At 71.8% G+C, this 55,103-nt stretch carries 55 protein-coding genes and 1 pseudogene (2 of these 56 only partly in view); 27 read left to right on the forward strand and 29 right to left on the reverse strand.

Translation table 11 applies throughout. The features are described 5' to 3' along the window. A protein-coding gene (locus ACWEVP_RS41220) for a TNT domain-containing protein (RefSeq protein ID WP_452068021.1) crosses the window boundary here: on the forward strand, window positions 1-662 show its 3' portion. It extends 310 nt beyond the left edge of the window; only the last 662 of its 972 coding nucleotides appear in the window; its start codon lies beyond the left edge, outside the window; the stop codon is at window positions 660-662. Beyond that, window positions 662-922: a hypothetical protein gene (locus tag ACWEVP_RS41225; RefSeq protein WP_003105220.1), complete on the forward strand. Its 261-nt coding sequence runs from the start codon at window positions 662-664 to the stop codon at window positions 920-922. The genes ACWEVP_RS41220 and ACWEVP_RS41225 overlap by 1 nt, the downstream gene beginning before the upstream one ends. A 22-nt stretch (window positions 923-944) precedes the next feature. Here ACWEVP_RS41225 and ACWEVP_RS41230 read toward each other — a convergent pair whose 3' ends face one another. Further along, window positions 945-4,184, reverse strand: coding sequence for a GH92 family glycosyl hydrolase (locus ACWEVP_RS41230; protein WP_452068022.1), 3,240 nt, complete (start codon window positions 4,182-4,184; stop codon window positions 945-947). A 134-nt stretch (window positions 4,185-4,318) separates the two neighbouring features. Beyond that, window positions 4,319-5,104, reverse strand: a complete 786-nt coding sequence (gene hisN, locus ACWEVP_RS41235) for a histidinol-phosphatase (protein WP_452068023.1) — start codon at window positions 5,102-5,104, stop codon at window positions 4,319-4,321. A gap of 42 nt (window positions 5,105-5,146) precedes the next feature. Here hisN and ACWEVP_RS41240 point away from each other — a divergent pair, with 42 nt between their 5' ends. Together ACWEVP_RS41240 and ACWEVP_RS41245 are read left to right on the forward strand one after the other, a co-directional pair. Further along, a complete protein-coding gene (locus ACWEVP_RS41240; protein ID WP_452068102.1) occupies window positions 5,147-5,842 on the forward strand; it encodes a response regulator transcription factor in 696 nt (231 codons plus the stop codon). 3 nt (window positions 5,843-5,845) lie between these two features. Then, complete coding sequence (locus ACWEVP_RS41245; protein WP_452068024.1) at window positions 5,846-7,129, forward strand: ATP-binding protein; 1,284 nt, start codon at window positions 5,846-5,848, stop codon at window positions 7,127-7,129. Here ACWEVP_RS41245 and ACWEVP_RS41250 read toward each other — a convergent pair. The 8 genes from ACWEVP_RS41250 to ACWEVP_RS41285 all read right to left on the reverse strand — a co-directional run bounded on the left by ACWEVP_RS41250 (window position 7,126) and on the right by ACWEVP_RS41285 (window position 14,608). Further along, window positions 7,126-7,551 carry a Pvc16 family protein gene (locus ACWEVP_RS41250; protein WP_452068025.1) on the reverse strand — a complete coding sequence of 142 codons (426 nt, stop codon included), beginning with the start codon at window positions 7,549-7,551 and terminating at the stop codon, window positions 7,126-7,128. The genes ACWEVP_RS41245 and ACWEVP_RS41250 overlap by 4 nt on opposite strands. Window positions 7,552-7,554: 3 nt before the next feature. After that, the gene (locus tag ACWEVP_RS41255; RefSeq protein WP_400869330.1) at window positions 7,555-8,187 is read right to left on the reverse strand and encodes a response regulator transcription factor; all 633 of its coding nucleotides are present in this window, start codon (window positions 8,185-8,187) and stop codon (window positions 7,555-7,557) included. 119 nt (window positions 8,188-8,306) lie between these two features. Beyond that, complete coding sequence (locus ACWEVP_RS41260) at window positions 8,307-8,951, reverse strand: response regulator (RefSeq protein WP_452068026.1); 645 nt, start codon at window positions 8,949-8,951, stop codon at window positions 8,307-8,309. 18 nt (window positions 8,952-8,969) lie between these two features. Further along, window positions 8,970-9,824: an NAD(P)H-binding protein gene (locus tag ACWEVP_RS41265; RefSeq protein WP_452068027.1), complete on the reverse strand. Its 855-nt coding sequence runs from the start codon at window positions 9,822-9,824 to the stop codon at window positions 8,970-8,972. Beyond that, window positions 9,821-11,125: an MFS transporter gene (locus tag ACWEVP_RS41270; RefSeq protein WP_452068028.1), complete on the reverse strand. Its 1,305-nt coding sequence runs from the start codon at window positions 11,123-11,125 to the stop codon at window positions 9,821-9,823. Before ACWEVP_RS41270 ends, ACWEVP_RS41265 begins: the two co-directional genes overlap by 4 nt. A gap of 234 nt (window positions 11,126-11,359) precedes the next feature. Continuing rightward, entirely contained in the window at window positions 11,360-11,887 is a 528-nt protein-coding gene (locus tag ACWEVP_RS41275) for a GtrA family protein (protein ID WP_452068029.1), read from the reverse strand. Window positions 11,888-11,925: 38 nt separating this feature from the next. Next, window positions 11,926-12,423, reverse strand: coding sequence for a GtrA family protein (locus tag ACWEVP_RS41280; RefSeq protein WP_452068030.1), 498 nt, complete (start codon window positions 12,421-12,423; stop codon window positions 11,926-11,928). A gap of 10 nt (window positions 12,424-12,433) precedes the next feature. Next, entirely contained in the window at window positions 12,434-14,608 is a 2,175-nt protein-coding gene (locus ACWEVP_RS41285) for a sigma-70 family RNA polymerase sigma factor (protein ID WP_452068031.1), read from the reverse strand. 269 nt (window positions 14,609-14,877) lie between these two features. On the opposite strand from ACWEVP_RS41285, the gene ACWEVP_RS41290 reads away from it, so the two are divergent. From ACWEVP_RS41290 to purE, 5 genes are all read left to right on the forward strand, one after another. Beyond that, window positions 14,878-15,711: a GGDEF domain-containing protein gene (locus ACWEVP_RS41290; protein WP_452068032.1), complete on the forward strand. Its 834-nt coding sequence runs from the start codon at window positions 14,878-14,880 to the stop codon at window positions 15,709-15,711. Window positions 15,712-15,782: 71 nt separating this feature from the next. After that, entirely contained in the window at window positions 15,783-17,126 is a 1,344-nt protein-coding gene (locus tag ACWEVP_RS41295) for a glycosyltransferase 87 family protein (RefSeq protein WP_452068033.1), read from the forward strand. After that, on the forward strand, window positions 17,101-18,315 hold the full coding sequence (locus ACWEVP_RS41300; protein WP_452068034.1) for a glycosyltransferase 87 family protein: 1,215 nt from the start codon (window positions 17,101-17,103) through the stop codon (window positions 18,313-18,315). The genes ACWEVP_RS41295 and ACWEVP_RS41300 overlap by 26 nt, the downstream gene beginning before the upstream one ends. Window positions 18,316-18,327: 12 nt before the next feature. After that, window positions 18,328-19,512: a 5-(carboxyamino)imidazole ribonucleotide synthase gene (locus ACWEVP_RS41305; protein ID WP_452068035.1), complete on the forward strand. Its 1,185-nt coding sequence runs from the start codon at window positions 18,328-18,330 to the stop codon at window positions 19,510-19,512. 14 nt (window positions 19,513-19,526) lie between these two features. After that, on the forward strand, window positions 19,527-20,024 hold the full coding sequence (purE, locus tag ACWEVP_RS41310) for a 5-(carboxyamino)imidazole ribonucleotide mutase (protein ID WP_452068036.1): 498 nt from the start codon (window positions 19,527-19,529) through the stop codon (window positions 20,022-20,024). A gap of 4 nt (window positions 20,025-20,028) precedes the next feature. Here purE and ACWEVP_RS41315 read toward each other — a convergent pair whose 3' ends face one another. Continuing rightward, complete coding sequence (locus ACWEVP_RS41315; protein ID WP_452068037.1) at window positions 20,029-20,712, reverse strand: SDR family NAD(P)-dependent oxidoreductase; 684 nt, start codon at window positions 20,710-20,712, stop codon at window positions 20,029-20,031. Window positions 20,713-20,852: 140 nt separating this feature from the next. Between ACWEVP_RS41315 and ACWEVP_RS41320 the strand changes: the two genes are divergently transcribed. After that, window positions 20,853-21,830: an Lrp/AsnC family transcriptional regulator gene (locus tag ACWEVP_RS41320; protein WP_452068038.1), complete on the forward strand. Its 978-nt coding sequence runs from the start codon at window positions 20,853-20,855 to the stop codon at window positions 21,828-21,830. On the opposite strand, the gene ACWEVP_RS41325 is transcribed toward ACWEVP_RS41320, so the two are convergent. Further along, on the reverse strand, window positions 21,822-23,486 hold the full coding sequence (locus ACWEVP_RS41325; protein WP_452068039.1) for a class I adenylate-forming enzyme family protein: 1,665 nt from the start codon (window positions 23,484-23,486) through the stop codon (window positions 21,822-21,824). The two genes, ACWEVP_RS41320 and ACWEVP_RS41325, sit on opposite strands and share 9 nt — an antisense overlap. 110 nt (window positions 23,487-23,596) lie before the next feature. Between ACWEVP_RS41325 and ACWEVP_RS41330 the strand changes: the two genes are divergently transcribed. Together ACWEVP_RS41330 and ACWEVP_RS41335 are read left to right on the forward strand one after the other, a co-directional pair. Then, the gene (locus tag ACWEVP_RS41330) at window positions 23,597-24,754 is read left to right on the forward strand and encodes an acyl-CoA dehydrogenase family protein (protein ID WP_452068040.1); all 1,158 of its coding nucleotides are present in this window, start codon (window positions 23,597-23,599) and stop codon (window positions 24,752-24,754) included. A 145-nt stretch (window positions 24,755-24,899) separates the two neighbouring features. Further along, window positions 24,900-25,313, forward strand: a pseudogene (locus tag ACWEVP_RS41335) (GNAT family N-acetyltransferase); the annotation flags it as partial. Between the two features lie 66 nt (window positions 25,314-25,379). On the opposite strand, the gene ACWEVP_RS41340 reads toward ACWEVP_RS41335, so the two are convergent. Beyond that, window positions 25,380-26,231 carry a hypothetical protein gene (locus ACWEVP_RS41340; protein ID WP_452068041.1) on the reverse strand — a complete coding sequence of 284 codons (852 nt, stop codon included), beginning with the start codon at window positions 26,229-26,231 and terminating at the stop codon, window positions 25,380-25,382. 340 nt (window positions 26,232-26,571) lie between these two features. Here ACWEVP_RS41340 and ACWEVP_RS41345 point away from each other — a divergent pair, with 340 nt between their 5' ends. Together ACWEVP_RS41345 and ACWEVP_RS41350 are read left to right on the forward strand one after the other, a co-directional pair. After that, window positions 26,572-27,501: an esterase/lipase family protein gene (locus ACWEVP_RS41345; protein ID WP_452068042.1), complete on the forward strand. Its 930-nt coding sequence runs from the start codon at window positions 26,572-26,574 to the stop codon at window positions 27,499-27,501. A gap of 68 nt (window positions 27,502-27,569) precedes the next feature. Then, window positions 27,570-27,995, forward strand: a complete 426-nt coding sequence (locus tag ACWEVP_RS41350; protein ID WP_452068043.1) for a hypothetical protein — start codon at window positions 27,570-27,572, stop codon at window positions 27,993-27,995. On the opposite strand, the gene ACWEVP_RS41355 is transcribed toward ACWEVP_RS41350, so the two are convergent. Then, complete coding sequence (locus ACWEVP_RS41355) at window positions 27,992-28,387, reverse strand: hypothetical protein (protein ID WP_452068044.1); 396 nt, start codon at window positions 28,385-28,387, stop codon at window positions 27,992-27,994. The genes ACWEVP_RS41350 and ACWEVP_RS41355 overlap by 4 nt on opposite strands. A gap of 137 nt (window positions 28,388-28,524) precedes the next feature. On the opposite strand from ACWEVP_RS41355, the gene ACWEVP_RS41360 reads away from it, so the two are divergent. Next, a complete protein-coding gene (locus ACWEVP_RS41360; protein WP_452068103.1) occupies window positions 28,525-29,340 on the forward strand; it encodes a DUF1206 domain-containing protein in 816 nt (271 codons plus the stop codon). Here the strand turns inward: ACWEVP_RS41360 and ACWEVP_RS41365 are convergent. After that, window positions 29,337-31,190 carry a GTP-binding protein gene (locus ACWEVP_RS41365; protein ID WP_452068045.1) on the reverse strand — a complete coding sequence of 618 codons (1,854 nt, stop codon included), beginning with the start codon at window positions 31,188-31,190 and terminating at the stop codon, window positions 29,337-29,339. The two genes, ACWEVP_RS41360 and ACWEVP_RS41365, sit on opposite strands and share 4 nt — an antisense overlap. A gap of 247 nt (window positions 31,191-31,437) precedes the next feature. Between ACWEVP_RS41365 and ACWEVP_RS41370 the strand changes: the two genes are divergently transcribed. After that, window positions 31,438-31,878, forward strand: coding sequence for a DoxX family protein (locus ACWEVP_RS41370; protein ID WP_452068046.1), 441 nt, complete (start codon window positions 31,438-31,440; stop codon window positions 31,876-31,878). Here ACWEVP_RS41370 and ACWEVP_RS41375 read toward each other — a convergent pair. After that, window positions 31,875-32,585, reverse strand: coding sequence for a TIGR03089 family protein (locus ACWEVP_RS41375; protein ID WP_452068047.1), 711 nt, complete (start codon window positions 32,583-32,585; stop codon window positions 31,875-31,877). The genes ACWEVP_RS41370 and ACWEVP_RS41375 overlap by 4 nt on opposite strands. Before the next feature lie 108 nt (window positions 32,586-32,693). On the opposite strand from ACWEVP_RS41375, the gene ACWEVP_RS41380 reads away from it, so the two are divergent. After that, window positions 32,694-33,524 carry an NmrA family NAD(P)-binding protein gene (locus ACWEVP_RS41380; RefSeq protein WP_452068048.1) on the forward strand — a complete coding sequence of 277 codons (831 nt, stop codon included), beginning with the start codon at window positions 32,694-32,696 and terminating at the stop codon, window positions 33,522-33,524. On the opposite strand, the gene ACWEVP_RS41385 is transcribed toward ACWEVP_RS41380, so the two are convergent. Next, window positions 33,517-34,812 carry an LCP family protein gene (locus ACWEVP_RS41385; protein WP_452068049.1) on the reverse strand — a complete coding sequence of 432 codons (1,296 nt, stop codon included), beginning with the start codon at window positions 34,810-34,812 and terminating at the stop codon, window positions 33,517-33,519. The two genes, ACWEVP_RS41380 and ACWEVP_RS41385, sit on opposite strands and share 8 nt — an antisense overlap. Window positions 34,813-34,850: 38 nt before the next feature. Next, window positions 34,851-36,377: an LCP family protein gene (locus tag ACWEVP_RS41390; RefSeq protein WP_452068050.1), complete on the reverse strand. Its 1,527-nt coding sequence runs from the start codon at window positions 36,375-36,377 to the stop codon at window positions 34,851-34,853. Window positions 36,378-36,516: 139 nt separating this feature from the next. On the opposite strand from ACWEVP_RS41390, the gene rfbB reads away from it, so the two are divergent. Both rfbB and rfbD read left to right on the forward strand, forming a co-directional pair. Beyond that, on the forward strand, window positions 36,517-37,506 hold the full coding sequence (gene rfbB / locus ACWEVP_RS41395) for a dTDP-glucose 4,6-dehydratase (RefSeq protein ID WP_452068051.1): 990 nt from the start codon (window positions 36,517-36,519) through the stop codon (window positions 37,504-37,506). A gap of 8 nt (window positions 37,507-37,514) precedes the next feature. Next, window positions 37,515-38,402, forward strand: coding sequence for a dTDP-4-dehydrorhamnose reductase (gene rfbD, locus ACWEVP_RS41400; protein WP_452068052.1), 888 nt, complete (start codon window positions 37,515-37,517; stop codon window positions 38,400-38,402). On the opposite strand, the gene ACWEVP_RS41405 is transcribed toward rfbD, so the two are convergent. Genes ACWEVP_RS41405 through ACWEVP_RS41415 form a run of 3 tightly spaced genes read right to left on the reverse strand, consistent with a single transcriptional unit; the run spans window position 38,396 to window position 42,952 of the window. Continuing rightward, entirely contained in the window at window positions 38,396-39,481 is a 1,086-nt protein-coding gene (locus ACWEVP_RS41405; RefSeq protein ID WP_452068053.1) for a glycosyltransferase family 4 protein, read from the reverse strand. The two genes, rfbD and ACWEVP_RS41405, sit on opposite strands and share 7 nt — an antisense overlap. After that, window positions 39,474-41,984, reverse strand: a complete 2,511-nt coding sequence (locus tag ACWEVP_RS41410) for a glycosyltransferase (RefSeq protein WP_452068054.1) — start codon at window positions 41,982-41,984, stop codon at window positions 39,474-39,476. Before ACWEVP_RS41410 ends, ACWEVP_RS41405 begins: the two co-directional genes overlap by 8 nt. A gap of 32 nt (window positions 41,985-42,016) precedes the next feature. Next, the gene (locus ACWEVP_RS41415) at window positions 42,017-42,952 is read right to left on the reverse strand and encodes a glycosyltransferase family 2 protein (protein ID WP_452068055.1); all 936 of its coding nucleotides are present in this window, start codon (window positions 42,950-42,952) and stop codon (window positions 42,017-42,019) included. Between the two features lie 9 nt (window positions 42,953-42,961). On the opposite strand from ACWEVP_RS41415, the gene ACWEVP_RS41420 reads away from it, so the two are divergent. The 3 genes from ACWEVP_RS41420 to ACWEVP_RS41430 all read left to right on the forward strand — a co-directional run bounded on the left by ACWEVP_RS41420 (window position 42,962) and on the right by ACWEVP_RS41430 (window position 46,155). Continuing rightward, the gene (locus tag ACWEVP_RS41420) at window positions 42,962-44,038 is read left to right on the forward strand and encodes a glycosyltransferase family 4 protein (protein ID WP_452068056.1); all 1,077 of its coding nucleotides are present in this window, start codon (window positions 42,962-42,964) and stop codon (window positions 44,036-44,038) included. A gap of 71 nt (window positions 44,039-44,109) precedes the next feature. Continuing rightward, window positions 44,110-45,240 carry a glycosyltransferase family 4 protein gene (locus ACWEVP_RS41425; RefSeq protein WP_452068104.1) on the forward strand — a complete coding sequence of 377 codons (1,131 nt, stop codon included), beginning with the start codon at window positions 44,110-44,112 and terminating at the stop codon, window positions 45,238-45,240. 54 nt (window positions 45,241-45,294) lie between these two features. Then, window positions 45,295-46,155, forward strand: a complete 861-nt coding sequence (locus ACWEVP_RS41430; protein ID WP_452068057.1) for a glycosyltransferase family 2 protein — start codon at window positions 45,295-45,297, stop codon at window positions 46,153-46,155. On the opposite strand, the gene ACWEVP_RS41435 is transcribed toward ACWEVP_RS41430, so the two are convergent. Continuing rightward, window positions 46,152-46,619: a hypothetical protein gene (locus tag ACWEVP_RS41435; protein WP_452068058.1), complete on the reverse strand. Its 468-nt coding sequence runs from the start codon at window positions 46,617-46,619 to the stop codon at window positions 46,152-46,154. The two genes, ACWEVP_RS41430 and ACWEVP_RS41435, sit on opposite strands and share 4 nt — an antisense overlap. A gap of 141 nt (window positions 46,620-46,760) precedes the next feature. Between ACWEVP_RS41435 and ACWEVP_RS41440 the strand changes: the two genes are divergently transcribed. Beyond that, window positions 46,761-47,840: a sugar phosphate nucleotidyltransferase gene (locus tag ACWEVP_RS41440; protein WP_452068059.1), complete on the forward strand. Its 1,080-nt coding sequence runs from the start codon at window positions 46,761-46,763 to the stop codon at window positions 47,838-47,840. A 2-nt stretch (window positions 47,841-47,842) separates the two neighbouring features. Next, window positions 47,843-48,739: a DNA-3-methyladenine glycosylase family protein gene (locus ACWEVP_RS41445; protein WP_452068060.1), complete on the forward strand. Its 897-nt coding sequence runs from the start codon at window positions 47,843-47,845 to the stop codon at window positions 48,737-48,739. A gap of 90 nt (window positions 48,740-48,829) precedes the next feature. Here ACWEVP_RS41445 and ACWEVP_RS41450 read toward each other — a convergent pair whose 3' ends face one another. From ACWEVP_RS41450 to ACWEVP_RS41480, 7 genes are read right to left on the reverse strand one after another with little or no spacing between them, the layout of a single operon-like run. Continuing rightward, window positions 48,830-49,171, reverse strand: a complete 342-nt coding sequence (locus ACWEVP_RS41450) for a hypothetical protein (RefSeq protein ID WP_452068061.1) — start codon at window positions 49,169-49,171, stop codon at window positions 48,830-48,832. Window positions 49,172-49,173: 2 nt separating this feature from the next. Further along, on the reverse strand, window positions 49,174-49,539 hold the full coding sequence (locus tag ACWEVP_RS41455) for a GntR family transcriptional regulator (protein ID WP_452068062.1): 366 nt from the start codon (window positions 49,537-49,539) through the stop codon (window positions 49,174-49,176). Beyond that, on the reverse strand, window positions 49,536-49,937 hold the full coding sequence (locus tag ACWEVP_RS41460; protein WP_452068063.1) for a hypothetical protein: 402 nt from the start codon (window positions 49,935-49,937) through the stop codon (window positions 49,536-49,538). The genes ACWEVP_RS41455 and ACWEVP_RS41460 overlap by 4 nt, the downstream gene beginning before the upstream one ends. Before the next feature lie 27 nt (window positions 49,938-49,964). After that, complete coding sequence (locus tag ACWEVP_RS41465; protein WP_452068064.1) at window positions 49,965-50,510, reverse strand: NUDIX hydrolase; 546 nt, start codon at window positions 50,508-50,510, stop codon at window positions 49,965-49,967. Then, window positions 50,507-51,901, reverse strand: coding sequence for a coenzyme F420-0:L-glutamate ligase (locus ACWEVP_RS41470; protein ID WP_452068065.1), 1,395 nt, complete (start codon window positions 51,899-51,901; stop codon window positions 50,507-50,509). The genes ACWEVP_RS41465 and ACWEVP_RS41470 overlap by 4 nt, the downstream gene beginning before the upstream one ends. Further along, complete coding sequence (cofD, locus tag ACWEVP_RS41475) at window positions 51,837-52,826, reverse strand: 2-phospho-L-lactate transferase (protein ID WP_452068066.1); 990 nt, start codon at window positions 52,824-52,826, stop codon at window positions 51,837-51,839. Before cofD ends, ACWEVP_RS41470 begins: the two co-directional genes overlap by 65 nt. Further along, entirely contained in the window at window positions 52,823-53,575 is a 753-nt protein-coding gene (locus ACWEVP_RS41480; protein ID WP_452068067.1) for a GNAT family N-acetyltransferase, read from the reverse strand. Before ACWEVP_RS41480 ends, cofD begins: the two co-directional genes overlap by 4 nt. A gap of 61 nt (window positions 53,576-53,636) precedes the next feature. Between ACWEVP_RS41480 and ACWEVP_RS41485 the strand changes: the two genes are divergently transcribed. The 3 genes from ACWEVP_RS41485 to dapC all read left to right on the forward strand — a co-directional run. Next, a complete protein-coding gene (locus ACWEVP_RS41485) occupies window positions 53,637-53,819 on the forward strand; it encodes a hypothetical protein (protein WP_452068068.1) in 183 nt (60 codons plus the stop codon). 109 nt (window positions 53,820-53,928) lie between these two features. After that, window positions 53,929-54,249, forward strand: a complete 321-nt coding sequence (gene fdxA / locus ACWEVP_RS41490) for a ferredoxin (protein ID WP_003083029.1) — start codon at window positions 53,929-53,931, stop codon at window positions 54,247-54,249. Further along, window positions 54,246-55,103: the 5' portion of a succinyldiaminopimelate transaminase gene (gene dapC / locus ACWEVP_RS41495; protein ID WP_452068069.1), read on the forward strand. 234 nt of this gene lie beyond the right edge of the window; the window shows 858 of its 1,092 coding nt (coding positions 1-858); its start codon is at window positions 54,246-54,248; the stop codon falls past the right edge of the window. The genes fdxA and dapC overlap by 4 nt, the downstream gene beginning before the upstream one ends.

The raw sequence follows: 55,103 nt of genomic DNA on the forward strand, positions 1-55,103 counted from the left end.
CGGAACGGGAAAGCGTTGTCGCGCTGTTCCTGGTGCACATGTTCCCGATCGGGCACCTGCCGGTCGCCATGGACCGGCCGGCGCTGCAGCTCCCGCTGCCCGACGACCCGGACGGCTTCGGCCCGAACGACCACCCGGACGCCCGGCTGATCTTCGACGACCAGGCGCTCACCAACGTCACCGCCGGGTTCCGCCGCTCGCCGACCGCGCCGTCGCGGCCCGTGCCGCGGCACCTGACCGAGGGGTACGTGCCCTACGCCCACGCTACGCAGGCGGTGTGGATCCGCCGGTTCGTCGTCGGGCACAGCGAACTCGGGCCCGAATACGCGTGGCCGCCCGGCGACCACTACCCGGAGGGCTGCGTCGACCACGGCGAGCCGGTGATGGTCCCGATGAACACCGTGCTCGACCGCTTCGGCCCGGCGTACGGCCGCGTGTTCTTCGCCGACGGGACGCCCTTCGCGGAACGCTCGCTGCCGCCCGGGATGCTGGACGCCGAGTACCGCCGGTACGTCGTGGTGCGCGCGGTGCCGATGTGGCGGTCGGAGACGGCGAACTGGTTCGGCCAGGTCGGCGGGGGTACCCGGTACCGTGCGCTGCTGGCGGCCGACGAACTGGTGACCCTCGGCTACCTCGCCGAGGCCAAGGGGGATGAGGACTGATGAACACGCAGTCGATCCAGCGCTGGCTCGGCGTGCTGGGCGTGCCGCCGGAGGTCGTCTCGCTCGGCGCCGAGGTCGACAACGCCTGGTGCCTGATGCAGGGCGAGGACGAGGCGTGGGAAGTGTTCTGGCGGGAGCAGGGCAACCGCTACGACTGGGCGCGGTTCACCAGCGAGCAGGTGGCGTGCCACTACCTCTTCGGCCGGCTGGCCTGGGCGCAGGTCGCCCGCGGCGCCGTCGGCCTGCTGCCCGGGTCGTGACCGCACGACCCGGGCAGGCCGGTCAGCTCACCGCGTAGGTGAAGATGTGCGCCTGGCCCGCGCCGGTGGCCGTGGGCAAGGTCAGCGACTTGACCTGCTTCGCCGGGTCCAGGGCGATCGGGGCCGTCGCGAACAGGTACGACGTGTACGGCCGCGACAGCCGGAACATGTACCGCGGGAACGCCGAGTTCACGTACGGCACCTTCGCGACGACCGTGTTCCCGAACTGCGGCGTCTCCTCGCCGCCCTGGAGCAGCCACTCCGACAGACCCAGAGAGCCCTGCTGCGTCGAGCCGTCGGTGTAGGTGACCGTCACGGCGCCCTGCGCGTCGCCGCCGGTGGCCGAGCCGAGGAACGACAGCTTCGTCGCACCCGGGGCCGCGTCCACCGCAAGCGTTTGCCCCGCGGCGACCACGTTGTCCGGCGATCCCGCCGGGCTCGACGGCCAGGTGAACTCCCGCACCTTCGCGCCCGGCTCGATGCCGCTCTTGGCCAGGCCCTGCGCGGAGTAGGCGAACTGACCGGGGTAGAGGTCGGTCTCGCCGAAGTCGCCGTACTGGACGAACCGGTCGTCCGTGACGCCGACGTTCGTGTTCGCCGCGTGCAGCGTCCCCGGCGTCCCGACGGTCACCGGCAGCTGCGCGGGCAGCTGACCGCCGAACTCCACCGGCACGCTCGTGTACGCCTCCGGGGCCCCGGCCGCTGCGGTGACGCGAACCTGCTGGGACGCAGTGCCATGAGTGCCCACGGTGAGCGTCCCGCCCGACGGCGTCACGGTGATCCCGGCCGGCGGTTTCGCCTGCCAGGTAACCGTGCCGGCGCCCGTGATGCCTTCCGCGATCACCGTCGCCGTCGTCGACGAACCGGGCGCGACGACCACACGACCCGGGCCGACGCGACCGCGCACCGGCACTTCGCCGTCGCGGAAGGACGGCGGGGCGTCGGAAGCACCCGAGCCCCACGACGTCGGCGACGCGCCGAGCGTGAAGTCGAGGCGACCGCCGTTCACCGCGAACGACTCCGGCAGCCACGGCTTCGTGCTCGGCTTGCCGTCGACCTTCAACGAGCGAACGTACTTCACCGAGCTGGACGCGCCGGGCGCGGTGATCGTGATCCGCTGCCCGGTCGCCCGCGTCAGCGTGATCTTCGGGAACATCGGGCTGGCCAGGATCATCTCGGCGCGGCCGGGCGCCTCCGGGTACATGCCGAGCGCGGCGAAGACGTACCACGCCGACGTCGCGCCGAGGTCGTCGTTGCCGGGCAAGCCGTCTTCACCCGGCTTGAACAGCAGCTCCGCCGAGCGGCGCACGATGTCCTGTGTCTTCGACGGCGCGCCCGCGTACGCGTATTCCCACGGCACCTCGAACGACGGCTCGTTCGACATGAACGCGTACGGCGAACTGGCGTCGCTGTTGAGCTTCGTGAAGAAGAAGTCGAGCCGCTTCTTCGCCGCGTCGTCGCCGCCCATCGCGTCGAACAGCCCGCGGACGTCGTAGGGCACCATCCACGTGTACTGCGCCGCGTTCCCTTCCTGGTAACGCATTTCCTCGTACTTCGCGGGGTCGAACGGCGACAGGAACTGGCCGTCGCGCATCCGGGTCTGGAGGTAGCCCGTCGCCGGGTTGTAGACGTTTTCCCAGTACTGGGCCCGGGCCATGAACCGGTGGTAGGTGTCCGGAGCCCCGAGCCGCTGGGCCAGCTGCGCGATGCCGAAGTCGGCGGTGGTGTCCTCGAGCATGTCCGAGACGTTGTTGGGGTGGTACCCCAGCGTCAGGTAGTCCGACAGACCCGGCCGTTCGAGAGCGCGTTCCCCGGCCTGCTGGACGCGGGTGGCGCCGGTGACCATCGACTCGAGCGCCCGGGACGCGTCGAAGTCCGTGGCGCCGAAGGCGTACGTGCTCGCGATGATCGAGTGGTACGGATCGCCGCCCATCACGCCCATGAAGTCGTTGTTCTGCGACCAGCGGTCCCAGATCCCGCCGGCCTGGTCCGCCTGGTTGAGCATCGACTGCGCCATGTCGGCGGCTTCGTGCGGGGCGAGCATCGACAACAGCTGGACCTCGTCGCGGTAGGTGTCCCAGCCGGAGAAGTTGGCGTACTGCGCGTGCCCCGGCTTCGCGAGGTGGATCTTCTTGTCGAACCCGGCATACCGACCGTCCACATCGGAAAAGACGTTCGGCTGCATGAGCGTGTGGTAGAGCGCGGTGTAGAACGTCCGGGTCGCCGCGTCCGTGCCGCCCTCGACGGTGATCTGCCGCAGCCGGTCATTCCACGCCTGCCGCGCCCGCGCCTTCACCGCGTCGAACGACTCCTGCCGCTGTTCCAGCAGGGCGTTGAGCCGCGCGCCCGCCAGGTCCACATAGGACAAGCCGACGCGCACCTGGACCGGCTTGGCGGGGTCGAACGTCAGGTACGCGCCGGAGCCGCCGTCCGGGGTGACGACCTGCTTGTCCCACGTCGTCTTGCTCAGGTCGCCGCCGCGGGCGCTGGTGCCACCGGGCGTCACGGCGGCGTCCTGCCAGGTGCCGGACGTCGTGAACGGCTGGTCGAAGGTCGCGGAGAAGTAGACCTTGTACGTGTTGGGGCCGCGGCAGAAGTGACCACTGGCCACCCAGCCGGACACGGTCCGGTTCGCCGGGTCGACCGTCACGGAGGCGTCGTCGCTGCCCATCGCCGACTGCGCGACGTCGATGAGCAGCGTGGCGGGGGAGTTCTTCGGGAAGGTGAACCGGCCCAGGCCGGAGCGCTGGGTCGCGGTCAGCTCGGTCGTGATGCCGGAGTCCGTCGTCACCTTGTAGTAGCCCGGAGACGCGGATTCGCCTGCGTGGCTGAAGGTGGGGAAGTACTTCGTGGCGTCGACGGCGGGTGACGTCGAGATGGTCCCGGCGAACGGCAGGAACGGGACGTCGCCGGCCGCGCCGCCGCAGCCGGCGCCGTTGAAGTGGGTGAGGCTGAAGCCGCGGAGCTCGTTCTCCTCCCAGGCGTAGCCGCCGTCGCGGTCGCGGGCGTAGTAGCGGCCCTGCCCGGCGGGCGGCTTGGGCTGCAGCGGCGTGTCGGGGCTCCACTGCACCATGCCGAAGGGGACGTCGGCGCCGGGGAACGTGTCGCCGGCGTAGGTGTTGGTCTCGGGGGTGTCGCCGGCCTTCGCGCCGACGAACGGGTTGACGTAGGACGCGAGGTCCCGGACCAGGGTGTCGGCGGTGGCGGGGGCGACCGCCGCGAACAGGGGAATGACCAAAGCCGCGGTGACGACTCTGCGCATGCTCTTCCTCCCGGGGTGAGCGGGCGACCCGGGCTGACAACGTTGTCAGCGGACCGGGTGACCCGACGAGCACTGGGAGTGAAGCACCGGCGGTCGAGGCCGGTCAAGAAGTTCCCGCCGAGCGGCCTACCCGGTTACCTCTTGAGGAGCGCGAGCGCGTCGTCGTGGAGGCGGCCGTTCGTCGACAGCGCGCTCCCGTTGTCGTACCTCGCGGCCCCGTCGAGGTCGCTGAACCGCCCGCCGGCCTCGGTGACGATCACCTGTGCCGCCGCCACGTCCCACGGGTTCACGATGCACTCCGCCGCGACGTCCAGGGCGCCCTCGGCCACCAGCACGTGGTGCCAGAAGTCGCCGAAGGCGCGGGTCTCCCAGCACGCGTCCACCAGGCCGAGGTACTTCTCGCGCGAGTGGTACTCCGTCCACGAGTTCAAGTCCGTAGTGGACAGATAGGCGTCCGAAAGGGACGAAACTTTCGAAACCGACAGCCGCCGGGTCCCGGCGGCGTCCGAAGAAAACGCGCCCGCGCCCGAAGCCGCCCACCAGCGGCGGCCCAGCAGCGGCGCGCTGATCATGCCGACGACCGGGTCGCCGTCCTCCACCAGGGCGATGAGGGTCGCCCAGACGGGTACACCTCGGAGGAAGTTCTTGGTGCCGTCGATCGGGTCGAGCACCCACGCCCGGCCGGTGGCCGCCGAGCCGCCGCGCTCCTCGCCGAGCACCGCGTCCTGCGGGCGCTCCGCAGCGAGCAGTGCCCGGATCGCGTCCTCCACCGCGGTGTCCGCGTCGGTCACCGGGGTGCGGTCGGGCTTGCGCTCCACCGCGAGGTCCAGGGCGCGGAACCGCGCCGTCGTGATCGCGTCGGCGGCGTCGGCCAGCCGGGTGGCGAGGGCCAGATCATCTTCGTAGCCAGGCACGGTCACGATGTTTTCACGCCCTCGCGCCGTAGAGTTGGCCAGGTGAGCATGGTCCTACTTGCCGAAGACGATCCGGCCATCGCCGAACCGCTCTCCCGCGCCCTCGAACGCGAGGGATACGAGATCCACGTCGTCACCGACGGCCCTTCGGTCCTCGACGCGACCGCCGCCCAGAGAGTCGATCTGCTCGTGCTCGACCTCGGCCTGCCCGGCATGGACGGCCTGGAGGTGTGCCGCCGCCTGCGCGCGGGCGGCACCGAGCTGCCCGTCCTGATGCTCACCGCCCGCACCGACGAGGTCGACTTCGTCGTCGGCCTGGACGCGGGCGCCGACGACTACGTCGCCAAGCCGTTCCGGCTCGCCGAGCTGCTCGCCCGGATCCGCGCGCTGCTGCGCCGCCGGGTGCCCGAGGTGCTGGAGGCCGGCGGCGTGCGGATGGACCTCGGCGCGCGGCTGGTCACCGTCGACCTGCACGAGGTCCAGCTCGCGAACAAGGAGTTCGAGCTGCTGCGCGTGCTGATGAGCCGCGCCGGGCAGGTCGTCAGCCGCGACGAGATCCTCGCCGAGGTCTGGAACGACCTCGAGTCGAAGACGTCCAAGACCCTCGACATGCACATGTCGTGGCTGCGGCGCAAGCTCGCCATCGCCGCCGACGAGGCCGCCGGGCGCACCAGCAAGGCCCACGACGGCGAACGGCGGATCGCGACCGTCCGCGGCGTCGGCTTCCGGTTCAACGCCGAATAAGCCGTGCGCCGCCGCATCCTGCTGGCCATCCTGCTGGCCGTCGCCGTCACCGCGGCGGTGCTGGGCATCCCGCTGGGCATCGTGGCGAGCTGGCAGATCGAGTCCAGCTACCGCGAGACGCTCGCGGAGAACGCCCGCGCGGCGGCGGCGATCCTCGACACCGAGATCGCCAACGGCCAGGCGATCGACCTCGACCAGGTGCGCGCGGCGGTCCCGGCGAACGGCCTGCTCACCGTGCAGGTCCCCAGTCAGCAGGAAAAGCGCTACGGCAACGACCCGGGTCCGGACACCGTCACCGAGACGGCCGACCTGGCCCGTGACGGCAAGGTCGCCATCGCCGTCCCGGCCGGCCCGATGCACGAACGGCAGACGACGGTGACGCTCGTCGTCGTGCTGCTGGTGCTGCTGTCGGTCGGCACCGGCGCGGTGGTCGCGATCGCGACGGCCAGACGGCTCGCGAAGCCCCTGCGGCACGTCGCCGAACGCGCGTCCCGCCTCGGCGGCGGCGACTTCCGGCCCGACCCGAGCCGCTACGGCGTCGGAGAGCTCGACATGGTCGCCGAGGCGCTCGACGCGTCCGGCACCGCGCTCGCCCAGCTCGTGCAGCGGGAGCGCCAGCTCGTCGGGGACGTCTCGCACCAGCTGCGCAGCCGGCTGACGGCGCTGCAGCTGCGGCTGGAACCGCTCACCGTGCACCCGGACGAAGAGGTGGCCGACGAGTCGAAGGCCGCTCAGGAGCAGGCGGACCGGCTCGCCGAGGCGCTGGACGAGCTGCTGGCGGCGGCCCGTGCGGCGCGCGAGGTCGGCGCGGAGCCGGTGGACCTGCCGACCCAGCTGCCCGAGATGGCGCAGGAGTGGCGCGAGCTGCTTCGCTCGGAAGGCCGCAACCTCCGGATGCGGGTGGCCGACGGCCTGATGGCCCGCGCGACCCCGGGACGTCTGCGCGAAGTCGTCGGCGTGCTGCTGGACAACGCCCTGCGCCACGGTTCGGGCACGGTCATGGTGTCCGCCCGCCGCGGCGACGCCGAGGGCACCGTGGTGATCGAGGTCAGCGACACGGGTTCCGGGGTGCCCGACGAGCTGGCCCCGCACATCTTCGAGCGCGGGTTTTCGGGTGGCGGGTCGACCGGGGTCGGGCTGGCGCTGGCCCGCGCCCTGGTGGAGGCCGACGGTGGACGGCTGGAGTTGTCGAACCGGCGGCCGGCGGTGTTCAGCCTCTTCCTGAAGGTGCCGCGGCCGAGCGACGTGCCCGAGGTGCGGTGGCCCGCGGAGCGCGTCCCGCGTTAGTCGGCGTCGGCCGTGACGAGCAGGACGAACCCGGCTCGCGCGGGCATGCCCAGACTCGTCCACAGTCCCGTCGGATCCGTTGCGGCCAACGCCATCCGCACCGGGTAAGCGCTTTCCGAAGCCAGCTGCCCGGCGTCGAGGACCGCGTGCAGCGCCGCGTCGAGCAGGGCGTGTTCGTCCCGGATCGCGCCGGCCCTGGCGGTGACGAGGTAGGAAAGCGCGCAGCGCCGGGCCGCGCGCTTCCCTTCCCCCTCGTTTCCCTCCCCGACGGCGTCGCGCAGCGCGAAGAGGAACAGCTCCACGCTCCGCACCTGCGACTCCGTCTGCCAGGTCGGCTTCGGCGGGTCGAGCCGGATCTGCGTCCCCGCCGGCAAGCGGGGCCGCAGCAGCCGGCACAGTGCCTCGTCGACCTGGGCGATCATGGGTCAGATCAACCCTTCGCGCAGCGCGTACGCGACCGCGTGCGACCGGTTGCGCAGCTGGAAGCGGTTGGTCACGTCGTGCAGGATGCTCTTCACCGTGCGCTGCGAGTAGCACAGCTGGTCGGCGATCTCCTGCGTCGAATACCCCGCCGCGACGAGCCGCAGCACCTCCGTCTCCCGGTTGCTCATCCCGCCGAGGTGCAGGCCACGCGGCTGGAGCACCTGGCGCTGCAGGCGGGACACCCGGCTCAGCAGCCGGCCGAGCAGGTCGGGCGGCAGTGCGCCCTCCCCGGCCGCGGCCGCCTTGATCAGCCGGACGAGCACCTCCGGCCCGGCGTCGGCGCGGCGGGCGACCGCGCAGACCCCGTGCTCGACGGCATTGAGGATCTCGTTGTCGTCGACTTCGCCCGCGACCAGCACGATGCGGGTGAAGCCCTGGTGGTGGAGCGCGGACAGCAGCTGGGTCATCGTTTCGTCGAGCCGGTCGGCGACCAGCAGCGCGACCATCGCCGAGTCGGCCGCCTCCCCGTCGACCACCCGGACCTCGTCGCGCGAACGCAGCGCCATGCAGACGCCGTTGTGCAGGATCGGATCGGTGGCGCGGACCACCACCGGCGTCCTGTCGGATTCGAACATCGTCACCCATTCCCCTCGAACGGTGCGAGGGAATCCACCCCTCACCCTTTCCACAGTGCCCGGAGAGGTGTCCCGAGCGCATGGGACCGGCGTCCCGATTTGCCCGGACAGGCTGCCCGTCAGGACCGGCCGAGTCCCGCGTCGCGCGCCCGGACGATCGCTTCGGCGCGGTCGGCGACGTGCAGTTTGGCGAAGACGTTGGAGATGTGGTTGCGCACTGTCTTCGGGCTCAGGCAGAGCGTGTTCGCGATGACGCCGTTGCTGTGCCCGGCCGCGATCAGGGACAGGACCTCGCGCTCGCGCCCGGTCAGCTCCGGGAACACCGGCTCGCTCGTGGGTGGCGGCTGGTTGAAGAAGCCGAGCACGCGGTTCGCGATATCGGGGCCGAAGATGGCTTCGCGCCGCGCGACCGCCTGGACGGCGCGGATGATTTCGTCGGGCTCGGCGTCCTTCAGCAGGTAGCCGCGGGCACCGGCGCGCATCGCCGCGAAGACCGACTCGCTCTCGTCGGCCATCGTCAGCATCAGCACGCCGGTGTCCGGGCTGACGGCCGCGATGTGCCGGGTCGCCTGGATCCCGGACAGGTCGGGCAGGTGCAGGTCCATCACCACGACGTCCGGCAGCAGCGCGGACGCGGCCTCGATCGCCGCGGCGCCGCTGGCCGCCTCGCCCACGATTTCGATCTCGGGCTCGGCGTCCAGCAGCGTGCACACGCCGAACCGGAACAACGGGTGGTCGTCCACGACGAGCACGCGCAGACCCATCCGGTCACCTCCCCGCTGTCACCCCCCGTAATGGTAGGTGAATGCGGCCGCGTTCTCACGTGCCCATTTCGCGAAGGTCAGCGGTGGCCGGCCGAGCAGGCGTCCGACGGTGTCGAACACGACGTGTTCGAACTCCGCGGATTCCCGCTTCAACGCGAAAAATCCGTCGACGGCTTCGGCGGGCCAGCCGAATCGGCGCACCATGCGTTCCCGCGCGGCGGTTTCCGGTTCTTCGACGAATTCAATCGGACGGCCGATCGCGTCGGCGAGAATCGTGACCTGCTCGGCGGTGGTGAGCGCTTCACCGCCGGTCAGTTCGTAGGTCGCGCCTTCGTGCCCGGACGTCGTGAGGGCGAGGGTCGCGACCGCGGCGATGTCCCGGACGTGGACGAGAGCCGACGCGGGGTCGCCCTCGGGCACGTAAACGGTGTTCTCGTCGCGGATCGAACCGAGCCACGCGAACCGGTTGTCCATGAACGCACCGGGCCGCAGGATCGTCCAGGCCGGCCCGGCTTCGCGGACCGCCTGCTCGGCTTCGGCATGGGCGCGGGTGATCGGGTCCTTCTGTCCGAAGTGGACACCGGTGGTGGACAGCTTGACGAGGTGGGTGACGCCGGCGCGGGCGGCGGCTTGGGCGACCGACGCTTCGAGTTCGGCGCGGTGGCCCTGGGTGAGCACGAAGACGCGGTCCGCGCCGTCGAACAGCGCGGGCAGGTCCGCGGTCTCGAGATCGGCCCGCACGACTTCGGCGCGCGGGTCGATCCGGGCCTTGGCCGGGTCGCGGGTCAGCGCGCGGACGGCGGCGCCGGCGTCGAGCAGGGCGGGGACGAGGGCGCGGCCGACCTTGCCGGTGGCGCCGAGGACGAAGATCATCGGGGTTCTCCTTTTCCGCGGAGCGGGACGTGGGGGAGCGCGAACGCCGTGACGAGGGCGAGCGCGAGGACCGGCAGCAGGGCGAGGAAGACGCCGTGGGTGCCGGCGGTGTAGGCGAAGCCGAGCGCGACCGGGCCGAGGCTCGAGCCGAGCGCGCGGGCGAGGTTGACGCCGGCGGCGACCGCGCCGCGGTCCGCCGGTGGTGCGGTGTTTTGCGTGGCGAGGGCGAGGACTTGCAGGTTCAGCCCGGCCGCGATGCCGAAGACGACCAGGCAGGCCACGGCCTGCGGGAGCGCGTCGACGGTGAGCAGGCCGAGGACGGCGAGCAGGCCGAGCGCCATGCTGAGCCGCGGGGCCCAGCGGTAGTGGCCGGTGCGGGCGATGACCTTGCTCGCGACGACGGAGGAAGCGGCCACGGCGAGCGTCATCGGCGCGAGCAGGAGACCGCCTTCGGCCGGTCCCGCGTCCTGCTGGAGGAAGACGGCGATGTAGTTGACGGAGCCGAGGAACGCGAACCCGGCGAGCACGCTGAGCAGGACGGACGCGGTGAACGTCCGATCCCTGAACAGCCGCAGCGGCAGCACCGGCGCTTCAGCTTTGCGTTCGACGAGCACGAAGGCGACGGCCGCGACGGCACCGAGCGCGGCCGACCACGGCGTGAGCAGGGTGAACCCGGTGACGGCGCAGCCGAGCAGGACGACGCCGGCGAAGTCGAACGGTGCTTCCCGCCGTCGTCTCGGCAGGTCGAGGTTCCGCAGCAGGGCGGCGGCGGCGAGGCCGAGCGGCAGGTTGATCAGGAAGATCGACCGCCACCCGGCGACGCCGGTGAGCAGCCCGCCGGCCACGGGCCCGGCGAGCGACGCGACGGCGAAGCAGATCGAGAACCATCCGAAGTACTTCGCGCCTTCGCGGGGCGTGAACATCTCGCCGAGCGAAGCGCCGACGGAGACGAAGAGGCCACCGGAGCCGGCGCCCTGCAGCACGCGCCCCGCGACGAGCGTCGCGGCCGACGGCGCGAGCCCGCAGGCCAGCGAGCCGAGCAGGAACAGGGCGAGCGCGCCGAGGAGCACGCGCTTGCGGCCGAAGGTGTCGCCGAGCTTGCCGTAGAGGGGAGCGGTGACGCTCCCGGCGAGCAGGTAGGCGGTGGTGACCCAGGCGTAGGTGCCGGTGGTGCCGAAGTCGGCGGCTATCCGGGGGAGTGCGGTGGCGACGACCTGGGCGTCGAGCATCGCGAGGAAGACGGACAGGAACAGGCCGGCGAGTGCCGGTTTTTGGGCGCGTTTCAGCGCGGTCGTGCTCAAGAGGAAGTCCTTGTTTCGTCAGAAGGGACGAGAGGTGCGGACGTGCTTTTACGCACGCCCCGTCGAGCCGGGAAAAGGTTCCATCGTCACCTGCGGGGCAGGTGCGACCTCTTCGCGCTCGGAAACCACCTCGAATCGTCCCGCTCGCCCGGCCGAACCCGGACGGCGTCCTCACGAAGGAACACTGACGAGGATGACTGTAGACAACTACATGTCAGAAGACAAGTACTTTGCTCAGCGCAGCCGGGTCACGTCGCCGGTGTCCCGGCGGCGTTCGCCCAGCTCGTCCGGGAACACCCACTTCTTGAACCCCCAGAAGCGGAAGAACATCGCCAGCAGCATGCCGATGATCGACCCGCTCGCGAAGTCCGCGACCTCCTGCACCAGCCGCGTCACGTGCGGGACTTCCAGGTCCAGGACGTACCGGGACACGTACAGCGGGATCAGGTTGACCACGACCGCGACCCCGCTGATCACGAAGAACAGCGCGGCTTCGTGGTGGCGCTCGCGGCCGCCGCGGGTGCGGAAGGACCACTCGCGGTTGAGGATGTACGACACGATCGTCGCGACGATGATCGCGATCGCCTTGGCGGTGGTCGGTTTCGACTCCAGCACCGAGAGCTTGAGCAGGTACCAGACCCCGTTGTCGACCAGGAACGTCGTTCCGCCCACGATGCCGAACTTCAGCAGCTCCCGGTGCTTGATCAGCACCGAACGCAGTGGCTCCGGCGTGCGCTTGAGCACGGTTTCCACAACGGTCACACCACGCAGTCTAGGGACACACCGCGTTGACCTGTGGTTCAGGCGGCCTTGCGGTCCTGAATGTCCGGATCTTCCACGACCTCCAGCGGCCGCGCCCCTTCGGCCGGGAACACCCACTTCTTGAACGCCCACCAGCGGAACGCCGTGCCCAGCAGCGTCCCGATGATGATCCCGCTGACGAAGTCGGCCACCTCGACGCCGAACGGCGACAGCCGCGGGGCCTGCAGGTCAAGCACGTACCGCGAGAACCACTGCGGCAGCGCGTTCAGGCCCAGCGCGATGCCGCTGAACAGGAAGAACAGCGCGGCTTCGTGGTGGCGCTCGCGGCCGCCGCGGGTGCGGAACGACCACTCGCGGTTGGCGACGTAGGAGAAGATCGTCGCGACGAGGACGCCTACGATCAGCGCCGTGACCGGGTGGGTCCGCAGCACGGTGAACTTCAGGCCGTAGTTGACGGACATCGTGATCACGAAGCTGATCCCGCCGACGACGGCGAAGCGGAGGAGCTCGCGATGCTTCTTCAGCAGCTCGCGCACCGCGCGGACGCTACCCGGTCAGCCAGCCGAATCCCTTCTCGGGGGTGACGGTCGGCGGCTGGTTGCCCGGCTTCGTGCCCGGCCGCGGCGGCGCGCTGGTCGTGGTCGACGACGTCGGCGGCTCGACCGTCGGCTCGGTCTCCGACGTCGTGGTCGGCGGCGTGGACGTGGGCTTCGACGGCTTCGTCGGCGTCGGCTTCGACGGCGTCGTCGAGGGTGTCGGCCTCGGCAGCGGGTCCTTGCCGCACCAGTGGTGGTAGCAGCCGAAGTCGATCGTCACCGGCGCGGCCGCGGCCTTGCCGAGCGTGGCGTCGATGGTGACGCGCCCGTCGTCGGGACGGCCTTTCAGCCGCACCCACAGGTTGACGTGCTGGCCGGGGGCGACCGCGCTCTTCGTCGTGCAGCTCGCGCCCTCGGACGTCGTGGTGCAGGGGAAGCCGCGCAGGCTCCACCACTGCCACAGCGGGTGGTCGAAGGTGACCGTGACCGGCCGGGTCGTCTCGCCGGTGTTGCGGACCCGCACGTAGACCAGCGGGTTGCGGGTCCACGGGAACGCCGAGAGCCCGTCACCCTGGGCTTCGAGGACCACCGCGTCCGGCGGCTGCTTCACGGTGACCTTGACGCTCACCGAGACGTTGATCTGCACGCCGGCCGTGACCGACCCGGTCACCGTGCCGCCTTGGGCGTCCTCGTCGGCCTGGAGCCGGAAGTTCAGCGTCGCGCTCTCGCCGGGCTGCAGGCCGGCGCCGGTCTTGCACGTCACCGTGCCGTCGCCGCCGGGGCAGTTCACCGAGATCGGGGCGCCGGCCTGGGCGAACGCCATCGGCGCGCCGCCACCACCGGTGTCGACCGCGTGCACGCCCGGCGGCAGCTTCAGCGCCACGGCCACCGGTTCGGACACGCTCCCGCCGTCGTTGCGGACGGTGATGGGCAGGTTCGTCGCGGAGCCGGGGGTGAGTTCGACGCCGTCCGGCGGGGCCGTCGCGGACATCGACGGCGGGGCCGGAGCGGGCGGCGCCGGGGCCGGTGGTGCCGGCGCGGGTGGTTCGACCGCGGGCGGCGGGGGCTCGACCGCCGGCGCCACTGGCGGGGGCGGCGGTGCGGGCGGGGCCGGCGGCGCGGGCTTGGGGGGCGCCGGGGGCTGGACCGGCTGAACCGGCTGGGCCGCGGGCGGCGGCTGCTGGGCCGCGACGGGGATCTCCTGCGCACCACCACCGGCGGTGAGCGCGATGACGACGGCCGCGACGACCGCCGTGCCCGAGGCCGCGACCCCGGCGAACTGGCGGGGTCCCGCGGCGGCGGCTCCCGCGGCCGCGCCGGCCTTGCCCCCGGCCGCCGCGGCGCCGACGGCCGCCGCGCCCGCGGTGACCGCGCTCGCCTTCGCCGCGCCGATGGTCGCGAGGTAGCCGAGCGCCGCGCCGCCCAGGACGATCGGGGCGATGATCGCGCGCAGCCCGCCGTTGACGTCGGCGAGCTCCGCGGCCAGCGCGCGGCAGTTCTCGCACTCGTCGAGGTGGTTCTCGACCTGGTTGCGTTCGCGTTTGGACAGCCCGTCGCGGGTCCACGCGCCGAGCCGCTCGGCGCACGCGCGGCAGCGTTCCTCGGCGTTCTCCTGCAGGTGGACCTGCAGGTACGCCTGGCGAAGGCCCTCGCGGGCGCGGTAGGCGAGCGCCGAGACGCCGTTCGCCGTCAAGCCCAGCAGCGGCGCGACCTCGGCCGGGCTCTGCTGTTCGATCTCGGTGTGCCAGAGCACCGCCTGCCAGCGTTCGGGCAGCCGCGCGAACGCCTTGGCGGCCATCGTCCGCTCGAGCCCGGCGACCGCGGTGTCGGAGAACGGAACGGTCAGCGCTTCGGACGGGACGTCGGTCATGTCCTCGTTGAGGTCGACCCGGCGTTCCTTGCGCGTGCGGTCGTACGCGGTGTGACGCAGCGCAGTCAGCAGGTACGCCCGGAAGGCTGTGTCCGGCCCCTTGCCACCACGCAGCGTGTCCAGCACCTTGGCGAACGCCTCGGACACGAGGTCGTCGGCTTCCGAGCTCGACCGGGCCAGCTGACGAGCGAGGTTGTGCGCCGCGCCGGTGTGGCGTTCGTAGAGCGGCCCGTACGACTCGATCTTCCCGGCGCGGACCTCGGCGATCAGCTCGGCGTCACTCTTTCCGCTGAGATCGGCGGGAACGGTGGACACGGCACTCCTCGGTCGGTTAGGGCCAGGACCTGCCATTACAGGCCGGTCCGGGGCGCGAGACAAGTGTGACTGACCCACCCCGGGCCGTCACGCGGTGGTCGGGGTGTTGACTCCGACGGCGGAGCAAAATCACCCATCCCCGGGTCGCGTCGTTGAAAAGCTTCGGAACAAAAGTCGCGAGTACGCGTCACGGGATCCGGTGGGGCACGTCCTCACCGTGAAGCACCGAGCAAGATCGAAACGGACCGGATGAAAGGGACAGGGGGCCAGTGGACGTTCCGGCTACGCGTTCCGGCCCCGGTGACGCTCCGCTTGCCGACCGCGCCCTGCTCGCGCTGCGGGCCCGCTGGCGCACGGCCAGCCTGGCCGCGGGGTGGCGGTTCCCCAGCGACTGGGCCCTGCCCGAGGTCGACGCCGTCTGCGCGACGGTGCTGGCCAAGGGGCGGGTGGAAGCCGCCGAGACCGCCCTGGCCGGGCTGGCCAGGGCCCGGGCGGCGGCCGGCGCCGGCCTCGCGGAAACCCTCGCCGACCTGGCCGCGCTGCACGCGGTGCTCGACCACGGCGACGACGGCTTCGTCGCGCCGGACGTCGACGCCACCCCGGCGCGGCTGCTCCGGACCACGGCGCTGGCCTGGGCCGACGTCGCCACCGACCAGCTCGTGCACACCGAGGTCACCGACCCGCTGACCGGCCTGCCCTCCGCCGCCTACCTGCGCACCCGGCTCGCCGAGGTCTACCAGGCCGCGGCCGCGCGCGAGAAGCCCGCCGCCGAGGACCACGTCCTGCTGGTCGTCTCGCTCGACCTCAGCTCGATCGCCGGGTTCCCGCGGCTGACCGGGATGATCCTGGTCGCCGATGCCCTGCGGGCGGTGTTCGAGAGCGGGGAGAGCGTCGCTTCGCTGGGGCCGTCCGTCGTCGCCGCGCTGGTCCCGAAGGACGAAAGCGTCGCTTCGCACGGCGTCGCGTTGCGAAGGGCGTTGCACGAGCGGCTGTCGGTCGACTCGCAGCTGGCCGACGCCGGCCGGCCGCGGGTGTCCGCCGTGCGCCTGCCCGCCACCCACGAAATGGCCTGCGACCTGCTGGCGCGGCTCGCCCGGGTGTAGAACAGGCGAAAAGTCCGGTTCCGCCCGGACCCTTCCGACCGGGATCGCGCGGGCCATGATTTCCTGGTGAGGTGACCCGGACCGTACCCACCGACGTCGACGGCCCAGTCGCGGCCAGACCGCAGCACCGCCTGGCCCTGCGCAAGTCACTCGCCCGCCTGTCCGTCCGCCCGCGGTCGATCCTGATCCTCGCGGTGATCCCGCTGGTCGCGATCGGGTACGGCATCTACGGCTGGCAGCACGACTGGGTGCTCGGCGTCGACAGCGCGGTCTACCGGGCCGGCGCGCTCACGCTGCTGCACGGCGACTCGCTCTACGACGCCAACACCCTCGCCCCCGAGCCGTGGTGGGCGCTGCTGCCCTTCACCTACCCGCCGACGGCCGCGCTGATCTTCGTGCCGCTCGCCGCGTTCCCGACGCAGATCTCCTGGGGCCTGATCACCGCGATCTCGCTGGGCGCGATGGCCCTGTCGATCCGGATCGCGATCGGCGCCCTGCCCCGCCCGGCCGAGGACGGGCCGCGCTGGTGGGCCTCGCCCGCCCGCTCGACCATCGTGTTCTTCCTGGTCTTCCTCGGCCTCGAGCCGGTGTGGCGGACGATCTTCCTCGGCCAGATCAACCTGGTCCTGATGGCCATGATCCTGCTGGACATGCTGGTCATCGGCGCCCGGGGGAGCCGCTGGGGCGGCGTGCTGGTCGGCGTCGCGGCGGCGATCAAGCTGACGCCGCTGGTGTTCCTCGGGCACCTGTTCATCACCGGACGGCGGATGGACGCGATCCGCGGCTTCGCGACGTTCGTCGTGCTGCAGGGGCTGATGTTCCTGATCAACTCGCACGACGCGGCCAAGTACTGGACCGTCACGCTGCCGGACACCGGCCGGATCGGGCCGGTGCACTGGGCGGGCAACCAGTCGCTGAACGCGCTGATGAACCGGGCCACCGACCTCGCGCCGTGGGCGTCGAAGGCGGCGATGGGCATCGGGTTCCTGCTCGCCGTCCCGGCGCTGTGGCTGCTGATCCGCTTCCACCGCAAGGGCCAGGCGCTGGCGGCGCTGCTCGTCACCGCCTTCTGGACGCTGCTGATCTCGCCGATCTCGTGGACCCACCACTGGGTGTGGGTGATCCCGCTGATCGTGCTGCTGGTCTCGCGGCTGCCGAAGACCACCCCGAAGACCGCGTGGAAGCGCTGGGTCGGGACCGGCCTGGTGGCGTTCGTGTTCGTCAGCTGCGTACTGCTGATCCTGCCGAACGGCCGCAACGTCGAGCTGCACTGGAAGGTGTGGCAGAACGTACTGGGGGACGCCTACATCCTGATGCCGGTCGTGCTGGCCGCGGCGCTGATCCTGCGCTGGGGCCTGCAGCGGCGGGCGCGGAAGAGGGCGGCCGCACATGTCGACGTCACGACCGGCGTCTGAGGCGCGGGGCCGGCTCGGCCTCCTCCTGGCCGGCGGGATCGCGCTGCTGGTGCTCGCCTTCGGGGTCGTCGTCTGGCTGGCCGGGTGGCACCTGGGCGCGGACAGCGCCGTCTACCGCGCCGGCGCGCTGACGCTGGTGCACGGCGACCCGCTCTACACGCGGGACGTGCTGACCGCGCTGCCGGACTGGGTGCGGCTGCCGTTCACCTACACCCCGGCCGCCGCGCCGCTGTTCCTGCCGCTCGCGCTGGTGCCGTCCGGCCTGGTGTGGGGCGTGATCGCGTTTTTGTCGGTGGTCGCCCTTATCGTCGTCATCACGGTGGTTTCGTCGCCGCCGGGGCGTGCATCCCTTCTGGGAAGAAGGTGGTGGGCGTTGCCGGGGGGAACGGCCGCCGCTCTGGTACTGGAACCGGTGTGGAAGACGCTGTTCCTGGGCCAGATCAACTTGATACTGATGGCGTTCGTGGTGCTGGACGTCCTGGTGCTCTCTCTTCGCGGGTCGCGGTGGGCGGGCGTGCTGATCGGCGTGGCGGCGGCGATCAAGCTCACCCCGCTGATCTTCGTGCCGCACCTGTTCTTCACGGGCCGGTGGAAGGACGGGCTGCGGGCCCTGGGCACGTTCGTGGCGCTCGAAGCGGTGATGTTCGCGATCATCCCGGTCGACGCGGCACGGTTCTGGCGGGATTCGGCGACCGACCCGAGCCGGGTCGGGTCGGTGCACTGGATCTTCAACCAGTCGCTCAACGGGCTGGTCAACCGGGCTTCGCAGCTGGCGCCCTGGTCGCTGGCGGTGGCGGTCGGGGTGGCGGCGGTGCTGGCCGTGCCCGCGGTGTGGCTGGTCGTGCGGCTGCACCGGCGGGGCGAGGACGCCGCCGCATTGCTGGTGACGGCGTTCTACGGGCTGCTGCTGTCGCCGGTGTCGTGGTCGCACCACTGGGTCTGGTGCGTGCCGTTGCTCACGCTGCTCGTGGTCAAGGCGCGGTGGTGGGCCGCGGCGGCGGTCGCGCTGCTGTTCGTCTCGCAGATCGTGATGCTGGTGCCCAACGGCGGCGACACGGAGTTCGGCTGGGGCCTGGGCTGGTCCGTCCTCGGCAACGTCTACGTGCTCGCGGCGGCGGCCGGGATCCTCGGGCTCGCGGGGCGTGAGCTACGGCTGGTCCGGCGGTCACCGCAGGTGGTCACCGTTTAGTCTGAGCAGGCTATGGACAAACACACCGGTCTGCCCGTCGTGGGCATGGTGGGCGGCGGCCAGCTGGCCCGGATGACCCACCAGGCGGCGATCTCCCTCGGCCAGTCCCTGCGCGTGCTCGCCGCGAGCGAGAACGAAGCGGCGGGGCTCGTCGCGGGCGACGTCACCCTGGGGCACCACACCGACCTCGACGCGCTGCGGAAGTTCGCGGCGTCGGTCGACGTGCTCACGTTCGACCACGAGCACGTGCCGGGCGAGCACCTGCTGACGCTGGCGATGGAGGGCTACGCGATCCGGCCGGCGCCGTCGGCGCTGGGTTTCGCGCAGAACAAGCTCGTCATGCGCGAGATGATGGCCGGGCTCGGCGTGCCGGGTCCGGCGTTCGCCGAGGTGTCCACTGTGGACGACGTGGTGGCGTTCGGCGGCGAGCACGGCTGGCCGGTGGTGCTCAAGGCGTCCAGCGGCGGCTACGACGGCCGCGGTGTCTGGATGCTGGACACCGCGCAGCACGCCAGGGAGACGGTGCCGGAGCTGCTCGAAGCGGGCACGGCGCTGCTGGTCGAGGAGAAGGTGGCGATGCGGCGGGAGCTGTCCGCGCTCGTCGCCCGCTCGCCCTTCGGCCAGGGCGCGGCGTACCCGGTGGTCGAGACGGTGCAGTCCGCCGGCATCAACACTGAGGTCCTCGCCCCGGCGCCGGGGCTGGGGCCGGAGCGCGTGCACGAGGCCCAGGACCTGGCGCTGCGGATCGCGTCGACGCTGGACGTCACCGGGCTGCTCGCGGTCGAGCTGTTCGAGACCGACACCGGGCTGCTGGTGAACGAGCTGGCGATGCGCCCGCACAACTCCGGGCACTGGACCATGGACGGCTCGCGCACGTCCCAGTTCGAGCAGCACCTGCGTGCCGTGCTCGACTACCCGCTGGGCCGGACGGACCTGATCGCGCCGGCGTGCGTGATGGCGAACGTGCTGGGCGCGCCGGAGCTGCCGGAGATGGGGCCGGACGAGCGGCTGCACCACCTGTTCGCGCGGTACCCGGAGGTGCGGGTGCACCTCTACGGCAAGCAGGAGCGGCCGGGGCGCAAGCTCGGGCACGTCAACTTCACCGGCGAGCGCATGGACGACCTGCGCAACCGCGCGCTGCTGTCGGCGCACTGGCTGTCCCACGCCGTCTGGCTCGACGGCTACGAGATCCACTGACGGGAGTATCGGGTATGGCGCCGCAGGCGGGCGTGATCATGGGCAGCGACTCGGACTGGCCGGTGCTGGAGGCGGCCGGCGCAGCGCTGGACGAGTTCGGCGTCGAGTACGAGGTGGGCGTGTATTCGGCGCACCGCACCCCGCAGCGCATGCTGGACTACGCGACGTCGGCGGTGGCCCGCGGGATCAGGGTGATCATCGCGGGCGCGGGCGGCGCGGCCCACCTCCCGGGCATGGTGGCCTCGGCGACGGTGCTGCCGGTGATCGGCGTGCCGGTCCCGCTGAAGTACCTGGACGGCATGGACTCGCTGCTGTCGATCGTCCAGATGCCGGCGGGCATCCCGGTGGCGACGGTCTCGGTGGGCGGCGCGCGCAACGCGGGCCTGCTGGCGGTCCGCATCCTGGCGGCGTCGGACGAGGGCCTGCGTTCGAAGATGGCGAAGTTCCAGCAGGACCTGGAGAAGCTGGTCCTGGACAAGGACGCGGCGCTGCGCGCCAAGGCCGGCCGCTGAGGGGTCACCAGGGGACGGTCTCCCCGTTGCGGTCCAGGTAGTCGAGGCCGGGCTTGCCGGCCTTGCCCAGGAGGACGTCGACGATCAGCGGCGCCGACTCCTCGACGGTGAACGGAGCTCGGTCGCCGCCGAGGGCCGTGCGGATCCAGCCGGGGGCCAGGAGCAGCAGCGCCCGTTCGGTCCGCCGGGCCGCGTAGCCGCGCATGAACATGTTCAGCGCCGCTTTGCTGCCGCGGTAGAGCTCGCGCGAGCCGGTCACGTTGTTCGTGATGCTGCCCTGGCCGGACGTCATGACCCCGATGAGACCCTCCGGGGGCACGAGGTCCTCGAGCGCCTCGATGACACGCATGGGGCTGAGGGCGTTGGTGACCATGACGTCGACGAAGTCGGACGTCGGTACCTCGCCGATGGGGGTGTCCTGGTTGCTCGCGGTGCCGGCGTTGACGAAGAGCACGTCGAGCCGGCGGCCGGAGAGCCGGTCGTGCAGGGGCGGCAGCTGCTCGGGCGTGGTGATGTCGAGGTGTTCGATCTCGACGCGGCCGTCCGAGGCGTCGGCCAGGTCGTGCAGCGGTGTCCGGGCCGCCGGGTCGCGGACGGTGCCGATCACGTGCCATCCGCGGGCGACCAGTTCGGCGGCGATCGCGTGCCCGAGACCGCGCGATGCTCCGACGATGAGGGCGGTTTTCATGGGCTGTTCCCTTCGTCGCGGTTACCTGACGAGTGTTGCCCCGGTGGCGTCGCCGGGGTGCGTGCGCGGCGCTGTTCCGTATGATTGCCTCGATTTCGGGGGTGCTCATGACCGAATCCATCGATGTGCAGCCTGAAGATGTGCGTCTCATCCGGGCGCTGCAGGTGGCCCCGCGGGCGTCGTTCGCCTCGATCGCGGCCGTGTTGGGCGTCACCGAGGCGGCCGTCGCCCGGCGGTACCGGCGGTTGCGGGCCGACGGCGTCGTCCGGGTGGCGGGCATCGTCGACCCGGGGGCGCTGGGGCAGAGCAAGTGGATGCTCCGGCTGCGCTGCCGGCCGGGTGCCGTCGAGGCGATCGCCGACGGGCTCGCGAAGCGGGAGGACGTCAGCTGGGTGGCGCTGTGCGCCGGCGGCTCGGAGATCACCTGCGCGGTCCGCTCGCGGTCCCGGGAAGCGCGGGACGACCTGCTCGGCCGGCGCCTCCCGCGGACGGCGGCGGTCCTGGACATCCACGCGGCCGCGATGCTGCGGCAGTTCGTCGGCGGCCGGGGCCACTACTGGGTCGCCCTGCGCGGCACGCTGACCGAGGAGCAGGAGGCGGCGCTGGGCGGCGGCGACGCGCCGTTCACGGAGTCGCCCGTGGTGGCCCGCGATGCCGTCCGGCTGACCGCCGAGGACGAGCGGATGCTGGCGGTCCTGGCCGAGGACGGCCGGGCGGCGCTGGTCGACCTCGCCGAGGCGGCGGACCTGACTCCTGGCCGCGTCTCACGTCGGCTGCGGACGCTGGTCGACCGCGGGGTCGTCCACATCGACGTCGAGCTGGCGGCGACGGCCCTGGGCTACCACGCCGGGGCGAACCTGTGGCTGCGCGTGCACCCGTCGGCGGTCAAGAGCGTCGGGCGCGCGCTGGCCCGGGAACCCGAGATCGCCTTCGCCGCGGCGGTGTCCGGGCCGCACAACCTCCACGCCGTCGCGCACTGCCGCGACCTGGACGAGCTGTTCGAGTTCACCTCCGACCGGATCGGTGCGCTGGCCGGCGTGCAGAGCATGGAGGTCTCGCCACTGCTGCGGCACGTCAAGCAGGCCGGCACCCGGCTCTCCGGCGACCGGTTAGCTTGACAGCTGTTCCCGCAGCTGCCGCTTGAGCACCTTCCCGGCGGCCGACACCGGGATCTGCTCGACGACGTGCACCTCCCGCAACCGCTTGTACGGCAGCACCTTCTCGTTCACGGCGGCCATCAGCTCGTCGGCGTCCAGCGAGCCGCGCGGGACGACGAACGCCACCGGCAGCTCGCCGACCTCGTCGTCCGGGCGGCCCACCACGGCCGCCGCCGCGACGCCCGGCATCGTGATCAGCAGTTCCTCCAGCTCGCGCGGGAAGACGTTGTACCCCTTGTACAGCAGCATGTCCTTCTTGCGGTCCACTATGGACAGGTAGCCGTCCGCGTCGAGGATGCCGATGTCGCCCGTGTGGAGCCAGCCGTCGACCAGAGCGGCCGCCGTCTCCTCGGGGCGGTTGCGGTAGCCGCGCATGATCTGCGGGCCGCGCAGGCAGACTTCGCCCTTTTCGCCCGCCGGGAGCGGGTCTTCGCCGCCCTCGGCCGGGACGATCTTGACCTCGGTGTCGAAGATCGGGACGCCCACCGAGCCGACCTTGCGCGTGCCGGAGGTGTACGTCGGCGAGATCACCGCGCCCATGGTCGCCTCGGTGAGGCCGTAGCCCTCGCTGACCACCACGCCGGGGAACCGCTCGCGCAGCGCGTTGATCATCGCGTGGTTCATCGGCGCGGCGCCCGAGCCGATCGCGCGCACCGACGAGAGGTCCGCGGTGTGGAACGACGGCGTCGCGAGCAGCGCGGCGAACAGCGCGGGCGCGCCGCCGATGCCGGTGATGCGCAGCCGTTCGGCGTCGGCGACGTACGCAGGCGGGTCGAAGCGCGAGTGCAGGACGATCGTCGTGCCGGCGATCACCGCCGCGTTCAGGCCGCCGATGATGCCCATCGCGTGGAACCACGGCGTCAGGTTGATCGCGACGCCGGTGCCCAGGCGGGTCGGCCACTCCTCCTCGCTGCCGATCTGGTCGAGGGTGACGTCGCCGCGGGGGTCGAGCGCCGGGACCGAGCCGCTGCCCCAGCACGAGTGCTGCAGGGTGTTGACCACGACGTTGCGGTGGGTGAGCCGCACGCCCTTCGACCGGCCGGTGGTGCCGCCGGTGTAGGCGAGGTGGGCGAGGTCTTCGTGGACGTCGATGTCCACCGGCGGGCGCGTCTCGGGGTGGCCGGCTTGGAACGCCTCGAACTCGAAAGCGCCTTCGGGCAGGTCGCCGGCCGGGCCGGCCACGACGGTCAGCCGCGCCGGGATCCGGTCGGCGACGCTCGCCAGCGCGCCCGCGACCGGCCCGAACGTCACGACGGCGGCCGCCTCGCAGTCGGTGAGCTGGAAGGCGAGGTCGTCCGGCGGGAGCAGCGGGTTGGCCGGGCTGAAGGTGGCCCCGGCCAGCAGCGTGCCGTAGTAGGCGACCGGGAAGGCGAGGCAGTTCGGCAGGTGCAGCGCGACGACGTCGCCGCGGCCGATGCCCTGCGCCCGCAGCGCGTGGGCGAAGCGGCAGGCCGCGCGGTAGGTCTCGGTGAAGGTGAGGCTCCCGCCGTCGTGGGCGAAGGCGGTCCGGTCGCCCCAGCGCGCGGCGCCCGCGGCGAGGATCGAGCCGACCGGGACTTCGGGGTAGTCGAGGGAGGCGGGCAAACCGGGCGGCGTCGTCGGCGCGGTGAGCGGCATCACTCGACTTTACGAATTCTGCGGTCCGCGACACAAGGACGCAGCCGGTCGGTGAACGAGCGCTAACATCGAGCGAGACTCTCCCGACGTCGTAGAGAAGGTGACCGGAAGTGACCGACGGCCTGTACCAGCTTGCCGAGGAGCACGAGGAGCTGCGGGCCGCGGTCCGGGCTCTGGCCGAGAAGGAGATCGCGCCGTACGCGGCCGAGGTCGACGAGCAGGAGCGTTACCCGGTCGAGGCGTACAACGCGCTGGTCAAGTCGGGGTTCAACGCCGTGCACATCGGCGAGGAGTACGACGGCCAGGGCGCGGACGCCGTCGGCGCGTGCATCGTGATCGAAGAGGTCGCGCGGGTGGACGCGTCGGCGTCGCTGATCCCGGCGGTGAACAAGCTCGGCACGCAGCCGATCATCCTGTCCGGTTCGGAGAGCGTGAAGAAGCTGGTGCTGCCCTCGATCGCGTCGGGCGAGGCGTCGGCGTCGTACGCGCTCTCGGAGCGCGAGGCGGGGTCGGACACGGCGTCGATGCGCACGCGCGCCCGGCTCGACGGTGACCACTGGGTGCTCAACGGCACCAAGTGCTGGATCACCAACGCGGGCGAGTCGTCCTGGTACACGGTGATGGCGGTGACCGACCCGGAGGCGGAGAAGAAGGCCAACGGCATTTCGGCGTTCGTGGTGCACAAGGACGACCCGGGCTTCTCGGTGGGCCCGAAGGAGAAGAAGCTCGGCATCAAGGGTTCGCCGACGCGTGAGATCTACTTCGAGAACTGCACGATTCCGGAGGACCGGATCATCGGCGAGCCGGGTACGGGCCTGAAGACGGCGCTGCGGACGCTGGACCACACCCGGCCGACGATCGGTGCGCAGGCACTGGGCATCGCCCAGGGCGCGCTGGACGCGGCGGTGGCGTACGTGAAGGACCGCAAGCAGTTCGGCAAGTCGATCGCGGAGTTCCAGGGCGTCCAGTTCATGCTGGCCGACATGGGCACGAAGATCGAGGCGGCCCGTCACCTCGTGTACGCCTCGGCGGCGGCTTCGGAGCGTGGGGACAAGCGGGCCGGGTTCATGGCCTCGGCGGCGAAGGCTTACGCGTCGGACATCGCCATGGAGGTCACCACGGACGCGGTTCAGTTGTTCGGCGGTGCGGGTTACACGCGGGACTTCCCCGTGGAGCGGATGATGCGCGACGCCAAGATCACGCAGATCTACGAAGGCACCAACCAGATCCAGAAGGTCGTCATGGCCCGGGCCCTGCTCAAGGGCTGATCGGATCTCGTGAGCGGCCCCGGTGGCCGGTGGCCAGGCCGTTCCGGCCGCCATCGGCGCCGGGGTTGCCCGGCGCCCCCTCGAAGGCGATGATTCCTTCGTGATGTTCGCGCCGGGCGGCAGAAGGACGACGGGGCGGGAATAGATGGCTTCTCCTGAGGACGCGACGAGCTCCGTCCGGAGTGTTTCCTGGAGTTCGCTCACCGACGCTGAAGCCGACGCGATCCGCGCTATCTACGAAGAAGCCTTCCCGGCGACCGAGCGGCGCGTCCTCGCCGAGGTCGTGGCCACGGCCGACTGGCTGTGGGTGGCGAAGTGCGGTGACACGGTGACCGGATTCGCGACCGCGGCCTCGCTGTCGACGGCGAATGCTGCCCTCTTGCAGTACCTTGCCGTGTCGCCACGCTTCCGGTCGGCGGGGATCGGGTCGCTGCTGCTGGCGTACATCGAACGCGACCTGCGCGATTCGGAGAACGCGCTGGATGGCGTCTACATAGAGATCGAGCCGCTGGGTGACCCGGACGCCGAGGCACAGCCCGAGCGCAGGTACGCGTTCTACCGGCGCTGGGGCGCTGAGCTGGTCACTCGGATGCCGGAGTACTTCATCGCCGACTTCTCCTCGGCGTCACCCAGCCGCTTGTCGATGCTCCTGCTCTGGCGGCCGTTGAACGGTGCCGGTCAGCCGGGCTCGGACCGCCTTCGAGATGCTTTGTCCGATATCTACGAGAGTGAGTACTCGCAGCATGCCGATCCGAGCTTCCTCGTCGACATCCTGGAGCGCGTCCGAGGCTAGCTCCGGTGCCGGCGGAGCCGTCCGTGCGGCGACGGCGGCCGCTACGACGGGGTCGAGCACCTTGCGGACGACCGGCTCGTACCATTCGCCGTGCTCGGTCCAGTAGTCCTGGATCGCTCGACTCTTGGACGCTATGTATTCGAAGTAGACGATCCACGAACCTCGGTTGTCCTCGTCGAAGAAAACGTCGGTGTTGAGCGTGAACGCCATGAGATCCACGAACATCTCGCTCACGATCCGTACTTTCAAGCCCAGCTCTTCGGAATCCGAGGGAAGGGTATCTTCGTAGAAGTAGGTCCACAGTCCCGGATCATTCAAGAAGACCGTAGTCAGGTTTTGCATTTCCCGGACGACGTTCTGGTAGAGAAGAGACTTGTTGGATTTCGCGAGGATGGCCGTCTGTTCGGCCACATAGGTCGTCTGTGTGGTCTGTAGCCGGGTTTGCTCGGCCACGTAGGACGTCTGCTCCGCCTGTGCGGCGATTTGCTTGCTGACTGCGTCCAGGCTGCGAACCGACGCGTCGCGTTGATCACGCAATGACTCGGCCTGTCTTTTTAGCTGGAGTGCCACGAATACGAGGGTCAGTAGAGTGCCGGTTGCCCCGGCCACGGTACCGAGAGATTCGACAATTTCGGTCCATTTGACGGTCTCGGTGACCTGCGCTGCGTCCAATGCCAACTGCATGCACGCGAGTCGCGTGCGGGGTGGAGTTTGTTACGCCGCAGAAAAGATCAAGGATGCCGGAGTGATTGCGCCGGTGGCTGGCCGCCGGGTCGTGGGCCGGGAACGACCACGCAAATCTGGCGAACCAGCCTCTTGTTGTAGCCGGCCAAGCCGCTGACAAGACGCCGTTCGGGTGTCGGGCCCCGGCGATCTTGCGAGTGTCCTCGGATCCGGCCTGTGACCTGGAGCAGGGCAAGAGTCGGCAGAAAGTCACCCACCAGGGGGAGTGTCCGAACATGTTACCCGCGCGTTAAGTCTTCGGTGACGCGGATCACCATCGGTTCACAGAGAGGTGAAACGGATGGGTGCGACTACGCGCAGGTGGCTCACGACGGCCGTCGCTACGGCGGCGGCCTTCGCGCTGGGGGCCGGGGCTGCTCGAGCGGCCGAAACGGAATCCACCGGGCCCGTGCAGCCCAACATCCTCACAGCGGCGGTCTACTCGCTGGCCAACCCGACCATCGCGCCACCCGGGGCGAACGACTGGAACTGCAAACCCACCGCTCAGCACCCCAACCCCGTCCTGCTCTCCAACGGCACCACCGCCAACGCCTACGAAAACTGGGCCAACCTCTCCCAGAAGCTCGCCAACGCCGGCTACTGCGTCTTCGCCGGCAACTTCGGCGGGGCGCCCGGCGCCTTCCTGCAGACCGTCGGACCCGTCGCCGACACCACGAAAGCGCTTGCCGCCTTCGGGGACAAGATCCTCGCCGCGACGGGCGCGAGCAAGCTCGACGTCGTCGGACACTCGCAAGGCGGGATGAACGTCCGGTACTGGATCAAGTACCTCGGCGGTGCCGGCAAGATCAGCCGGCTCGTCGGGCTCTCGCCGTCCAACCACGGGACCGATCTCTTCGGCCTGCTCAGCACGCTCGAAATGATCCCCGGCGTGCCCGCCGCGCTCGGGACCGTCTGCCAGGCCTGCAACGAACAGGCCGTCGGCTCGGACTTCCTCACCGACCTCAACGCCGGCGGCGAAACCGTCGACGGCATCCAGTACACCGTCATCCAGACCCGGTACGACGACGTCGTGACGCCCTACACGAGCGCCTTCCTCCCGGCGGGGCCCAACGTCAAGAACATCCTGCTGCAGAACGTCTGCGGGCTCGACTTCACCGACCACCTCGGCATCACCTACGACCCCGTCGCCGAGGGGCTCGTCCTCAACGCGCTCGACCCCGCCCACGCCAAGACGCCGCCCTGCGTGCCGGTGCCGCCGGTGATCAGCTGAGTTTCGCCACATGAGACATAACCCACCGCCGGGGCGGATTTCCGCTCCGGCGGTGTCACCCTCGAAAGATGTACTGGCCGGTTCCGGCGTCCTGGACGCCCCACGACGAAGCCGAGCTGGTCGCCGGCTGGCGGCTGTGGCTCGAGCTGTCCGACCGCGCCTGGCCGACGGCCGCCTGGGACGGCACGCCCGCCGACGCCGTCCGTCAGCTGCGTGACCTGCTCGCCGCGTGCGACGAGATCGAGACGTCCTACCGGGCGGCCGCGCCCGAGCCGTCTCCCGCTTTCCTCAGCCTGACCCAGGGGCTCGCCGTCACAGCGGGCTCGACGATCTCGCTCTGGTTCGACGACTTCGAGCAGCTCGACGGCGAACGCGCCGCCCTGCTGCACGAGGACCTCGCGCGCTTCGCCGAGCAGGCCGAGCAGGTGCTGACGCTGCTGGCGGTCAACGGCGGCTGGGCGCGCCTCGACGAAATCCGGCGCCGGCCCGCCTAAGCGAGCGTCGGGTCCGCGCCGCCGCCCTCGACGAGCCGGAACCGCGTGCCGCCCAGGTACTGCTCGAGCGGGCGGTCGAGCGTCAGCTCGGGCCCCGGTTCGAGGGCCCACCCGAGCTCGACCAGCGTGTCGACGTGCTGCCGGCGTTCGACGCGGTGGGCGACCTCCGTGCCGTCGAGCGACCAGGTGCCGTCGATCTCCATCCGCAGCCGGACGGCGAGCCGGCCCGGTTCCGGTTCGGCCCAGTCGAAGCGCTGGACGCAGAACTCCGTGCTCCAGCTCGACCAGTACTGCCAGCCCGTTCCGTCGGCGCGGAAGCCGAGCTCGGTGTACTCGGGTGAGCCGGGGTACAGCTCCGACTCCGACCAGTAGCCGACCAATCGCGCGTTCACCCCGCGATCGTTCCACAGGCACAGCAAGTGATTAGTCCGCTTGGCCCAGTCGATCACGATCCGGAGTGGGTACCTGAGCAGGCATGAACCGGACATCAGAAGGCGCGAACCGGGCCGAGGCCAAGGCCGGAAGAGGCGTGCGCCGGACCGAGGCCGACGCCCAGCGAGGCGAGAAGAGCGATACCGCGCAGCTGCTCGGCCGGATCGGCATGGCCTGCTACGGCGTCGTCCACCTCGTCATCGCCTACCTCGCCGTCCAGGTCGCCTTCGGCGACAGCGAGCAGGCCGACCAGAAAGGCGCGCTGCAGCAGATCGGCTCGACGGCGTTCGGCCAGGTCCTGCTGTGGATCGTGGCCATCGGTCTCGTCCTGTTCGGCCTCTGGCAGTTCATGATGGCCGCCACCGGCTACGAGTGGGTCAGCGGCGGGAAGCGGACGCGCAAGCGGATCGGCGCCGCCGCCCGCGGGGTCGTCGTCATCGCGCTGGGCTTCACCGCCTTCCGGATCGCCACCGGCAGCGGTGGCGGCGGGTCGAGCAGCCAGAAGCAGCAGGAGTTCACGGCCGAGCTGCTGAAGCTGCCCGCCGGGCCGGCGCTGGTGGTCATCGCCGCGGCGTGCGTCCTGGGGGTCGCCATCGCCGCCGGGGTGAAGGGCATCAAGAAGAAGTTCCTCGAAGACCTGAACACGACCGAGCTGCCCGGCAAGACCAAGCGCTGGATCGGCGGCGTCGGCCGGGTCGGCTACCTCGCCAAGGGCGTCGTCCTCGCGATCGTCGCGATCCTGCTCGCCATCGCCGGGTTCCAGGCCGACCCGAACAAGGCCGGCGGGCTGGACAGCGCGCTGAAGACGCTCGCCGCCCAGCCCTTCGGCACCGTGCTGCTCACCGTCGTCGCGCTCGGCCTCGCCGCGTTCGGCGCGTACTGCTTCGGCGCGGCCTGGGCGCACAAGCGCTAACGCCGGGCCACCCGGGCGAGGTATTCCTTGCGGTCCAACGGGTTCTCGCCGGTCCGCGGCCGGGTCGGCGGCGGACCGGGGTACGGCCGGTAGCCGGTGAACTCGCTGAGGAAGACGCCCTCGCCCTGGCTCAGGGCCGGCAGCGCCTGCTCGAACGCGTGGACGTGCTCCGCCGGGATCGTGCCGTGCAACGTGCACGACGACGGCCCGGCCGCGGGTTCGCCGGGCACCGCACGCAGCTGGGCGAGCTTGAGCAGGACCGCGCTGACGGCGTTCGCCGGGATCTCCAGCTCGAAGCGGTGCACCGGCTCGTGCACCCGGGTGCCGGCCTCCCGCAGCGCCGCCATCAGCACCAGAGGCGTCATCTTGCGGAAGTCGCCCGCCGCGCTGAGCGGGCTGAAGAACGCCGTGTGCGTCAGCGTGACGGCGGCGTCGAGCACCTCCCACCCGTACAGGCCTTGCTCGAGCGTGGCGTGGACGGTCTCCTCGATCGCCTTGTGGAACGCCAGGGGCAACGAGCCCAGCTCGACCGACAGCCCGAACGAGACCCCGGGGCCGGGCTCCACCCGCAGGCCGACCGTCGCGAAGAAGTACAGCCGCTGCGCCGGATCCAGCCCCTCGACCGCTTCCCCGATGCCGATCGGCTTCTCGACGTACAGCGTGCGCGTCTCTTCGAACGCGACGTCGATGCCGGCGCCCTCGGCCAGCATCGAGCGCAGCACCTCCTTCTGCACTTCGCCGTAGAACCGCACCGAGAGGTCGTGGCCGCGGCGGCGGACGTCGATCAACGGGTCCTCTTCGGACAGCCGCGTCAACGCCGTGAACAGCGCGGCCGCCTGCTCGGACCGGACCGGCCGCACCACGGTCTCCAGGCTGGGCGGCGCGAACACGCCGTCGCGGGCGGTGCCGGGGGAGCCGAGCCGGTCGCCGATCCGGACCTCGCGCAGCCCGCGGATCCGCGCGACGTCGCCGGCGAGCGCCACGGCGTCGCCGGCGACCTCGACCGCCGAGACCCGGCCGGTCAGCTCGGTTCCGCCGCGGTAGAAGGGAATCCGCTGCCGCGGGGCCAGCGAGCCGGAGTGCAGGCGCGCGTAGGCGATCTTCTCGCCGGCGCGGCCGCGGTCGATCTTGAACACCGTCGCGGCCAGCCGGCCGGCGCCGGTGCGTTCGGTCGCCGGGAGCAGCTCGGTCATCGCCGTGACCAGGTCCGCGACACCGGCGCCGGTGATCGCCGAGCCGGTCAGGACGGGGTGCACCAGGCACCCCGCGACCTGGCGGGCCAGCTCGGCGCGGCAGGCCGCGGTGTCGACGCGCTCGTCCACATAGGACTCCAGGAACGCGTCGTCACCGTCGGCCAGCAGCTCGCCCAGCTCGTCGGCGGACGTGGTCTTCAGCGCGAACGCCCGTGGCGCCAGCTTCGCGCGGATGTCGCCGAGCTGGTCGCGGGCACCCGCCCGGTCGGTCTTGTTGACGAACACGAGCGTCGGGATGCCGAGCCGGCGCAGCGTGCGCATCAGCACGCGGGTCTGGGCCTGGACGCCGTCGACGGCGGACACCACCAGGACGGCGCCGTCGAGCACGCGCAGCGCGCGCTCGACCTCGGCGATGAAGTCCGAGTGGCCCGGGGTGTCGATCAGCGTGATCCGGGTGCCGCCGGCCAGGAACGAGACCACCGCGGAGCGGATGGTGATGCCGCGACGGCGTTCCAGCTCCAGGGAGTCGGTCTGGGTGTCGCCGCCGTCGACGCTGCCGAGGTGGTCGATGGCGCCCGCTTCGAAGAGCAGGCGCTCGGTCAGGCTGGTCTTACCGGCGTCGACGTGCGCGAGGATGCCGATGTTCAGGGTTTTCACGGTCGTGGGAGGTCCTTTGTGATGCGGGTGACAGGCCGGGCAGGACGGTCTGTCGGCGCATCGGGGTCTCCTCACGGTCGAGAACGCAGGTCAGGGCGAAGATAGCCCCGCGGGTGGCCGTGCGAAAAGCGAATTTCGGTCCCTGTCGGTTCCCTGTCGATCACCCTCCGGAGCTTCGATCGGGCGCGCCGGGGCCCTAACTTGGGGCGGGTCAGTTGAAAATTCACCCACCGGGGAGCTGAAACCGATGTTCGGACGAGTCAAGGACGTGGCGCTGCTGCTGGGGAGGATCGGCGTCGCGGTCGTCTTCCTCGCGCACGGGCTCCAGAAGTGGAACAACGGCATCGACGGCACGGCGAAGTTCTTCGAGATGACGGGCATCCCGCTGCCCACGGCCGCCGCCGTCTTCGCGATGACCGTCGAGATCCTCGGCTCGGTCGCCTTCATCATCGGGTTCCTGATGCCGCTGGTGGGCATCGGGTACGTCGTGATCTCGGTGGGCGCGCTGCTCTCGGTGCACATCGACAACGGCCTGACCGGCCAGGGCGGCTACGAGCTGGTCCTGGTGCTGGCGCTGGCCGGGCTCGCCCTCGGCTTCAACGGCGGCCGCCTGTCGCTGGACCACCTGCTGTGGGGTCGCAGGCGGGCGCGCCGCGAAGCCGAGGTCGGCGAGCTGCAGAACGCCTAAGCCGGGAGGTCCGCCGTGGTGCGCTCGGCGTCACGGCGGGCCTGCAGCTTGGCCTCGTCCGCGTTGCTCACGTGGACCAGGTGGGCGCCCGCGGCGAGGGGGACGAGCAGGCCGTCGAGGATGCCCTCCGGTCCGGTCCAGTCCCGGGTGGACAGCACCCGGTCGTCCGCGGTGAGGCCGAGTTTCGCCGCCCGGGCCCGGGCTTCGGCCAGCAGTTCGTCCACAGTGGAGTCGAAGAGCGCGGCCGTGTCGCCCGGGATCGGGAAGAGCGGGCGGTACTGGTCGCCCGCCGCGCGGGACTCGGTCAGGTAATCGAACGCGCCGCCGCCGGGCGGCTCGGCCAGCCCGCGGCCCATCGGGTCGAGCGTGACGACGGCCGTCGCCGCGGCGCCGGTCGGTTCCGGGTCGTCCGGCCCGACGAACGCCACCCGCGCGCCGGCGCCCTCGGTCACGACGCGCGCCCCGCACCACCACGACCCGAGCAGCACACCGACGGTCTGCCAGTGCGCCGGCAGCTGCACGGCCACGGCGTCGCCCGGCTCGACGTCGAACTCCTCGGTCAGCCAGTTGGCCGTCTTGGCGGCCCAGTTGGTGGTCGTCACCACGGACAGCTCGACGCGGCTGCCCAGCTGGTCGTCGTAGTGGGTGATCAACGGTTTCGCGGGCGAGGCCAGCAGCGGGCGCAGCAGCTCGTCGGTCAGGCTCATGCGGACAGGCTAAAGCGCGGACCACCCGCGGCGCCGGTTGACACCGCCACGCGAACCTCAGTACGTTTGCTTTGCAAGCAAATGTAACTGGAGAGCTGGGGGACAGCCATGACCGTTCTCGTCACCGGCGCGCGCGGACACGTCGGCCGCGCCGTGCTCGACGCGCTCGTCGCCGCAGGTCAGGACGTACGCGCGTCGAGCCGCGACGCGACCACGCTCGACGTGCCCACCGCGAAGGTGAGCGCCGACCTCGAAGATCCGTCCACACTGGACGCCGCGCTCGACGGCGTCGAGTCGGTGTTCCTGTACACGCGGCCCTCGGGGATCGAGGGCTTCGTGAAGGCGGCCGAAGCGGCGGGCGTGCGGCACGTCGTGCTGCTCTCGTCGGGGGCGACGCTCGAACCGGCGTCCGCGCAGAGCCGCATCGCCGCGTTGCACCACGCCGTGGAGCGGGCGTTGATCGCGGCGCCGTTCGGGGAGACGCGGCTCAACCCAGGCGCGTTCGCCACGAACGTCCTGGGCTGGCGTGCGGACATCGCGTCGGGAGTGATCCGCACGGCTTACCCGGATTCGCGGGTCGGCGCCATCCACGAAAAGGACATCGGCGACGTCGCGGCGAAGATTCTCGTCGACGGCTCGCACGTCGGGGCGGCGCTGCAGCTCAGCGGGCCGGAGCCGCTCAGCTTCCGGGAGCAGGCGGCGGTGCTCGCCGACGTCCTCGGCCGCCCGCTGCCGGTCGAGGAGCTGACGCCCGAGGAGGCCGCCGAGCGGATGGTCGCGCTGGGGTGGCCGCCCGAGGTGCCGCCGGAGGTCCTGCGGGCCTGGGCGCGGACGTCGCGGGAGCCGTCGGTGGTGACGAACGTGGTGCGCGAGGTGACCGGGCACGCGCCGCGGACGTTCCGGCAGTGGGTGGCGGACCACCGCGCCGACTTCAGTTGACGCAGGGGACTCCGTCGGAGGCCTGGAGCAGCGGCGCCGCGGCGGGGGCGGCGCCGCTGCCCGAGCCGCCACCGGCGGGGACCGCGCCGCCGGCCGCCGGGGAACCGCCCGGGGCCGGCCGGCCGGCCAGGCCCGCCACGAACGCGCGGACCGCCTTCGGGTCGATCTCCACGATGCTCTGGCCGTCTTCGCTGCGCCCGTTCGCGGTGATCACCGGGATCGTCGCGAACGACAGGTCGCCCGACGCGATGCCCTTCGCCTGCTGCGCGAACTGCAGCAGGTCGAGGCCCGGGTCGAGGACCAGCGACCGGTGCACCGCGTCCATCAGGTTGTTCAGCGTGCCGGGGCTGGTCAGCGTGCCGGCGGAGAGCACCTGGTGCAGCGCCGAGGACAGGAACGCCTGCTGCCGCACGATCCGGTCCAGGTCGCCGCGCGGCAGGTTCTTGCGCTGCCGGACGAACGAAAGCGCTTCACCGCCCGACACCGTCTGCTCGCCGCGGCGGAAGTTCGCGCCCGAGTCCTTGTCCTCGGTCGCGTGGTTCAGGCACACCTTGACCCCGCCGAGCGCCTCGGTGAGCAGGTAGAAGCCCAGCAGGTTGATCTCGGCGTAGTGGTCGACGCGCACCTGGGTGAGGTCCTGCACCGTCTGCACCAGGACCCGGCGGCCCTCGGTGTCGGAGTCGCGCTCGATCTTCGCCTGGTCGCGCTCGCCCTGCGCGCGCAGCTGCTGCGCGAAGTGGGCCTTCGCGATGCCGTACGCCGAATTGATCTTCGCCTTGCCGCGGCCGGGGATTTCGGTCCACGTGTCCCGCGGCACGGACACCGCCGACGGCTTCGAGCCGTCCTTCGGCACCCGCAGCAGGATCACCGTGTCGGTGTTCACCGCGCCGTTGTTGGCCTCGGTCCGCAGCTCCTTCAGCACGCGCAGCGGGAGCTGGTTGCCCTGCGCGTCCGTCCGCGCGTCGCTACCGACGAGCAGGATGTCGTCGGCGCCGTCGTCGGCGGGCGGCGGCGCGGGCTCGCCGGCCCGCGGGGTGAGCGCGTCGGTCGTCGGGACGTTCTGCTGGAGCTGATCCTTGGTCACGTAGGCGTAGCCGCTGGCGCCGAGCGCGAGCAGCGAGACGAGCCCGACCGCGATCCGCCGCGTCACCCGCCCGGCGCGGCGCGCCCGCGAAGGAGCCTCGGCCACCGGAGCCGTCCGCGGGAACGGCGACGGCTTCCACTCCGGATCGTCGCGCTCCGTCACCGGCGTCGCGGCCGGTTCCGGCTGTTCCTGCTCGTCTTCCATCCCCTGCTTACCTCCCCCGACCACCCTGCGTGCTCAGTCTAGTTGACGCAGGGAACGTCGCCCGCGGTGATCGGCGGAGCGGCGGGGGCGGACGAAGCCGCGGTCGACGGCGGTGCCTTCGGGGCCGACGACGTCGGTGCGCCGCCCGGGCCGGCGGCGGAGCTGCGGAAGTCCTTGCCCAGCAGCACGCGCACGTGCCCGGCGGTGACGTCGCGGTCCGGCTCGGCCTGGATCGTCGTGCCCAGTGCCTGCTTGACCAGGTCCAGGGCGGCGCTGTCGGCCGGGTTGTACCGGACGACGGTGGTGTTGCGGGTGCTCAGCTTCTGGTCGGCGGCGAGCGTGAAGCCCTTGTTCTGGAGCAGCGTGTGCGTCTGGCCGGCCAGCGACGGCGAGCCCGAGCCGTCGAACAGCTCGACCGTGACGGCCTTCGCGCCCGGCAGCTGCGTCGACGTCGGCTGGGCCGGGGCGTCGCCGTCCGAGGTCAGCCGGGTCACCTCGGCCTGGACCGCGGCCTGGTCGACGCGCAGCACGTCGGCGCCGCCGATCACCGCGTTGCCCAGCGTCGGGATGGTGTGGAACTCGATGTTGCCGCCGGTCAGGCCGCGCATCTGCTCGGCGAACTCGGTCAGGTCCCAGCCCTGGGAGACCACGACGGACTTCTTGACCGCCGACACGAGGTCGGCGATCTTCGCCGGGCTGGTCAGGACGTCGGACGAGATCACCTTGCGGGCCAGCCCGGAGAGGAACGCCTGCTGGCGCGCGATCCGGTCGAGGTCGTAGTTCGGCAGGCCGTAGCGCTGGCGGACGAACGCGAGCGCCTGCACGCCCTCGATCGTCTGGCGCCCGCCCGGCAGGTCCACGCCGGACTTCACCTCTTTGACCGGTCCGTTGAGGCAGACCTCGACGCCGCCGATCGACTTGGTGATCTCGTAGAAGCTCGCCAGGTTGACCTCGGCGTAGCGGTCGATCATGCCCGGCTTGCCGATGAACTTCTCGATCGTGGCGATCAGGTTCTTCCGGCCGGCGACCTTGGCTTCCGCGTCGGCCTGCTTCAGGTCGGTCATGCCCTGGCGCTGCAACGTTTTGTAAGTGTCCGTGTACGCGTAGACAAAGGCGCTGTTGAGCTTGTGCTTGCCGTAGCCGCCGGCGAGCTCCACCCAGGAGTCGCGGGGGAACGAGATGGCGATCGCGTGCTTCCCGTTCTGGGGGATGTGCACGAGGATCATCGTGTCGGTGTTCAGCTCGCCGTCGGAGACGCCGGCGTGCAGCATGTCCAGCACTTCGCGGGGCAGCGGGTTGCCCTGCGCGTCGGTGCGGCTGTCCTGGCCGACCAGCAGGATGTCGATCGCGCCGTCGAGCGGCTTGGCGTGGGCCTCGGTGTCGGCGAAGACGTTCGTGGTGGTCAGGCCGCTGTTCGGATCACCGATGAAGTGCCAGCCGTACCAGGTCAGGGCCAGGATCGCGACGGACAGCAGGGACACGACGACCTTGGCGCCGCGGCGTGCGAAGACCGCGACGCCGTGACTGCTTCGCGCCGGGACGGGCGGCGCAGGCCATTCGGTCACGCGCTTCCTCCCCTGTGAAACCCCGTGCTTCCCCCAGGGCACCGATGTGCCTCCGGTCATGACTCTACTGAGGGTGTTGTCAGGCCTCCGTAGGCTGGGGGCCGATTGCCCCGTCCGGGGCGCGGAGAAAGGCGGGGTTATGCGGGTCCTGGTCACCGGTGGTGCGGGTTTCATCGGGTCGCACTACGTCCGGCAGGTGCTGACCGGTGCCTACCCGGCGCTGCGTGACGCCGAGGTGGTCGTGCTGGACAAGCTGACCTACGCCGGCAACGAGGCCAACCTGGCCCCGGTCGCCGCCGACCCGCGCCTGCGCTTCGTCCGCGGCGACATCTGCGACGCGCGGAAGGTCGCCGACGTCGTGCGCGGGGTGGACCTGGTCGTGCACTTCGCCGCGGAGTCGCATGTGGACCGCTCGATCCTCGGGGCCGCCGACTTCGTGCTGACGAACGTGCTGGGCACGCAGAACCTGCTGCAGGCGGCCCTGGAAGCGGGCGTCTCGAAGTTCGTGCACGTGTCCACCGACGAGGTGTACGGCTCGATCGAGACCGGGTCCTGGACCGAAGACCACGTGCTGGAGCCGAACTCGCCGTACGCGGCGTCGAAGGCGTCGTCCGACCTGGTGGCGCGGTCGTTCTTCCGCACCCACGGGCTGCCGGTGTGCGTCACGCGGTGCTCCAACAACTACGGTCCGTACCAGTTCCCCGAGAAGGTCATCCCGCTGTTCGTGACGAACCTGCTGGACGGGCGGAAGGTGCCGCTCTACGGCGACGGGCTCAACGTCCGTGACTGGCTGCACGTGGACGACCACTGCCACGGCATCCAGCTGGTCGCCGACGGCGGCCGGCCGGGCGAGATCTACAACATCGGCGGCGGTACCGAGCTGACCAACCGTGCTCTCACCGAGAAGCTGCTGGAGGCGGTGGGCGCCGGCTGGGACAGCGTCGAACCGGTCGAGGACCGCAAGGGTCACGACCGCCGGTATTCGGTGGACATCACGAAGATCTCCGCGGAGCTGGGGTACGCTCCGCGCGTGTCCTTCGAGGACGGTCTGGCCGCGACAGTGGCCTGGTACACGGACAATCGCGCGTGGTGGGAGCCCCTGGCGGAGCGGGCCGCGCTGAAGAAGTAGGGGTTTTCGTGCCGCTGACGGTGCTGGTGCCCGGGGGTTCCGGGCAGCTCGGCCGCGACCTGGCCGCGCTGGCCGCGCCCGGTGTCGACGTCGTCGCGCCCGGTTCGGCCGAGCTGGACGTGACTTCGACGGGACAGGTACTGGCCGCGGTCGGCGCGCTGGCCGACCGGGCGCGGGAGAACGGCTCGTCCCCGGTGGTGGTCAACGCGGCGGCGTACACGGCGGTCGACAAGGCCGAGACGGACGAGGAGCGCGCGTTCGCGGTGAACGCGGACGGCCCGCGGGTCCTGGCGGCGGCGTGCGCTTCCCGGCGGGTGCCGCTGATCCACGTGTCGACGGACTACGTCTTCGCCGGGGACGCTTCTTCGCCTTACGAGCCTTCGGACGAGCTGGGCCCGCGGTCGGCTTACGGCCGGACCAAGGCCGCCGGTGAGGACGCCGTGCTCGGGTCCGGGGCTTCTTCGTGGGTCGTGCGGACCGGGTGGCTGTACGGCAAGTCGGGCTCGAACTTCGTGAAGACCATGGCGCGGCTGGAGGCTTCCCGGCCTGAGCTGTCCGTTGTGGACGATCAGGTCGGTGGTCCTACGTGGACTGCCGACCTGGCCGCGGGGCTGCTCGAGCTGGCTTCGCGGGTGGCCGCCGGGGACGGGCCGGAGCGGCGGATCCTGCACTGCACGAACGCGGGCGCGGTGAGCTGGTGCGGGTTCGCCAAGGCGATCTTCAAGCACCTGGGCGCGGATCCGTCGCGGGTGAAGCCGTGCACGTCGGCGGAGTACCCGCAGGCGGCTACGCGCCCGGCGTACTCGGTGCTGTCACCGGCCTCGTGGAAGGAAGCCTGGCTGACCCCGATGCGCCCGTGGGAAGAGGCCCTGGCCGCTTACTTCAAGGCTCAGTGACGGCCTGAGGCCATCCGGTAGGCGCCGACGGTCAGCTCGGCGCAGGTCCGCCACGTGAAGTTCGCCGCGTGCGCGCGCCTCGACGCCGATGTCGCCACCGCGTGCGGGTCCGTCACCGCCGTTCGCAACGCCTCCGCCAACCCGTCCACGTCTCCGTACGGGACCAGGCTCGCGCAGTCGCCCGCCACTTCGCGCAACGCCGGGATGTCCGTGCACACCACCGGGACGTCCGACGCCATCGCCTCCAGCACCGGCAGCCCGAACCCCTCGTCGCGGGACGGCAGCACCAGTGCCGACGCTCCCGCCACCACCGTGCGCAGGTCCACATCGGACAGATAGCCCGTCTGCGTCGTCCGGGGTGACCGCGGGAACGGGCCCGGGCCGGCGAACACCAGGTCCGGCAGGTCCGGTGCGGCTTCGTGCGCGCGGGTCAGCCAGTCCAAGCCCTTGCGCGGGCCCGCCGCCCCCGCGAACAGCAAGTACCGCGCCGGCAGCCCGAGCCGCGCGCGGCGCTCGTCGTCCGGCGGGCGTGCCGTGAACCACGCCGGGTTCACCCCCAGCGGGGTCACCACGATCTTGTCGCGGGAGACGTCCAGGCGCTCCGCCACCGAGTCGGCCACCGCCGCCGTCGGCGTGCAGATCACGTTCGCGCGGCGCGCGCCGCGGCGGACCAGCTCCGGCAGGCCGCGGTCGCTCGGGGCCAGTTCCGCGGGATTGTCCAAAAAGGCCAGGTCGTGGATCGTCACCACGCCCGCCGCGCGGAAGCGGCCCGGCAGCACGAAGTTCGTGCCGTGCACGACGTCCGTCGGGCCGGCGAACAGCTCCACCGGCGGGAAGTCCGAGCGCAGCCACGCCGCCCGCAGCAGCCGCGCCGCCACCGGCATCCCGCGTGCCCGGGCGCCGTACGGGAGCACGTGCCGCAGCCGGCGCCAGCCGCGCAGCGTGAACGCCACCGCGCGCGTGTCCACCTCGGGGATCGACACCAGCTCTTCGCTCAGCGCGGCCGTGTACCGGCCGATCCCGGTGCGCGCGCCGAGCAGCGGCGTGCCGTCGAGGAGGACGCTCAGGGACCTAGCCACGGCGCAGCCGTTGCTTCGCGACCTTCAGCACCCGGCCGCCGACGCGCCGCGCCAGCTCGGACGCGCCGCCGGCCGCCAGGTACTCCCGCACCAGGTCGACGTCGCGGCGGACCATCGCCCGGCCGCGCACCGGCGCCGTCGTCGTCAGGTCCGCCGACCCCGGCAGCCGGTCGGCCGCCGGGCGCGGGTCGCGGCAGAACTCCACCAGCGGCTTCAGCGCCTCCGGCCAGGTGTACCGCTGCGCGACCGCGGCGATCCGCTCGACGCAGCCCGCGGCGAACTCCTCGTCGTACATGCACTTCTCGAGCGCGTCCGCCAGCGCGGAGGCGTCCTCGGCCGGCACGACGACCCCCAGCCGTTCGGCCCGCACGAGGTCGGCGAACGAGTCGCCGTCGGTGGTGACGATCGGCAGCCCGGCCCACAGGTAGTCGAGCACCCGGGTGCGGAACGCGAACGTCGTCTCGACGTGCTCGTAGTGCGTGGTGACGCCGCAGTTCGCGTCCAGCAGCCAGTTCTGGCGCTCGTGGTAGGGCACCCACTGCTCGTTGAAGTAGACGTGCTTCCCGGTCAGCCCCAGCGAATCCGCGAGCCGGATCGTGCGCGTGCCGATGTCCATCTCGGCGACCTCGGGGTTCGGGTGCTTCATGCCGAGGAACACCAGCCGTACGTCGGCGCGGCGGCGGCGCAGCTCGTCCATCGCGCGGATCAGCGTCAGCGGGTCGAACCAGCTGTAGACCCCGCCGGCCCACAGGATCACGTGGTCGGTGCCGCCGATGCCCAGTGACGAGCGCAGCCCGGGCCCGGTGCGCACCGGCGCCTGCGGCGACAGTCCGAAGGGGACGACCGCGAGCAGCGACTGCGTCGTCGGGTCGGCGTCGTAGAGCCGCGGGGAAAGCCGGCCCAGCGCGGCGAGGTGGCCGAGCCACAGGTGCCGCTGGCGTTCGGACGCGCAGAGGAAGAAGTCGCCGCGCTCGATCTGGGCGTCGAGCACGCGGGTGACGCCGGCGAGGTCGGCGGCGCGCCGGTCGTCGGCGACGCCCTTGCCCTGCTCCAGCAGCTCCAGGTGCATCGGGTCGTAGAGGTCGGCCACGACGATCTTGCCGCTGTGCTCCTTCTTCAGCGACGGCGCCAGCTCCAGCACGTGGCCCTGCAGGACGACGACGTCGGCCCAGGCGATCGGGGCTTCCAGCTCGCGGTGCTTGCCCGCGCTGACGCGGAACGGCGCGGGCGGCGGCGTGGCGAGCGGGTTGGTGGTGATCAGGTGGACGTCGTGCTCGGCGGACAGCGCCAGCGCGATGTTCCAGGCGCGGATCGCCGGGCCGGCCATCCGCTCGGTGAGGGCGTCGCCGGTGATCACGAGGATCTTGCGACGCTGCCCGAAGGCCTTCTCGATGCCGAACGCCTCGACGAGGATGTCGTGCGCGGCGAGGTAGCGCGGCAGCGGGTACGCGGGCTCCAACGCCTTGCGCAGCAAGGGAAGCAGGTCGGCGTCGGTGCGGACGCGCGCGGCCTGTTCGACCGCCCGCGACTCGGCCAGCGACGGCAGCTGCTCGACGAACTGGTCGATCGCGAGCAGCCCGGCGAGCGTGGTCCGCGGGATGGCGACGTCACCCGGCTCGATCGGGCCGACGCCCTGTTCGAGGTCCAGCTGGGTCGCGTCCAGCTCGCCGCGCGCCGTCGCCCGGCGGACGGCCAGGGCGAGCGCCGCGGGCAGCGCGCGGGCGAGCGTCTCGTCGGAGAGGTTCTTGTAGAGCGCGGCGAGGGCGTTGCGCTCCAGGAGGAAGGTCTCGCGGCCGGTTTCCGGCGTGTCGACCGCGGCCATCGTGCCGTGGTGGCGGTGGTACGTCAGCGACTCCGGCACGTACCGGACGCGCCAGCCGCGCAGGTTGAGCCGCCAGCCGAGGTCGACGTCCTCGTAGAACATGAAGAACCGCTCGTCGAAGCCGCCCAGCTCGGCGAACACCGAAGCGCGGACGAACATCGCCGAGCCGGTGCCGAACAGGACGTCCTTCGCGACCTCGTGCTCGGCGGCCGGGACGTCGGCCAGAGGCGAGCCCGCGTGGCGCTTGTAGCCCATGCCGAACCAGGTCAGGCCGCCGTCGACGAAGTCGGTGCCGGTGCCGTCCCAGTCGAGGACCTTGCTGGCCACGGCGGCGACGCGGGGCTGTGCGCGCAGCTCGGCGACCGCGGCGGCGACCCAGCCGGGGGCCGGGCGGGCGTCGTTGTTGAGGAAGCCGAGGACGGTGCCCTTCGCGTGCTTCGCGCCGAGGTTGCAGCCGCCGGCGAACCCGGTGTTGCGCCCGGCTTCGACGACGGTGGCCTGCGGGACGGCTTCGCGGATTCGCGTGGCTTCGCCGGAGTCGACGGAGTTGTCCACGCAGATGAGCTCGAGCTCGGGGTAGTCGTGCTCGGCGAGCGCGCGCAGGCAGGTGATCGTGTCGTCGGCGCCGCGGTAGTTCACCACGATCACGGAGACGAGCGGTTGCGGTTCCCCCTGCGCCAAAGCCTGCTCCTTCGTCGGGATCGAGCGCCAGCTTAAAGGCCGGCCCAAGCGTCCCAGACCGCGCCTCGGCCGAGCGCGGCCGCCCGGCCGATCCGGCGGCGGGCCGCCAGCGTCGCGGGCAGCCGCGTGATCACCTCGGCCAGGACGCGGCAGCGCAGGCCGAACCGGAAGTTCGGCGCCACGGGCCGCCCGGGGCGCAGCGGCAGCACCGCTGTCAACACGGCGAACCTGAGCAGCTGGTTCACCGCGACTTCGCGGGGCGCGCAGCGCAGCAGCATGAGCAGCCGGTTGCGCTCGTTCCAGCGGTGGAACAGCGGCGAGCCCAGCTCGCTGCTGACGCCGTGGGCGTGCCGGACGCGGGCTTCGGGCGCCGCGACGACGTCCCAGCCGGCCAGCCGCAGCCGCCACGCCGTGTCGGTGTCCTCGTAGTAGCAGAAGAAGCTCGCCGGGACGCCGTGCACGCTCTTCAGCACGTCCGCCCGCAGGAGCGCCGCGCCGCCGCAGAAGCCGAACACCTCGGCGGCGGGCTCGGTGAGGTCGGCGCCGTGGCCGTCGGCGGTCAGCCGGACGCCGGCGGACTGCGTGGTGCCGTCGGCCCGCACCAGCAGCGACGTCGCCGCGCCGGCCAGCGGCGCTTTTTCCAGGGTGTCCTCGAGCGTCGCGAGCCAGTCCGGCTCGGGCTCGGCGTCGTCGTTCAGCCACGCCATCAGCGGCGTCTCGACGCGTTTCGCGGCGACGGCGAGCGCGCCCGCGTACCCCGTGTTGCTGGACAGGCGAATTACTTGCGGGTGCGAAGGATGGGCCGCGAGCAGGGCGGCGGTGCCGTCGTCGGAGGCGTTGTCCACCACGAGCGTCCGATGTGGACGCGTCTGCGCGGCGAGCGCGTCGAGGCAGGCGGTGACGTGCCCGGCACCCCGCCAGGTCACGACGACCACCGTGGTGGCGGGATTCGCGGTCACGTCCCGCACAATAGCCGCGTGCCCGAACTGGTCGTGCTCGCCGAGCAGCTCCTCGCGCCCGTGCCCGGTGGCACCGGGCGCTACACGGCCGAGCTGCTGCCCGCCCTCGCGCAGACCGCGCCGAAGGGCTGGACGGTCTCCAGCGTCGTCGCGCGACACGCCGATGTGAGCGCCGCCCGGCTGGACGGCGTCGAGGGCCCCCGGGTGCTGCGGGTCCCGCCGCGGGCGCTGGTCGCCGCGTGGCAGCTGGGCCTGCGCTGGTGGCCGGGCGGCGACGCGGTGCACGCGCCGACGCCGTTCGCGCCGCCGCGCGCGCCGGCCGGGAAGACGTTGAGCGTCACCGTGCACGACACCGTGCCCTGGACCCACCCGGAGACGCTCACCGCGCGCGGGGTCAGCTGGCACCGGTCGATGATCGCGCGGGCCGCGCGGCGGGCGTCCGGGCTGGTGGTGCCGACGCGGGCGGTCGCCGACGAGCTGGCGGTGCTGATCGACGTCGACGTCCCGGTGCGCGTGGTGCCGCACGGCGTGCGGATCCCGGCCGGGTCGGCGCCGCTGGACCTGCCGGCGCGGTACGTACTGGCCGTCGGGACGATCGAGCCGCGCAAGGGGATCGACGTCCTGGTCGACGCGGTCGCGGCGCTCGACGGCGTGGTGCTGGTGCTCGCCGGGCAGCCCGGCTGGGGCGGCATCGACCCGGCCGCGCTGGCGGCCGACCGCGGCCTGCCCGCGGACCGGCTGCGCATGCTGGGGAAGGTGTCGGACGCCGAGCTGGCGACGGCGTTGCGCCGGGCGAGCGTCCTGGCCGTGCCGAGCCTGGCGGAGGGCTTCGGGATGGGGCTGCTCGAGGCGATGGCGGCCGGGGTCCCGGTGGTGCACACCGACGTCCCGGCGCTGGCCGAGGTGGCGGGCGGCGCGGGGATCACGGTCCCGCGCGGCGACGCGAGGGCGTTGACCGCGGCGTTGCGAGAGGTGCTCGGTTCACCCTCCGTGGCGGCCGACCTCACTCGATCAGGTCGCGAGCGCGCGCGGACGTTCACCTGGCGTCGCGCGGCGGAAGCCGTCTGGGCGATCCACGTCCGGGCTCCCGGCTGACCGGTTTGCCAGTTCCCCACCATGACGCGGGGTCACCGCCGTACCCTGCAGGGGTGAGCGATGATCCCCGGGTGCTGATCGACGCGACCGCGGTTCCCGCGGACCGCGGCGGGGTCGGCCGGTACGTGGATTCGCTCGTCACCGCGCTGGACGCGGACGGGGCGCGGCTCACGGTCGTGTGCCAGCCCCGGGACCTGCAGCTTTACGTTCGGCTGGCGCCGCGCTCGCGCGTCGTGGCGGCGTCGCCGTCGACGACCACCCGCACCGCGCGGCTGACCTGGGAGCAGGCGACCCTGCCCCGGTTGGTGCGCCGCCTCGGCGCGGACGTCGTCCACTCGCCGCACTACACGATGCCGCTGGCCACGTCGGCGGCATCGGTCGTCACGCTCCACGACGCGACCTTCTTCACCGACGCCGTGCTGCATTCGTCGGTGAAGGCGCGGTTCTTCCGGGCGTGGACGGCGACGGCGTTGCGCCGCGCGACGCTGTGCGTGGTCCCGTCGGCGGCGACGGCGGCGGAGCTGGCCCGCGTGGGCCCGGTCCGGCACGCCTCCCTGGAAGTGATTCACCACGGCGTCGACAGCGAGCGCTTTCACCCACCGTCACCGGAAGAGGTCGCGGCCGCTCGTTCGGCGGTAGGCCTCGGGCGTACGCCGTACGTGGCGTTCCTGGGGGCGCTGGAGCCGCGCAAGAACGTGCCGGCGCTGATCCGGGGGTTCGCGCGGGCGGTGGCGGGCAGGCGCGACGCGCCGGCGCTGGTGCTGGCGGGACAGCCGGGCTGGGACACGCAGGTGGAGCGGGCGCTGGACGCCGTCCCGCACCGGCTTCGCGTCATTCGGGCAGGATATCTGCCCTTCGGGACACTCGCGGGGTTCCTCGGCGGGGCGGAGCTGGTGGCTTACCCGTCGCTGGGCGAGGGGTTCGGGCTGCCGGTGCTGGAAGCGATGGCTTGCGGGGCTTGCGTGTTGACCACGCGGCGGTTGTCGCTGCCCGAGGTGGGCGGCGACGCGGTGGCGTACTGCGGTGTCGGTGCGGGGGATGTCGCGGCGGGGTTGTCGGAGCTGCTCGCGGACCCGGGGCGGCGGGCGGAGCTGGCCACGGCGGCCCAGCAGCGGGCCAAGGAGTTCTCGTGGGCCACGACCGCCGAGCGGCATCGGGAGGCTTACGCCAAGGCTTGGTCGCGGCACCTCAGGACCCGCTGACCACGCCCGGTGGGGTGGCGGGGTCGCGGTCCGTGACCGGTGGACAATGGCCGGGTGACTGAGCACCCCCGCTATGGCGACGAAGTCGGCGTCGTGACCGTGACCTACTTCTCCGAGGACACCATCGAGCGCTTCCTCGACACCCTCGAGAAGGCCACCGAGCGCGAGGTCAAGGTGGTCGTCGCCGACAACGCCTCCGTCGAAGGCGCCCTCGAAAAGGTCACCGCCAAGCGGAAGAACGTGCAGCTGCTCAGCATCGGCGAGAACGTCGGCTACGGGGCCGCCGCCAACCGGGGGGCCGCCGAGCTCGACGACCGCTACGGCTGGGTCGTCGTCGTCAACCCGGACCTCGAATGGGAGCCCGGGTCGCTCGATGCCCTGCTCGAAGTCGCGAGCCGGTGGCCGCGGGGTGGGGCCTTCGGGCCGCTCATCCACGATCTCGACGGCACCGTCTACCCCTCCGCCCGTCTGCTGCCCTCCTTCGGGCGCGGGATCGGGCACGCCGTCTTCGCGAAGATCTGGCCCGGGAACCCCTGGACCAAGCAGTACCGCCAGGAAACCGGAACCCCCGTCGAACGCACGTCGGGCTGGCTGTCCGGCTCCTGCCAGCTGATCCGCCGGGAGGCGTTCGACTCCGTCGGCGGCTTCGACACGCGCTACTTCATGTACTTCGAGGACGTCGACCTCGGCGACCGGCTCGCGAAGGCCGGCTGGCTGAACGTCTACGCACCGAGTGCGAGCGTCACCCACGAAGGCGGCCACTCGACGTCGCAGGCGTCGGAGAAGATGCTCAAGGCCCACCACGACAGCGCCTACCGCTACCTCGCCGACCGCCACCCGGGCCTCGTCTGGAAGCCGGTGCTCGCGCTGGCGAAGCTCGGCCTCGCCGTGCGGCTGAAGCTCGAGACCCGCTAGATCCCGTCGAGCCGGCGCGAAAGGTCGGACTTGCCGTTCGTCTGCGTCACCGTCGGCACCAGGCCGGTGTCCTCCGGATCCGGCTCCTTCAGCGGGCTCGTGATCGGCTCGGCCTGTGGCCGGCGCGCGAGCGGCGTGGTGATCGGCGGCGAAGGCAGCGGGGTCGTCTGCGACGGCGTGCTCAACGGCGTCGTCGCCTGCGGGCGGCGGCCGCCCCGGCCCTCCAGGCGCCGCGTCGGCGCCGCGCCGGCCAGCGGGTGGTCGTTCTCCTCGATCAGCGACGCCGGCAGCTGCGTGGTCGTGTCGGGGTCCTGGCTGCGGTCGAGCCCGTCGATCTGCGCCCGGGGTATCTGCTGGGTGTTCGACGAGTCCATCGGTGACGTCGCGCTGTCGGGTGTCACGACGAACACACCGCGCGCCTGGGCTCGTGCGAGCAGGGCGTCCGCCCGATCGCGGGGGTCCATCCCCTCGGCCTCCCGACTGACCCGGGGCCCTCTGGGGAAAGGCCCGCCTGTTTCCTGTCTAGGGTAGGCCCTCCGGGCGACCTCCGTCAGGGTTTCCCGCGGCTTGTCGCTCAGCGGTGCGTGATACAAGAGGAGATTTCCGTGACGTCCGAGGTCGAGATCGACGCCGTCGTGCTGGTCGGAGGCAAGGGCACGCGCCTGCGGCCACTGACCCTTTCGGCACCGAAGCCGATGCTCCCGACAGCCGGGACGCCCTACCTGAGCCACCTGTTCTCCCGCATCCGGGAGGCCGGGATCCGGCACGTCGTGCTGGGCACGAGCTACCGTGCGGAGGTGTTCGAGGAGTACTTCGGCGACGGCAAGTCGATCGGTCTGGACCTCGAGTACGTCGTCGAGGAGGAGCCGCTCGACACCGCGGGCGCGATCCGGAACGTCTACGACAAGCTGCGCGCCGACCACGTGATCGTCTTCAACGGCGACATCATCTCCGGCTCCGACCTCGGCGAGCAGCTGCGCGTGCACCGCGAGTCCGAGGCCGACGTCACGCTGCACCTCCAGCGCGTGCCCGACCCGAGCCGGTTCGGCTCGGTGCCGACCGACGAAACCGGCCGCGTCCAGGCGTTCCTCGAGAAGACGCCGAACCCGCCGACCGACCAGATCAACGCCGGCTGCTACGTCTTCCGCCGTCCGGTGATCGAGGCCATCCCCGCCGGGCGCCGCGTGTCGGTCGAGCGCGAGACGTTCCCGCAGCTGCTGGAGCAGGGCGCGCACATCCACGGCTTCGTCGACGCCTCCTACTGGCTGGACGTCGGCACGCCGGAAGCGTTCGTGCGCGGGTCGGCGGACCTCGTGCGCGGTGTCGCGCCGACGTCGGCGCTGCCCGGGCGGCCCGGTGACTTCCTGGTGCTCGACGGCGCTTCCGTCGCCGAAGACGCCCACCTCTGCGGTGGTTCGACCATCGGCGGCGGCGCGGTCGTCGGTTCCGGCGCGAAGATCGACGGCTCGGTGCTGTTCGACGGCGCCGCCGTCTCCGAAGGCGCGATCGTCGAGCGCTCGGTGCTCGGGCACGGCGCGCGCGTCGGCGCCGGTGCGGTGCTGCGCGGCGTGGTGCTGGGCGACGGCGTGTCCGTCGGTGCCGGCTGCGAGCTCCTGGACGGGGCCCGGATCTGGCCGGACACCGTGCTGCCCGACGGGTCCGTCCGCTTCTCGAGCGACGCGTAGCGATGTTCTGGCGTCCGGCGTTCGAGGTCGACTTGGGCAGTGTCCTGAGTCCGCTCAAGCGCGGGCGCGGGTCGCTCAACATCCTCACCGACGAGCGCGGCATCACGTGGCTCGCGTCGAACACGCCGGACGGCCCGGGCACCCTGGCGCTGCGCAAGCTGACCGACGGCCGCATCGAGGCCGCCGCCTGGGGCGACGGCGCGGACCGGCTGCTCACCGGCGTCCCGGCGCTGCTGGGAGCGGACGACGACGATTCGGAGTTCGTCGCCCACCACGATGTCGTCGCACGCGCCCGCCGCGAGAACCCGGGGCTGCGGCTGGGGTCGACGGGTGTCGTGTGGGACTGGCTGGTGCTGGCGGTGCTGGAGCAGAAGGTGACCGGCAAGGAGGCGATCCGGTCGTGGGCCGAGCTGTGCCGCCGCTTCGGCGAGCCGGCACCCGGGCCGGGGCCGGAGCGCCTGCGCGTGCCGCCGACGCCGGTGGCGCTGCGGTCGCTCCCGGACTGGCACTGGCACCGCGCGGGTGTCGACATCAAGCGGCGCACGGCGTTGCTGAACGCGGCGCGCATGGCGGGGCACCTGGAGCGCGCGGTCGAGCTGCGCGGGCAGCCGGGGCGGCACCTGCTGCGGCACGTGCCGGGCATCGGGGTGTGGACGGCGGCCGAGGTCGCGCAGCGGGCGTGGGGCGACCCGGACGCGGTCAGCTTCGGCGACTACAACATCCCGTCGATGGTGGGGAACGCCGTGCTGGGCACGAAACTCGACGACGCGGGCATGGCGGAGATCCTGGCGCCGTACGCGCCGCAGCGGCAGCGGGCGGTGCGGTACCTGGAGGCGGCGGGGCACCGCCGGCCGCGGTTCGGGCCGCGCATCGAGCTGCGCGACTACCGCGCGATGTGACCACGCCTTCGGCACCGCCGGCCGAAAGCGAGCGGGCCGCGCGAGCGTTCACCCCGCCGGGCGGGAAGCTTGCCGCGCGACGACACCGGCCTACTGCTGGGGCGGGTAGGGCGGTTGCTGGCCGGGGTAGCCGCCCTGCTGGGGCGGAAAGCCTTGCTGGGGCGGGTAACCCGGCTGCTGCTGGCCGGGATAGCCACCCTGCTGAGGCGGAAAGCCTTGCTGCGGCGGGTAACCCGGCTGCTGCGGATAACCCGGCGGCGGGTAGCCGGGCTGCTGGCCCGGGTAGCCCTGCTGGGGCGGGTAACCCGGGTACTGCTGCGGCGGGTACGGCGGCTGCTTCGGCTTGTTCATCCTGAGCACCAGCACCACCACCGTCACGACCAGCGCGATCGGTACCAGGAGGGTCAGCAGCGTCAGTACGCTCACGCCCACGGTCAGCCCCTTCCTTCGTCGAGTGCGGCGCGGATGATGGCCAGCGCCTCGGCGTCGTCGAGGCCGAGCTTACGGGTGAGGTCCGCGTAGCCGGCCGCGGCCTGCTGGGCGCGGCGACGGCTCTGGTCGCCCGCCGCCGCGACGAAGCTGCCCGCCCGGCCGCGCGTCTCGATCAGCCCGGCCTCCTCCAGTTCGCGGTACGCGCGGGCCACCGTGTTCGGCGCGATGCCCAGGTCGGCAGCCAGGGCGCGGACCGTGGGCAGCTTCGTGCCGACCGGCAGGCTCCGGTCGTTGATCCGCGTCGCGAACCCGGACCGCACCTGCTCGAACGGCGGGACCGGGGAAGCGCTGTCGAAGGGGATGATCACCAGCTCTGCGGACCCGCTCCCGGGCCCGGCGGCTGGTGCCCGTACGGCCCCGGCGGCGCGTACTGCTGCTGGGGCATCGGCTGCGAAGGCGGGTACGCGGGCTGCTGCGGGAAACCCTGCTGCTGCGGCGCGAAACCGGGCTGCGGCGGGTACGGCTGCGTGAACCCCTGTTGCGGCGGGAATCCCTGCTGCGGTGGGAAACCTTGCTGCGGCGGCGGGAACTGCCCGGCGTTCTTCATCGCCTCTTCCCGGCGCATCTTCGACACCCGGACGATCACCGCGATGACGAACACGATGATCCCGAGGACGATCAATCCGAGCACGATGTACCCGAACACGCCGGTGTCACCGCCGCCACCGGAGTGGTAGTGCACCCTTTCGGGGAACTGCGTGGCCATGTGGTCCCTCCCTGTCCGCGTCCCAGGCTAGTGCCCGGCACCGACAGGAACGGCCGCTTTCACCAGATCGGCGAGATCTGCCGACCCCGGCGGCAGCGCGTCCACCGGCCACCACCGCAGGTCGTCGGACTCGTCGCTGCGCACCGGCGAAGCACCTTCCGGCGCGTGCACCGCGAACCGGACGTCGAAGTGCCGCGTCGGCACGCCGAGCGAGCACGTGATCGGGTGGACGTCGAGGTGCACCGGCTCGGGAGCGATCCGCAGCCCCGTCATGCCGGACTCCTCGGTCGCCTCCCGCAGCGCGGCGTCGGCCAGCGAAGCGTCCGCGGGTTCGCAGTGCCCGCCGAGCTGCAGCCACCGGCCGACCCGCGGGTGCAGGGTCAGCAGCACCCGCGTCCCGGTGTGGTCCAGTACCACCGCCGAAGCCGTGAGGTGCCCGGCCGCGCACGACCGTTGACAGCTGTCCTCGCGCGCCGCGAGGAACCCGAGGAACGCCTGCCGCAGCGACTCCTGTGAAGCAACCGATGGCCGCCACGAACCCAGCGTCGCGACGGCGTCCGCGTGCAGGCTCACAGCTCCAGCAGCCCCTCTCCGGGCGTGATCGGCCCGCGCGGGCCGGGATCCGACAGCGGGACACCGATCGCGACCGACCCCAGCGGCCGCCAGCGTTCGTCGAGGCCCAGGACGTCCCGGACGACGTCCGCGGCGAAGATCGTCGACCCGATCCAGCACGAGCCGAGCCCTTCGGCCGCCAGCGACACCAGCAGGCCCTGCACCGCGGCGCCGCCGGCGACGGTGAACATCGTCTTCTCGCAGTCGTTGCGGCGGTCGTCGCGGTAGGTGTGCGCGCCGTCCGGCACCAGGAACGGGATGACGACTTCCGGGGCCCGGTAAAGGATGTCGCCGCGGCTGAGCCGCTTCGCGATCTGCTCCGGCGTGAACTCGTCGGACTCGAGGTCGGCCCGCCACGACTCGCGCATCGCGTCGAGCAGCTTGTGCCGCAGGCCGGCGTCGCGCAGCCAGACGAACCGCACCGGGTGCGTGTGGTGCGGCGCGGGCGCGGTCAGCGCGGACGCCACCGCCCGGCGCATCGCGGCCGGGTCCACCGGCTCGTCCGCGAACTGCCGCACCGACCGCCGCGACGGGACGGCCGCCCGCCGGCCCTGCGCGATCGCTTCGTTCGTGCCCAGCCGGAAAAGGTCCTCCTCCAGCGGGCGGACCAGGTTCCGCGCGGTCGAGCCGTCGTCGAAGAGGTCCAGCCCGCGCACGACGGCGACCGGCGTCCCGCCGAGCTTGCCCTTGACCAGGTCGGCGGCCGCGGCCAGCTCGTCGGCGATCGCGACCTCGGTGACGGCCAGCTCGTTGCCCTGGCCGTCGACTTCGCCGCGGTAGGCGTGCAGCACGCGCAGGCCGGACGAGCCGATCGCGGCGTCGGTCTGCCCGACCCGCCACGCGCGGCCCATCGTGTCCGTGACGACCACGGCGACCTCGACGCCGAGCCGCTCGCGCAGGCCGTTGCGCAGCGCCAGCGCCGACGCGTCCGGGTCGGCGGGCAGCAGCGCGACCTCGTCGCCCTCGACGTTCGACGCGTCGATGCCCGACGCCGCCTGCACGATCCCCAGATGGTTCTGCGTGATCACCGTGCGCGCGATCCGCGCGACCACGCGGATCGCCTCGCGCTCGACGAGCTTCCGGCGTTCGGCGTCGCGGGTCTCGGGGTCGGCGGGCACCTTGACGAGCCTGCCCTCGGCCTTCGAGACGATCTTGCTGGTCACGACCAGGACGTCACCCGAGCGCAGCCACGGCGCGGCCTTGACGATCGCGCCGGTCAGGTCGTCGCCGGGGCGGAACTCCGGCAGCCCGGCGACGGGCAGGATCTCCAGCTTGGGGGAAGCGTGGTCATGCAACGGGGGCTCCAGCCAGCTCGAGGGCGGTGCGGGCCATCGCCGCGGTCGCGTCCACATCGGACATCAGCAGCGGCACGTCGCGGACGGTCACGCCCGGCACGTCCGCCGTCTCGCCTTCGGCGATCAGCCAGCCGTCGAGCACGCCATCGCTCTTGCGCGAGCCGTAGTGCCGGCCCACCGCCTCCGCCGAGGTCTCGACGCCGATCGCGGTCAGGCACGCGTCGGCCATCCCGCGCAGCGCCTTGCCGCCGATGATCGGCGACACCCCGACGACCCCGGCCGAGGTCTTGCGCAGCGCGTCCCGGACCCCCGGCACGCCCAGCACGGTGCCGACCGAGACGACCGGGTTCGACGGCGCGAACAGCACCGCGTCCGCCTCCTTGATCGCGTCGAGGACGCCCGGCGCGGGCTTGGCCTCGTCGGCCCCGACCGCCACGATCGAATGCGCCTTCGGCTCGGCGCGGTAGCGCACCCACCACTCCTGGAAGTGGATCGCCTTCTGCTGGCCGTCCTGCTCCGGGTCGTCGATCACGACGTGCGTCTCGACGCGGTCGTCGGACATCGGCAGCAGCCGGACGCCGGGCTGCCAGCGGTCGCACAGGGCCTCGGTCACCGCCGAGAGCGGGTAGCCCGCGCGCAGCATCCGCGACCGGATGAGGTGGGTGGCGATGTCCTTGTCGCCGAGGCCGAACCAGGTCGGCTCGGCGCCGTAGGCGGCCAGCTCCTCCTTGACGACCCAGGTCTCGCCCGAGTGCCCCCAGCCGCGTTCGGAGTCGATCCCGCCGCCCAGGGTGTACATGCAGGTGTCCAGGTCGGGACAGATCCGCAGGCCGTGCATCCAGACGTCGTCGCCGGTGTTGACCAGCGCCGTCACCTCGTGCTCGGACTCCGAAGCACCTTCCGGTGCCATGCCCAGCGCTGCCTTGACACCCAGCAGGAAGCGGGCCCCGCCCACTCCGCCGACCACTACCACGATCTTCACGACGTCGAATCCTCGCACGAGCCGGGTGCGGGCACCCAGTACCGGTATCTGTGGTGCGGGGCGTAGCCGAGCCCCGCGTAGAGCGCGAGCGCGCCCGCGTTCCCCTCCGCCACCTGCAACACCGCGTGGTCCGCCCCGTGTTCCGCGCCCCACGCGTGCAGCGCGCCCATCAGCGCTTTCGCGAGCCCGCGGCGCCGGAACTCCGCGGCGACCTCCAGGCGGCCGACGTGCAGCCAGCCGTCGACCAGGGCCCCGCGGACGACCCCGGCGGCAACGCCGTCGAGCGTCGCGACGCCGTAGCCGACCTTCCCGCCGGTCAGGACGCTGCGGGCGGCCGGGATGTCCTCGCCGGGCCCGAGCGTCAGCCGCCACCACTCCGGCGTCGGCTCGTCGTGCACCTCGACGCCGTCGAGCGGGGACGTGCCGGTCAGCGGGGTGGTGAGCACGACGACCTCGTGGCCGCGGTGGTGCCGCGTCGCCTGGAACCAGCCTTCGCCGACGACCGCCTGCTCGGTCGGGCTGTCGCGGATCACCTGCACCATCGGCTGGATCCCCCGATCGTGGGCGAAGTCACACACCGCGCGCAGGGCGTCCGGAATCGGCGTTCCGGGGTCGCCGACGGCGAGCGCGCTGTTCGCGCGGCCGGTGAAGCCCCCTGCCCAGCGCAGCCGCCAGTCCTTCAGGGGTTCCTCGACCAGTGGCGGCCATGCTCTGCTGCAGACGATTTCGAGCGCTTCACATGCGTTCACGACTAGATTGTGACCGAGGCAGTGACCGGCGCGGAGCGCATTTCCCGAGGAGGAGGTGGCCGTGGGCATCCAGCGCAAGGACGAGCGGCACAACGAGAAGCTCGTCGACGAGATCTCCGAGGGGTTCAACCGCGCCGTGGGGGAGAAGAAGGCCGAGAGTGACGCAGGGGAAGCTCCGAAACCCCGCTTCGTCATCACCGGTGACGCCCGGGCCACCCCGCCCCCGCGTCGTCGGCAGAGGTGAGCGCCATACCCCGGGTATGGCTAAGGCTTGCCTCACCAACCGAACGGGTGGCCGAACCGCGTAGTGTCGGCCACGACTGGCTGTTTGCAGAGAAAAGCAGGAGTGCGCAGTGACCTACGTGATCGCCGAGCCCTGCGTCGACGTGCTCGACAAGGCGTGTATCGACGAGTGCCCCGTGGACTGCATCTACGAGGGCGAGCGGATGCTGTACATCCACCCCGACGAGTGCGTCGACTGCGGCGCCTGCGAGCCGGTCTGCCCGGTCGAGGCGATCTACTACGAGGACGACGTCCCGGACAACTGGTCGGACTACACCAAGGCCAACGTCGACTTCTTCGACGAGCTGGGCTCGCCCGGCGGCGCCTCCAAGGTGGGCAAGACCGCGCACGACCCGGCGTTCATCAAGGCGCTGCCCCCGCAGGGCGAATGAGCCCGGTCGCGCTGCCCGACTTCCCCTGGGATTCGCTCGCCGAGGTCAAGGCCAAGGCGCAGGCGCATCCCGGCGGGGTGGTCGACCTCTCCATCGGCACGCCGGTCGACCCGGTCCCGGCCGGCATCCGCGACGCGCTCGCGTCGGTCTCGGAGATCCCGGGCTACCCGACCACGCACGGCATCCCGGCCCTGCGCGCGGCGGCCATCGCCGCCCTCGGCCGCCGGCACGGCGTCACCGGCATCGAGCCGGACGCCGTGCTGCCGACGATCGGGTCGAAGGAGGCCGTGGCCTGGCTGCCGCGCCTGCTGGGCTTCGGCCCCGGTGACCTGGTGGTCATCCCGGAGCTGGCCTACCCGACGTACGAGGTCGGGGCGCTGCTGGCGGGCGCGTCGATCCTGCGCGCCGACAGCACGGTCGCGCTCGGCCCGCAGAAGCCGGCGATGATCTGGCTGAACTCGCCGTCCAACCCGACCGGTCGCGTGCTCCCCGCGGAGCACCTGCGCAAGGTCGTCGAGTGGGCCCGCGAGCGCGACGTCGTGGTGGTGTCCGACGAGTGCTACCTGGCGCTCGGCTGGGAGACTTCACCGCTGTCGGTCCTGCACCCGGACGTCTGCGGTGGCCGCACGGACGGCCTGATCGCGGTGCACTCGCTGTCCAAGTCGGCGAACCTGGCCAGCTACCGCGCGGGGTTCCTGACCGGTGACCCGAAGCTGATCCGGCAGCTGCTGGAAATCCGCAAGCACGCGGGCATGATCGTGCCGCGGCCGGTCCAGGAGGCGATGGTCGCCGCGCTGACCGACGACGAGGCACTGGCCGCCCAGCACGAGCGGTACGCCCGGCGCCGGCTGTCG

It is taken from the genome of Amycolatopsis sp. NPDC003865 (assembly GCF_053605345.1).

What these genes read in the sequence shown, in the direction of transcription:
- ACWEVP_RS41240 (WP_452068102.1), top strand. Translation starts at nt 5,147, where the DNA reads ATGGTCCTACTTGCCGAAGACGATCCGGCCATCGCCGAACCGCTCTCC.
- ACWEVP_RS41435 (WP_452068058.1), bottom strand. Translation starts at nt 46,619, where the DNA reads ATGGACCCCCGCGATCGGGCGGACGCCCTGCTCGCACGAGCCCAGGCG.
- ACWEVP_RS41370 (WP_452068046.1), top strand. Translation starts at nt 31,438, where the DNA reads ATGTTCGGACGAGTCAAGGACGTGGCGCTGCTGCTGGGGAGGATCGGC.
- ACWEVP_RS41445 (WP_452068060.1), top strand. Translation starts at nt 47,843, where the DNA reads ATGTTCTGGCGTCCGGCGTTCGAGGTCGACTTGGGCAGTGTCCTGAGT.
- ACWEVP_RS41230 (WP_452068022.1), bottom strand. Translation starts at nt 4,184, where the DNA reads ATGCGCAGAGTCGTCACCGCGGCTTTGGTCATTCCCCTGTTCGCGGCG.
- ACWEVP_RS41460 (WP_452068063.1), bottom strand. Translation starts at nt 49,937, where the DNA reads ATGGCCACGCAGTTCCCCGAAAGGGTGCACTACCACTCCGGTGGCGGC.
- ACWEVP_RS41265 (WP_452068027.1), bottom strand. Translation starts at nt 9,824, where the DNA reads ATGATCTTCGTCCTCGGCGCCACCGGCAAGGTCGGCCGCGCCCTCGTC.
- ACWEVP_RS41325 (WP_452068039.1), bottom strand. Translation starts at nt 23,486, where the DNA reads ATGCCGCTCACCGCGCCGACGACGCCGCCCGGTTTGCCCGCCTCCCTC.
- ACWEVP_RS41225 (WP_003105220.1), top strand. Translation starts at nt 662, where the DNA reads ATGAACACGCAGTCGATCCAGCGCTGGCTCGGCGTGCTGGGCGTGCCG.
- ACWEVP_RS41260 (WP_452068026.1), bottom strand. Translation starts at nt 8,951, where the DNA reads ATGGGTCTGCGCGTGCTCGTCGTGGACGACCACCCGTTGTTCCGGTTC.
- ACWEVP_RS41315 (WP_452068037.1), bottom strand. Translation starts at nt 20,712, where the DNA reads ATGAAAACCGCCCTCATCGTCGGAGCATCGCGCGGTCTCGGGCACGCG.
- ACWEVP_RS41470 (WP_452068065.1), bottom strand. Translation starts at nt 51,901, where the DNA reads ATGTGGACGCGACCGCGGCGATGGCCCGCACCGCCCTCGAGCTGGCTG.
- ACWEVP_RS41375 (WP_452068047.1), bottom strand. Translation starts at nt 32,585, where the DNA reads ATGAGCCTGACCGACGAGCTGCTGCGCCCGCTGCTGGCCTCGCCCGCG.
- ACWEVP_RS41345 (WP_452068042.1), top strand. Translation starts at nt 26,572, where the DNA reads ATGGGTGCGACTACGCGCAGGTGGCTCACGACGGCCGTCGCTACGGCG.
- ACWEVP_RS41300 (WP_452068034.1), top strand. Translation starts at nt 17,101, where the DNA reads ATGTCGACGTCACGACCGGCGTCTGAGGCGCGGGGCCGGCTCGGCCTC.
- rfbB (WP_452068051.1), top strand. Translation starts at nt 36,517, where the DNA reads ATGCGGGTCCTGGTCACCGGTGGTGCGGGTTTCATCGGGTCGCACTAC.
- ACWEVP_RS41350 (WP_452068043.1), top strand. Translation starts at nt 27,570, where the DNA reads ATGTACTGGCCGGTTCCGGCGTCCTGGACGCCCCACGACGAAGCCGAG.
- ACWEVP_RS41305 (WP_452068035.1), top strand. Translation starts at nt 18,328, where the DNA reads ATGGACAAACACACCGGTCTGCCCGTCGTGGGCATGGTGGGCGGCGGC.
- ACWEVP_RS41250 (WP_452068025.1), bottom strand. Translation starts at nt 7,551, where the DNA reads ATGATCGCCCAGGTCGACGAGGCACTGTGCCGGCTGCTGCGGCCCCGC.
- ACWEVP_RS41340 (WP_452068041.1), bottom strand. Translation starts at nt 26,231, where the DNA reads ATGCAGTTGGCATTGGACGCAGCGCAGGTCACCGAGACCGTCAAATGG.
- ACWEVP_RS41385 (WP_452068049.1), bottom strand. Translation starts at nt 34,812, where the DNA reads ATGGAAGACGAGCAGGAACAGCCGGAACCGGCCGCGACGCCGGTGACG.
- ACWEVP_RS41380 (WP_452068048.1), top strand. Translation starts at nt 32,694, where the DNA reads ATGACCGTTCTCGTCACCGGCGCGCGCGGACACGTCGGCCGCGCCGTG.
- purE (WP_452068036.1), top strand. Translation starts at nt 19,527, where the DNA reads ATGGCGCCGCAGGCGGGCGTGATCATGGGCAGCGACTCGGACTGGCCG.
- ACWEVP_RS41255 (WP_400869330.1), bottom strand. Translation starts at nt 8,187, where the DNA reads ATGTTCGAATCCGACAGGACGCCGGTGGTGGTCCGCGCCACCGATCCG.